Origin of the sequence: Halomonas sp. M20 (assembly GCF_020622265.1) — a bacterium.
Lineage (GTDB): Bacteria > Pseudomonadota > Gammaproteobacteria > Pseudomonadales > Halomonadaceae > Modicisalibacter.
This window is the reverse complement of the sequence record NZ_JACNMQ010000001.1, coordinates 1,149,087-1,206,757: the sequence shown is the minus strand read 5'-3', so window position 1 is coordinate 1,206,757 and position 57,671 is coordinate 1,149,087. Positions and strand designations below refer to the sequence as shown.

The following is a 57,671-nucleotide window of genomic DNA, read 5'->3' as shown; positions in this document are numbered from 1 at the left end:
GTGGCAGACATGTACACCACCCTGAACGCTTGTCGCGCTTACCTGTATGCCGTGGCGGCAGCCTGCGATCGCGGTCAGACGTCAAGAAAGGATGCTGCAGGGGTAATCCTCTATTGCGCCGAGAAGGCGACCCAGGTGGCACTGGATGCCATCCAGTTGCTCGGCGGCAACGGCTATATCAACGAGTATCCCACTGGGCGTTTGCTGCGCGATGCCAAACTCTACGAGATCGGCGCGGGGACGAGTGAAATTCGTAGAATGCTGATTGGACGTGAACTATTCAATGAGTCCGCATAACGGGGATCGATAGATGGCAATCCTGCAAACCCAGATCAATCCGCGTACCGAGGCGTTCCAGGCGAACGCCGACACTCTGCGCGCCGAGGTCGACAAGCTGCACACCCTGACCGCTTCGATTTGCCGCGGCGGGGGTGACAAGGCTCGGGAGCGTCACGAATCCCGGGGCAAGTTGTTCGTGCGCGATCGCATCGATCACCTGCTCGACGAGGGCGCGCCTTTCCTCGAGATCGGCGCCCTGGCGGCTCATGAGGTGTATGAGTCGCCGGTGCCCGCTGCTGGCGTGGTGGCGGGGATCGGTCGCGTTTCCGGCGTGGAATGCGTGATCGTCGCCAACGACGCCACGGTCAAGGGCGGCACCTATTATCCACTGACGGTGAAGAAACATTTACGTGCCCAGGAAATCGCCCGTAAGCACCGCTTGCCCTGTATCTATCTAGTGGATTCCGGTGGCGCCTTCCTGCCTATGCAGGACGAGGTCTTCCCGGATCGCGACCATTTCGGTCGCATCTTCTACAACCAGGCCACCCTTTCCGCCGAAGGCATCCCGCAGATCGCCGTGGTCATGGGTTCCTGTACCGCTGGGGGCGCCTACGTGCCGGCCATGGCGGACGAATCGATCATCGTACGGGAACAGGGCACCATCTTTCTCGGTGGTCCACCTCTAGTAAAAGCTGCCACCGGCGAGACCATCAGCGCCGAGGATCTGGGCGGCGCCGATGTACACGCCAAGATCAGTGGCGTCGCGGATCACTATGCGGACAACGACGCCCATGCCCTGCAATTGGCGCGGCGTGCGGTGTCGCGCCTCAACTGGCAAAAGCGCGGCCAGTTGGCGATGAAGGAACCCAAGCCGCCCCGTCTTGATCCCGAGGAAATTTACGGCATCGTGGGCACCGATCTGCGCAAACCCTATGACGTGCGTGAAGTCATTGCCCGGCTGGTCGACGATTCCGACTTCGACGAATTCAAGCGCTACTACGGCGACACCCTGGTCACCGGCTTCGCTCATCTGCAAGGCCACCCGGTGGGTATCGTCGCCAATAACGGCGTGCTGTTCTCGGAATCGGCCCAGAAAGGCGCGCACTTCATCGAACTCTGCGCCCAGCGCAAGATTCCTTTGGTCTTCCTGCAGAACATCACCGGCTTCATGGTCGGCTCCAAGTACGAGCAGGAAGGCATCGCCAAGCACGGCGCCAAGCTGGTCACTGCAGTAGCCTGCGCGAAAGTGCCCAAGTTCACGGTGTTGATCGGTGGCAGCTTCGGTGCCGGCAACTACGGCATGTGCGGCCGCGCCTATGAGCCCAATCTACTGTTCATGTGGCCCAATGCGCGCATCTCGGTGATGGGCGGCGAACAGGCCGCCAATGTGCTGGCCCAGGTCAAGAGAGAACAGCACGAGCGCCATGGCACTGAATGGAGCGACGAAGACGAAGCGGCCTTCAAGTCACCGATCCATGAACAGTACGAGCACCAGGGCCACCCTTATTACGCCAGCGCACGATTATGGGACGACGGCGTGATCGACCCTGTGCAGACCCGAGATATATTGGGACTGGCCTTATCCGCCGCGATGAATGCTGATGTAGAAGAGACGCGCTTCGGTGTGTTCAGAATGTGAGATTCTTATGTCCAATACAACGAGCTATTCCCATTTAGACATCGACGAACGAGGCATTGCCTGGCTGACGCTGGATCGTCCCGAGGTGCATAACGCCTTCGACGATGCGCTGATCCGCGAACTCAACGATCACCTCGATCGCCTGCACGAGGCCGCCGAACGCGACGAGGTCCGCACTGTGGTGCTGGGTTCCGAAGGCAAGCACTTCTCTGCCGGGGCGGATCTCAACTGGATGAAGCGCATGGTGGACTACAGCTTCGAGGACAATCTGAGCGACTCCCGGGAGCTATCGCGGTTGATGCATCGCCTCGACACCCTGCCCTGCCCCACGCTATGCCGTGTACAAGGAGCCGCCTATGGCGGCGCGGTGGGGCTTGCCGCCTGCTGCGATATCGTCGTTGCCTCCGAGGCGGCGCGCTTCTGTCTTTCCGAAGTGAGAATCGGCCTCTCACCGGCGGTAATCAGCCCTTACGTGCAGCGCGCCATCGGCGAGCGCCAGTTGCGTCGCTATGCGCTCACTGCCGAGGTCATCGATGTCAGCACCGCCCAGATGCTGGGGCTCGTGCATGAGGTAACCGCCAAGGATGACCTGGGTGAGCGCATCGAATCGCTCATCGATACGCTACTCGCCACTTCGCCCCAGGCCAGCCGCGCCACCAAGGCACTGCTCGCCGAGGTCGCCCGGGAGCGCGATTCCGACACCACCCGGGAGCGCTGCTGTCAGGTCATCAGCGAACTGCGGGTCAGCCGAGAAGGACAGGAAGGCTTGGCCGCGTTCTTCGACAAACGCTCGCCGCGCTGGAAACCGGTCCAGAATACAAACAAGGAGCCGCGCTGATGAGCCTCGCCAACGCGCCGATACCGCTCACCACGATACTGATCGCCAATCGTGGCGAAATCGCCTGTCGGGTGATTCGCACCGCCCGCCGCCTGGGCCTGAAGAGTGTGGCGGTCTACTCGGATGCCGATGCCCTGGCCTATCACGTACGCGAAGCGGACGAAGCTGTACGTTTGGGCCCGGCACCGGCACGGGAAAGCTACCTGAATGTCGCAGCGGTCATCAAGGCCGCCAAACGTACCGGCGCCTCGGCGATTCACCCCGGCTACGGCTTTCTGTCCGAGAACGCCGAATTCGTGGCGGCCTGCGAACAGGCCGGTATTGTCTTCGTCGGCCCCCCGGCCAGCGCCATCGCCGCCATGGGCGATAAGTCCGCCGCCAAGACACGCATGGACACCGCCGGTGTGCCGCTGGTGCCGGGCTATCATGGTGACGCTCAAGACGACGCCACGCTCAAGGCCAAGGCGGATCAGATCGGCTATCCTGTACTGCTCAAGGCCAGCGCCGGCGGGGGCGGCAAGGGCATGCGGGTGGTCGAACGAGCCGAGGATTTTCAGGCTGCCCTTGAGGGATGCCGGCGCGAATCCCAGGCCGCCTTCGGCGATCAGCGCATGCTCATCGAGAAGTATCTGACTCAGCCACGCCATGTCGAGGTCCAGGTGTTCTGCGACAGCCACGGTCACGGCGTTTATCTGTTCGAGCGTGACTGCTCGGTGCAGCGCCGCCATCAGAAAGTGCTCGAGGAAGCCCCGGCACCGGGCATGAACGAGGAACTGCGCCGTGAAATGGGCGAGGCCGCGGTGCGTGCCGCCAAGGAAATCGGCTATGTCGGCGCCGGTACCGTCGAGTTCTTGTTAAACGTGGATAACAGCTTCTACTTCATGGAGATGAATACGCGTCTGCAGGTGGAGCATCCGGTCACTGAGATGATCACCGGCGAGGATCTGGTCGAATGGCAACTGCGCGTGGCCGCCGGCCTGCCGCTGCCCAAGAATCAGGATGAACTGACGATCACCGGACATGCTTTCGAGGCGAGGCTCTACGCCGAGGACCCGGAGCAGGATTTCCTGCCCGCCACCGGCCGCCTCGAGCGCTTCGGCCTGGATCTCGCCGGCGCGGGGCTGATGGATTCCCGAATTCGACTGGATAGCGGCGTCGAAGCCGGCGACGAGGTCTCGATGCACTACGATCCGATGCTGGCCAAGTTGATCGTGCATGGCGACGACCGCGATCAGGCCCTGGCCACGCTCAATCGTGCCCTGGCCGCACTGGATGTTTCCGGCGTCACTACCAACCGCGCCTTCCTACAGCGCTTGGCCAGCCATCCGGCCTTCAAGAAGGCCGAGTTGACTACCCGCTTCATCGAGCACCACGACGAGAAACTGTTCAGCAAAGCGCCTCTCGATGATGACGCCTTTGCCAGCGCCGCCCTGGTCGCCCTCGATCTATTACGGCGTGAATCTCTCAACGACTCGCCCTGGGAGCGTCGGGATGGTTGGCGATTGAACGCCCCGGCCCAGGTGCGCATTGCCCTGACGGATTCGGCCCACGCCAACGATGAGGCCGATAGTACAGCCATCGTCACCGTGCTGGCCGAACGCCACAAGGGCAGTGCCTGGCAGCTACAGCTGAATGGCCGCACTCTCGAAGGCCAGCTACAGTCTGTAGAAGGTGATGGGGTGGCCATCACCCTCGACGGTCATCGCCGCCGTTGGCTGGCTCGCCGCGATCGTGCCGCCCATGGCGAGGTGCTGGTACTGGGCGACGCTGAACGGGAAATACGCCTATTCTGGCGCCGCCTGGACGCGGTCGATCATGGCCATCACGAAGTCGACGCCACACTGACCGCACCGATGCACGGCACCGTGGTGGCGCTACTGGTCGAACCAGATCAGCGAGTGGAAAAAGGCACGCCCCTGATGGTCATGGAAGCCATGAAGATGGAGCACACCCTGAACGCCCCCGCTGACGGCGCCGTCGAAGCCTTCCATTTTGCCGCCGGCGAAACCGTGGGTCAGGGGGACGAACTCCTCACCTTTGCTCCCAGCGAATAACGGAGATAGATCATGGCATTCCCGACATCCGTACGCCTGGTCGACGTCAGCCCGCGAGACGGGTTGCAGAACGAGTTCGAGCCGATCGACACCGCTACCAAGCTCGAACTGATCGATCGGCTGGGCGCTGCCGGCATTCGACACATCGAAGCGGCCAGTTTCGTGTCACCCAAGTGGGTGCCGCAGATGGCGGATCATCGCGAGGTCATGGCCGGCCTCGAGCGCCGCGACGGTATCACCTACTCTGCCTTGACCCCCAACCTCAAGGGTCTGGAAGCGGCCCTGGAATGCGGCGTTCAAGAGGTGGCTGTGTTTGGCGCGGCAAGCGAGACCTTCTCGCAAAAGAACATCAACTGCTCCGTGGCGGAATCGCTCGAGCGCTTCGCCCCCGTACTCGAACGCGCCAAGCAAGCGAACGTTCGCGTGCGCGGCTATGTTTCCTGCGTGCTGGGCTGCCCTTATGAAGGCGAAATCGCACCGGCGAAAGTCGCCGAAGTGTCCAGGGCACTGTTCGAGATGGGCTGTTATGAGGTGTCGCTGGGCGACACCATCGGCACCGGCACACCATTGAAAGCCAAGCGCATGCTCGAGGCGGTTGCCGCCAATATTCCCATGGCCAAACTGGCGGCCCACTTCCACGACACCTACGGCCAGGCGCTGGCCAACCTCTACGCCGTGCTAGAAGAAGGCGTCGCGGTCATCGACAGTTCCGTTGCCGGCCTCGGTGGCTGTCCCTACGCCAAGGGTGCCTCGGGTAACGTGGCAAGCGAAGACGTGATCTATCTGCTCAACGGCCTGGGTATCGAGACCGGCATCGACCTGGACAAACTCGCCGCGACCGGACACTGGATCACCCAGACCATAAACCGCCCTAATCGCTCGAAGGTCGGCGTGGCGTTAGCCGCCAAGTAATCACAGTTTCAATCCGCTATCGGCCTGGCCACGGCCAGGCAGGACGCTCGGCTGCCATGATGAGACAGGAAGACGAACTCCTCCAGCTTCAGGCCGGTGGCGCTAAGTTGTGCCTTGAAAGCCTCTTCGTAGGTTACGTGTCCGAAATCGATGCTCGTCACCCGCTTGAGTACGGGCTTGAAGCGTTCCATCCAGCGAGAAGGCCGCTTCTGAATGGTTTGGGTGAAGAATATCCGCCCACCCGGGCACAAGAGCGCGCAACAATGCCGCAACGCCTGCTCGGGATCGGGCAAGAGCATGAAACTTGCCGAGAAGTAAACGGCATCATAGGGCCCGCCATGGTGATCGTAGACCGACTCGAGTAGTACCTCCGCGTGGTCAGCCAATGAGGACGCAGCCAGCCTTCGCCTGGCGCTTTTTATGTAGTCGGCGTCTATGTCGATGCCCGTCACCTGCAGGCGCTTGCGTGTGACCGTCTCGGCATTGGCCAGCAACGCGCCCGCCGTGCCGATACCCACATCCAGCAGGGCGGCGCCCACGGGCACACGCTGCAGCACTTCCGCGTACCAGCGGGAAGTGAGCTTGAGGATTAGGGTGTCGTATATGAAACTGCGCATCGTGGCTCCCTGCATCGTCACTCCTCCGCAATGATCCAGCGCGCGGCTTTCTCCGCGATCATCAGGGTGGGCGAATTGGTATTGCCGCTGGTGATCGTTGGCATGATGCTGGCATCGACTACCCGCAGACCGATGATACCGCGTACTTTCAAGCGGGAATCGAGTACGGCGTAGGGATCGTCGTCACGGCCCATCTTCACGGTGCCGACCGGGTGGAAGATGGTGCTGGCGATATCGCCGGCAAGTCGGGTCAGTTCCTCGTCGGTCTGGTACTGCACACCCGGTCGCCATTCTTCGGGCTGGTACTTCGCCAAGGCCGGCTGAGCCACGATCTCGCGTACTTGCCTCAAGCTGGCCGCCGCCACTCGGCGATCCTCGTCGGTACTCAGATAATTCGGGGCAATGAGCGGCGGATCATCGAAGCGGTTCGAACGAATCCGCACCGAACCGCGGCTGGTGGGATCAAGATTGCATACGCTTGCCGTGAAGGCCGGGAAGGGATGGAGCCCCTCACCGAAGGCATCGAGGCTGAGGGGCTGGACGTGGTATTCCAGGTTCGCGTGGGGAAGGCTCGGATCCGAGCGGGTAAAGGCGCCCAGTTGACTCGGCGACATGCTCATCGGCCCGGATCGGCGCAGCAGGTATTCAAAACCGATCTTGGCCTTGCCGAACAGGCTGCTGGTAAGCACATTGAGCGTCTTTGCGCCCTGCACCTTGAACACGGCACGGATCTGAAGATGATCCTGAAGGTTCTCCCCTACTCCCGGTGTATCCTGCACCACTTCGATGCCTAGAGATTTGAGCAGCGCTGCGGGGCCGACACCGGAAAGCTGCAGAATCTGCGGTGAACCGATAGCGCCGGCAGAAAGAACAACTTCACGATTGGCGCGCACGGTTATCGTCTTGCCGCTTTTGCCACTCCGACGCAAGATAGCCCCCATGCAGCGGGTACCGCCCTCCTTCGTTGGCTCGAACACCAAGCGCTCGACCTGGGCATCGGTCCAGACGGTGAGGTTCGATCTATCCTTGATCGGTCGAAGGAAGGCCTTGGAGGTATTCCAGCGCCAGCCGGAGCGCTGGTTGACTTCGAAATAGCCCACCCCGGCGTTGTCGCCGGAGTTGAAGTCTTCGGTGCGCTCGAACCCCGCCTCCCCGGCGGCCTTGGCAAAATCCTCGAGGATTTTCCAAGTCAAACGCTGCTTCTCGACCCGCCACTCGCCGCCGGTGCCATGCAATGATTCAAAAGGGTCGCCGTTTTTGGCCTTGGGAGTGGTGCCGCCGTCCAGGCGATAATGATCCTCGTGGGCCATGAAATCAGGCAGCGAGTTTTGCCAACTCCAGGCATCGTCCCCGGTCAACTCGGCCCAGCGGTCGTAGTCCCGGGCCTGACCGCGCATGTAGATCATGCCGTTGATGGAGGAACAGCCGCCCAGAAGCTTGCCGCGTGGATAGCGCAACGAGCGCCCGTTCAGTCCCGCATCCGGCTCGGTCTGATAGAGCCAATCGGTGCGCGGATTGCCAATGCAATAGAGATACCCCACGGGGATATGGACCCACGCATAATTATCCTTTTTGCCCGCTTCCAGCAGCAGCACCCGTTTCGAGGAGTCTTTGCTCAGGCGATTGGCCAGCAGGCAGCCGGCGGTGCCGGCTCCCACGATGATGTAATCGAATGCGTCCTGGGGCATAACGTTACCCTCTCAGGTCGAGACAGCTTAAAGGGCGAACTCGACGGTACCGTTTTTGTTGTTAAGTATTCGGGGCTGTTGTCTTACTGCTTCGCAGCCCTTACGGCCCGCGCCTTGTGCAGCTTCTTGTAGCTTTCGATCAGCCGCTGGTGTCGCTCAACGCCCTCCAGCTTCATGCTGGTGGGGGTCAGGCCGGAAAAGCGCACTTCGCCATTCACCGATCCCACCACTGCGTCCATGGTCTCGTTGCCGAACATGCGCCGCAGGTTGTAGAGGTAGTCGTCCAGCACCAAGTCTTTATCCAGGGTAATTTCCAGCACCGCCTGCATCGCCTGATAGAACAGCCCCCGGGCAACAGTGTTATCGTTGAACTGCAGGAACATCTCGACCCGCTCCAGCGCCTCCTCGAACTGTTGCAGCGCTAGAGCGATCAGCAGTTTCAGCTCCAGGATGGTGAGCTCAGACCAGACGGTGTTGTCATCGAACTCGATGCCGATCAGCGTGACGATCTTCATCTGCTCATCGAGTTCGCTCTCCTCCAGGCGTTCAAGCAGCGCGGTCAGCTGCGCATCGTCGAGTGAATGCAGGTTGAGGATATCCTCGCGGAAATTCAGCGCCATGTTGGTGTTGTCCCAGACCAGATCCTCCACGGGGTACACCTCGGAATACCCCGGCACCAGGATACGGCACACCGGCGCGCCCAGGTCTTCATGGACGGTCATGTAGGCTTCCAGGCCCATCTCCTCGAGAATGCCGAACAGGCTGGCGGCTTCTTCCTCGTTGGTGCCCGTGAAGTCCCACTCGCAGAACTCGACGTCATTCTTGGCACTGAAGAAGCGCCAGGAAACCACCCCGGAAGAGTCGATGAAGTGTTCGACGTAGTTGTTCGGCTCGGACACCGCCTGGGAATTGAAGGTGGGCGGCGGCAGATCGTTCAGGCCCTCGAAGCTGCGACCCTGCAGCAGCTCGGTGAGACTGCGCTCGATCGCCACCTGAAGGCTTGGGTGCGCGCCGAAACAGGCGAAGACACCGCCGGTCTTCGGGTTCATCACGGTGACGGAGGCCACCGGGAACTGCCCCCCGAGAGAGGCATCCTTGACCAGCACCGGGAAACCCTGGGCTTCCAGCGCTTCTATGCCCTCGACAATATCCGGGTATTTCGCCAGCACCGCCGCGGGCACGTCCGGCAGCGCGATCTCCTCTTCGATGATCTGTTTCTTCACCGCCCGCTCGAAGATCTCCGAGAGGCACTGCACCTGCGCCTCCGCCAGGGTATTGCCGGCGCTCATGCCGTTACTGAGATAGAGGTTCTCGATCAAATTGGAGGGGAAGTACACCGTCTCGCCGTCGGACTGGCGCACAAACGGCAAGGAGACGATGCCGCGAGACGTCTTGCCGGAGTTGGTATCGAACAGGTGCGAGCCACGCAGCTCCCCGTCCGGGTCAAAAATCGCCCGACAGTGGTCGTCCAAAATACCCGCCGGCAGCTCATCGTTCGGCCCAGGCTGGAACCACTCTTCGTTGGGGTAGTGGACGAAAGCGCTGTTCGCAATCTCCTCGCCGAAGAACTGATCGTTGTAGAAGAAGTTGCAGCTCAGGCGCTCGAGGAACTCACCCAGCGCCGAGCACAACGCGGCCTCCTTGGTAGCGCCCTTGCCGTTGGTAAAACACAGTGGCGATGCGGCATCGCGAATGTGCAGCGACCACACGTGGGGCACGATGTTGCGCCAGGAGGCGATCTCGATCTTGATGCCGAGCGCCTCAAGCATCGCCGTCATGTTGGCGATGGTCTGCTCCAGAGGCAGATCCTTGCCTTCGATCCAGGTGTTGTCGCTCTCGACAGTGCCCCCCATCAGCAGCGCCTGGGCATCCTCGTCGATGTTATCGACCACCTCGATCTGGAACTCCGGGTTGTTCTGGATCACCCGCTTCACCGAGCAACGCTCGATGGAACGCAGAATGCCGGTGCGATCCTTGTCGGAGAGATCCGCGGGCAGCTCGATCTGAATCCTGAAAATCTGGTTGTAGCGGTTCTCCGGGTCGACAATGTTGTTCTGGGACAGCCGGATGTTCTCGGTAGGAATGTCCCGGGCGTTGCAATAGACCCTTACGAAGTAGGCGGCACACAGCGCCGAAGACGCCAGGAAGTAATCGAACGGACCCGGCGCGGAGCCATCGCCCTTGTAGCGGATCGGTTGATCGGTGATGACGGTGAAGTCGTCGAACCTGGCTTCCTGGCGCAGGTTGTCGAGATAGTTGACCTTGATTTCCATGGAGAAGAGCCGGGTTGGTGACTGTCGGCGCGCCGTAGGCGAGTGATCGGCTATTATCCCGTTTTTGTCGCCCGGCGTCTTGGGTGGGGGTGAAAAATCGATATGGACGCCTTGGTTGTCTACACCATGCCATGGAACCGCAAAACAGCGAAGAACTCACTGCTTTGAAGCCAATGGTCATATCCTCCACCACCTGCTAGATTGTGTATGGAAAGAAGCAATCATACACATGGGTGTAGCATGAGAACGAACATTGTCATTGACGATCAGCTGATGAGCGAAGCACTGAAGGCCTCCGGCTGCGAAACCAAAAAAGAGGCCGTTGAGCAAGGGCTTAAACTTCTGGTTCGGCTTAGCAAGCAGCAGGAAATTCGAAAGCTGCGGGGCAAGATCAAGTGGGAAGGCGATTTGGATGAAATGCGGAGCGCCAAATGATTCTGGTGGATACCAGCGTCTGGATCGACTATTTCAACGGCGTCGAAAGCCCACAGACCGATCTATTGGATGCCTCGATAGTCGAAGGTTCTGTCGCCCTCGGCGATCTCATATTTCTGGAGATTCTGCAGGGTATACGCGACGATAAACAGTACCACCAAGCCAAACAAAGCCTGCTCGTTCTGGATCAGTACGAAATGTTTGGCAAGGATATGTCCGTCAAGTGCGCCGACAATTACCGAGCACTGCGCAAACGAGGCATCACGATCAGGAAAACCGCTGACGTGATCATCGCGACATTCTGTATTGAGAAACAACTCCCTCTGCTGTTTCTAGATCGCGACTTTATTCCCTTTGTTGAATACCTTGGGCTTGTGTCTGCCCTACGAAAAACATAACGCGGAGCTTTGCGGGAAAGTTGGAACCGTGTAGCGGTGGAAAAATTGTCCGACTGCAGCGGCTGGTTATGCATTATTCGTAGTGGCTCCAAAGCCTGAGAATTTTCACCACCCGCTCGTCGTCGAGCACTTGGTAAACCAGACGATGCTGAATATTAATACGGCGTGAGTAGGCCCCCGCAAGATCGCCAATAAGTTTCTCAAACGGAGGCGGCTTGCGGTATGGATCTTCCGCTATAAGCGCCAACAGTTCCTGGGCTTTTGGTTTGAGACCGCTGGAGGCCAACTTCTTTGCATCTTTCTGGGCTTGCTTGGTGTAAACCAACTTCCATGTCACCAGTCCAGCTCCTCATCGCATTCGTCCACGGGAGTATCCATCCCCTCACGAATAGACTCACGCATACCGGGTACAGAAAGGAGATAAAGTGTTTCCTGGATGGCTGACCAGTCCTCCTCGGACACCAGGACGGCCTTATTCCGCTTCCCCATAATGACGATTGGCTGGTGGGACTCGGCAGTTTCGTCAATCAACCGATAAAGATTGCTTCGCGCCTCAGTTGCTGTGATTCCCGTCATGACGCACCTCTTGCGTGTTTAACTCGTGACCGAGTGTACGCTTCTAGGTACGTACGTCAAGACGAACGCTTTGTATAACGTAGAACGCAGCGGTGCGCTTATGCGCGTTCGGCTACCGTGATTGGTTATGTATTCTTAATTTAAAAAACTATATACCCCGGTAATCACGGTATTTTCTGTACCATCTATACTGAAGACTGCGCGCCAAAATTCAAACGATTTAGCTGGACACCCACTCTAAAGCTCCCAGTCATCATATTTTATGGTAAGTATCTTGCTAAGTCCCTGACTGGGGGGTAAATCGTGGAAGACTTTTTCCACTACGAAGCTGTGCACTGCAGGAGATATTCAAAATGACTTCTCTCGCACTTGTTATAGGTGCTGGCCCGGGCTTGTCTGCTTCGATTTCTCGTGTGCTTTCTCAGCGCTCTTATCACCCAATCCTGGTAGCTCGCGATATAAGCAAGCTGGATGCTCTCTGCGCCGAGGTTAACGGTACTGCACTGCAGTGTGATGCCAGTAGGCCGGATGCCGTCGCTGATCTATTCAGGACGATCGACAGTATGGATGGCTCTCTTGATGTTGCCGTCTACAACCCAAGCCCTTGGACTCGGGGTTCGATCACTGAGCTCGACCCGCTTGAAGTGCACAAAGTACTTGAAGTAACGGCGTTCGGGGCATTCCTGATGGCCCAGCAGGCTGCCACACGGATGCTAAATACTGGCGGCGGCACAATGCTGTTTACCGGTGCCTCCTCTGGAGTGAAGGGCTACGCTAACTCTGCTCCCTATGCGATGGGCAAGTTTGCCTTGCGCGGCCTGTGTCAATCATTGGCACGCGAGCTTCATCCCCAGAATATTCACATCGGGCATGTAGTCATCGATGGCCGTATTGGCAAGGCCGGACAGGAAGAAAACTCAACATCTTCTGATCCAACGTATAGTCCAATGGATCCCGATAAGATCGCCCGGAGCTATATACATCTGATAGAGCAGCATCGGTCTTGCTGGAGTTGGGAAATCGAGCTGCGACCGTGGGTTAGGCAATTCTAGTGTACGCCGCATCCCTGTTAGCAAACAATCGGCTCAACATTGTTGGCTGAAAGGTGCATGACTTCCATATCTACTTTGGGCATACGCCAATATTAAGCGGCGCCCGACTAGGGCGTCCGGTGGACGACCGTCAGGCCGGGAACGAACTTGAATAACTGGTTATGTGCTACCCGAAGAAACAGCCATTCTCGTCGGCATTCACGATAGCAAAAAACTCCTCGATGGAGCGTGACTCAGGTTCTGGCGTGTAGGAATGCCACTTCAGATCGCTGCGCATCCAATAGATTTTCCAACGCTGAGATTTCTTGACGTAGGTAGCTTTCGCGACCGGCGACTCCATGATTGTTGAGGGCTCGCGGAAATGGGGACGAATCTCGACAATCTGCACGCTTTGGCCGGAAACCCGAACGTCTAAATCTAACCTGGGTCGGATCTCGACTGGCGGCCTCCGGTCTTCCAAAAATTCCGAAGCGGTCCGCTCAATTTTCTTTGCTTCATACTCACTGAATGCCATATGGATTCTCTATGGGAACGCCTACATAGCGCCGAAGTTAAGCGGCTCATAGTTGTAAGTATCACCACCTTTTCGTGGAGCGATCTATCCATCATAACGACGAAGAAATCGGTATGCGATCGAAAACACTGCGACAGGAACCAAGACGAACACCGCGATGGCGGCAACAACCGCAGCTACGATGGGCATGCCAGCAGCGAATGAGAGGGCGAAAGAGAGACCTTTTACGGCGTTTACTGGGTCAAGGGATGAAAGAAATCCCGCATTGTTTGATGTGCCAGAGAACATCAAAGACAGTAAGAAGAACGTCAGGATCGCTGCGATGATAGAAATCACTACACTTTTCTTCACGAACTGAACTCCACCAATGTAGGCCGCCTAATCGAGACCACCCAGATCTACTCCCATGTGTTGGGTAACGACTTCGCCGGTGTACAGAGTCCCTTGATTTAGCCAGGTCGCTGTCGTAATCGACCACGCTGTCTCTCTAACCATCAAAGCACTGATCTCATGCGACCCGTTGCCTGCGGTGGTCTCAGATAATAGGCTGCCTCTCTTTTTATCACCGGCGACCATCTCAGCAACCTTAGGCTTTTGAATCTATCGCGAAACATCCGGGCCAATGACCCGGATGTTTCGCAGCTAACGTGCCAGGCGCTGAATGTCCCACGGAAGCCGCCGATGAGCTGCAATATCAAATAGACGTGATGTGGTGAGCACTTACAACACCTCTTGCATGGCCGCTTCGAACGCCTCGGCATCCTTGTCACTAAAGAAGCACAATGTCACGTCCAGCTCATTGCGCGGTAACTCCTCCGCCAGCACGTCGAGCACCACCTTTGCCGCTTCGTCGAAGGGGTAGCCATAGATGCCGGTGGAGATCGCCGGGAAGGCGATGCTGCGGCAGTCGTGCTCGGCGGCAAGCGTCAGGGCGTTGCGATAGCAGTTGGCGAGCAGGTGCGATTTGTCCTTGGTCTTGGCGTAGACCGGGCCTACGGTGTGAATCACGTAGCGCGCCGGCAACTTGAAGCCTTCGGTAAGGGCAACTTCGCCATCCGGCAGGCCATCGGGCCAATCGGTGTCGCGCAGGTGCTGGCAGGCCTTTTTGAGTTCGGGGCCGGCGGCGCGGTGAATGGCGCCGTCCACGCCCCCACCGCCCATCAGCGAATGGTTGGCAGCGTTGACGATAGCGTCCACCTCGAGCCGGGTGATATCACCTACGATCACGCTGACTCGGTGTGCGAACAGATCCTTATCCATCTTTCCTCCTTATATTGCCTGAATCCTGTTTACTCACTATCGAGCGTAGCAGCTAGGACGCTGGTGAACCCAGGCCGGCTGACCTATCATCGTCGGCTTCGATGAACCTCTGGTCCCACCATGCAAGCCCATCTCGAACAACGCGCCCTGAAGATTTCCATCATCATGACCCTGGTCGTTGCCGGCCTGGGCATTACGCTTGGCTTATTGGCGGGCTCCCAGTCAATCTTGTTCGACGGTGTGTTTTCCAGTATCGACGCCACCATGTCGATGCTGGCGCTTTGGGTCTCGCGACTCGCCCAGCGCGAAGTCAATCAACGCTTCCAGCATGGCTACTGGCATTTTGAACCCATGGCAGCGGCATTCAATGGCGCCATCCTGATGCTGTTGTGTTTCTATGCGTTTCTCAACGCGGTTCAGGGGCTGATGGAAGGCGGGCGCGAACTCGCCTTTGGCATGGCGATTGCCTATGCGGTGCTGGTCGCAACGGTCTGCTTCTCCATGTATGTGTTCGAAAGCCGCCTCAATCGAGAGGCGGATTCCGAGTTCGTGCGTATCGATATCCAGGGCTGGCTGATGGCGGCGCTGATCACCTCTGCCCTGCTGGTGGCTTTCGCTATCGCCTGGCTGTTGGACGGCACCGCCCTATCATATTGGGCTCCCTATGTGGATTCGCTACTGTTGGCGGTACTGACGCTGTGCTTCATGCCGGTCCCCATCGGCATCGTGCGCCGCGCCCTGAAAGAGGTTTTTCTGATTGCCCCTAGTTATCTCGACCGGGAAGTCCATGACGCCATGCAACAGGTGATGCAGCGTGATGGCCTGCTCAACTACTACAGTCATGTCGCCAAGACCGGTCGGGGCTACTTCATCGAGATTCACATCGTCACACGCTCAGATTTTGCCAGTGGGTGCGGGATGAGCATGCTCGACGAAATTCGTGAAAAAATCGCCGCGCAGCTGAGCGTCCCTCCGGAACGGCGCTGGTTTACCGTGGCGTTTACCGCCGATGCGCGTTGGGCCTGAGCATTTTCATAATCAGCTGCATGTCGGCCATACATCGTCAAATTCAGCCTCGCGTGCGAGCCCATTCCTTTTTTGTCAGAATTTGCCTTGTCTGACTTCAACTCGCTAGATCATGAGCAAGCTCTAAGAAAACCGCTAGATCAGATGCGGCTGCAGCCACTGTTTAAGCTGAGAAGCCTGCATCGCCCCGGCCTGTCGGGCGATTTCACGGCCCTGACGGAACACGATCAAGGTAGGAATACTGCGAATGCCAAAGCGCCCGGCCAAAGCTTGCTCGGCTTCGGTATCCAGTTTAGCGAAGCGCATACGCGGTTCGAGCTCGCCGGCTACTTGAGCAAATATTGGCTCCATCATCTTGCAGGGTCCGCACCAGCTTGCCCAGAAATCCACCACCACCGGCAACTCACTGCGATTGACTACTGCGTCGTAGTTAATGGTGTTCAATTCGATGGGCTTGCCGGTGAATAGTGGCTGCTTGCACTTACCGCATTTGGCGCCGTCATCCAGCCGTGCTTGCTGTACCCGGTTCATGGCAGCACAGTGCGGGCAGGCTATTTTCAAGGCATCGCTCATTTTGATCTCCTTCAGGTGTACTGTTGTCGATATGGAGCCAGCCTCGCCGTGGAACAAGCCACATTGAAAACAATTGCTCATGAGGAAATCCACTCCGCTTGCATGACCCTCGACGCGAGCGCTGGTAATGTCATTATCCATGCTCTTTCCCGGGCTGAGAGATATTGATGACAACCCGCCCCAACCCACGCGTCCTGCTGCGCCTGCTCTCGCTTCTGCGGCCCTATCGCGGGCGACTGGCAGGTGCCGCTGCTGCCCTGCTGGTGGCCTCCGGCAGCGTCCTGCTGTTGGGTCAGGGGCTGCGCCTGGTCATTGATCAGGGCTTCATGGCGCAAGACAGCACCAGCCTCAATCAGGCTCTGGGCGGGTTACTGGGTGTAGTTGCCATACTGGCGATTGCCTCGGCGGCGCGTTATTACCTGGTGACCTGGATCGGGGAGCGGTTGGCGGCTGACTTGCGTCGTCAGGTATTCGATCACTTGCTGACTCTGGAGCCGGATTTCTTCGAGAACAGCTTAAAGGGTAGCGGTGGTGCCGGTGAGATTCAGTCGCGCCTGACGGCGGATACCAGCGTGCTGCAAAGCCTGTTCGGCTCTTCCTTGTCCGTGGCCCTGCGCAATCTTCTGATGCTGAACGGCGCTGTCGTGTTGATGCTGATTACCCAGCCCTGGCTCAGTGCCCTCGTGCTGCTGGGTATCCCCGCCACGGTGCTGCCAATCCTGTGGTTTGGTCGTCGTGTACGGCGGCTCTCGCGGCATAGCCAGGATCGTATAGCCGAGCTGGGCCGCTATGCCGGCGAGGCGCTGACCGGCATCCGCACTCTGCAGGCCTTTGGCCATGAGGAGGCGGATAGACGCATCTACGGTCATCATGTGGAAGAGGCGTTTGCGGTAGCCGTCGATCGCACGCGCCAGCGTGCCTGGCTGACCGGCATCGCCATGCTGGTGGTGTTCGCTGCGGTTGCTTTCATGCTGTGGCAAGGCGGTCACGCAGTGCTGGCAGGCGAAATGAGTGCCGGTGAACTGTCGGCGTTTGTCTTCTATGCAGTACTGGCCGCCGGTGCCGTGGCGGCGCTTGCGGAAGTGGCCGGTGACGTTCAGCGCGCCTCGGGTGCTGCGGAGCGCTTGCTCGAACTGCTGGATGCAACGGCAACTATACAGGCGCCTCCTGTTCCGAGTGCGCTCGCGTACCCACTACGCGGCGAGATCGTTGCCAAGCACCTGCATTTCGCCTACCCCAGCCGCCCGGACACGCCGGCGCTTACCGATCTCGATATTCATATCCGCCCTGGGGAACGCGTCGCCCTGGTCGGCCCCTCCGGGGCGGGTAAAAGTACGCTCTTGCAGCTGCTGCTGCGTTTTTATGATCCCGATGAAGGTCAGCTATTACTCGACGGCGTGGATCTTCGCGATCTCGACCCGGCGGAATTGCGTCAGGCGATCGGGCTGGTTGCTCAGGAACCGGTACTGTTCAGCGGTAGCGCTGCGGACAATATCCGCTACGGCGCGCCGGAGGCCAGCGACACGGAGGTCATTCAGGCCGCCCGGGACGCCAATGCCCTGGCCTTCATCGACGCCTTGCCCAACGGCTTCGACAGCTATCTAGGCCCCGGCGGCGTGCAGCTGTCCGGGGGGCAACGCCAGCGTCTGGCCATTGCCCGGGCATTGTTGCGTAACCCGGCGGTCCTGCTGCTGGATGAGGCGACGAGCGCCTTGGATGCGGAGAGCGAACGGCTGGTTCAGGAAGCGCTGGATCGGCTCATGGTGGGGCGTACCAGCCTGGTAGTGGCGCACCGTCTGGCCACGGTCGTGGCCGCCGATCGCCTTCTGGTTTTCGACCATGGCCGACTGGTGGGCGCCGGCACCCATGCGCAATTACTCGAGAGCAACCCGCTCTATCGTCATCTGGCCAGCCTGCAGTTCGATCTCGATGCCCGTAACACGGATAGTTCCCCAAATCTGGAGACACACTTATGACTTCATCTCGTCTCGGTTTCATCGGTATCGGCCTGATGGGCGAGCCTATGACCCACCGCCTGCTGGAGGCAGGCTTTAGCGTCACGGTATTCAACCGCAGTCCCGAGAAGACCCGAAGCGTCGAAACCGCCGGCGCACGGGTCGCGACCTCGATTGCCGAACTGGTTGCCGAGGTGGACATCATCCTGCTCTGCCTGGCTAATACCGACGCTGTCGAGGAGGTCGTATTCGGCGAGGATGGAATTGCCAAGCAGGGCCGCGCCGGGCAGCGGCTGGTGGATTTTTCCAGCAGCGATCCTGCGGCAACCCGAGATTTCGCTTCACGCCTGCAAGCCGAGTGCGAAATACCTTGGATCGATGCCCCGGTTTCCGGGGGCGTCGCCGGCGCCGAGGCGGGAAGCCTTGCGATCATGTGCGGTGGCGAGGCCAACGACATCGAAGCGTTACGTCCACTTCTTGCTCCCCTGGCGTTTCGGGTTACCCATATGGGGCCGGTGGGCAGCGGTCAGGTGACCAAGGTGTGCAATCAGATGATCGTGGGCTGCAATGCCCTGGTGATCGCCGAAATGATGGCCCTGGCGGAAGCCAGCGGTGTCGATGCCCCACGAATTCCCGAGGCATTGACCGGAGGATTCGCGGACTCCAAACCGTTTCAACTCCTGGCCCCGCGCATGGCTGCGGATGACTTCGAGAACCCTGCCTGGCATGTGCGCACTCTGCTCAAGGATCTCGACATGGCGGTAGCCCAAAGCCAACGTAGCGCCAGCGCCGTTCCCATGAGCGGCCTTGCGGCACAGCTATTTCGAGAACATGCCGGTCAGGGTCATGCGGAGTCCGATCCGGCAACCTTGATCGAGCGCTATCGCCACCTGCCAACGAAACCGAGTAAATGATCGATAAAACTTTCATGATTTTTTTACGCTTCAAGTATTCAATACGGATAAACCGAGGCCGATAATAGCCGCGAACAAAACGACGATGATCGTTCACTCCCTTGACAGCGATGGCTCATGCGGCTGATACCAATCAGAATTCTCTTTCATCGATACATACTCTCGGTCATGGCATGCCTGCTCTTCGTGGCAGGCTTTTTGCTTTGGCACCAGCTTAGCGCCTTGCTCATCAAGCAGGACATTCCGGTATCGAACGCTGACCTGTTGAGCATCACCGTTCTCATCGCGACCATCGTCCTGCTGATGCTCGCTACTGTGGTCATCCTGGTGCAGCGTTACTTGCTACACCGCGTGCATCTGCTTCTGGAGTACGTTAGAGGCCAGCAACAAGGCATTGTCAGTCGGCCGCCTCCAGCACTGTTGAAAAATCACGACGACATCGCCTTGCTTACCGACGAGATTCACTCACTGCTAGAAACACTCAAAAAAAATAACGAGACATTGCGCGAGCAGTCCCTCATCGACCCCTTGACCGGGCTTGGTAATCGACGCCTGCTGGAACAACGCCTGAATATGGCACTCCCCATGACGCGTCGGCGCATGGCGCCTCTGTCGATCCTCATGATCGATGTCGATCATTTCAAGGCCTACAACGATCATTATGGCCACCCTGCCGGCGATACGTGCCTGGTGGAGATCGCCAATATCCTTCGCGACACCTTTCGGCGCGAAACGGACATTCTCATCCGCCTGGGCGGCGAGGAGTTTCTGGTCGTACTGCTCGATAGTGACGAAGGCCCGGCCCTGGCGTTGGCCGAGGCCATGCGCAGCATGTTACAGGCGGTCGGCCTCCCCCACGCGTCGTCACCCTCGGACTCGGTCGTGACCGTGAGCATCGGGGTAGCAACTGCCAAGCCTGGTACGCGGATCGATGCGGAGAGTTTGATCGCTTGCGCCGACGCTGCGCTTTATCAGTGCAAGGCTCAAGGACGCAACCGGATTCTCGGCCGTACCGTGGAAGGTGACCTCCTGTCTCGATAGACTCCGCGCCCTGCCTGAATCGAGATGTCTTGAATTGAGATGCAATAGCCACTCTCGTACACTCCTCCGACGTCTTTCAACAGGGAAACATCATGGCTTTCGCAGGAACGTCGAGCTACATCGCCACGGATGCGCTGCGCCTGGCCGTCGATGCCGCAGTGATGCTGGAACGGCCGCTGCTGATCAAGGGCGAACCCGGCACCGGCAAGACGCTGCTGGCCGAGGAGCTGGCCCAGTCATTGGGCACTCGCCTCATCACCTGGCACGTCAAGTCCACTACCAAGGCCCACCAAGGGCTCTACGAATACGACGCCGTCAGCCGTTTGCGTGATTCCCAATTAGGTGTCGAGGGCGTGGAAAACGTCGCTAATTACATTCGCCCGGGCAAGTTATGGGAGGCCTTCGAGGCGGATCAGCGCGTGGTGCTGCTGATCGACGAGATCGACAAGGCGGACATCGAGTTCCCCAACGATCTGCTCCAGGAACTCGACCGCATGGAGTTCTATGTCTACGAGACCGACCAGACCATCCGCGCGCGTCAGCGACCGATCATCGTCATCACCTCGAACAACGAAAAGGAGCTGCCGGATGCCTTCCTGCGCCGCTGCTTCTTTCACTACATCGAGTTCCCTGACCGCCAGACGCTGAAACAGATCGTCGATGTGCATTTCCCCGACATCGAATCTCGCCTGGTGGCCCAGGCGCTAGAAGTGTTCTTCGATCTGCGCGAGGCGCCGGGACTGAAGAAGAAGCCTTCCACTTCGGAGCTTATCGACTGGCTCAAGCTGTTAATGGCGGACGAACTTTCCCGGGAAGCGCTGTATCAAACCGATCCGAGCGAGGCACTACCCCCGCTGGCCGGCGCATTGGTCAAGAACGAGCAGGACAGCACCCTGCTGCATCGCCTGGCCTTCATGATGCGCCGTCAGCGCACCAATCAAGGCCGCTGATCCATGTTCCTCGGCCTGTTCGATACGCTGAAACGCGCCGGTGTGCCGGTCTCCCTGCGGGAGCTGCTTGATTTGCATGCCGTGCTCGAGCGCGGTGTGGTGTTTGCCGACAGCGAGGCCTTCTACCGCCTGGCGCGCCTGGTACTGGTCAAGGACGAGCGTTATTTCGACCGCTTCGATCGCGCCTTTGCCGCCTGGTTCAAGGGCATCGAGGATCTGGATTCCGCCATCGAGGCGTTGATCCCGGAAGAGTGGTTGCGTCGCGAGTTCGAGAAATCCCTGACCGAGGAAGAGAAGGCGGAGATCCAATCCCTGGGCGGGCTGGAGCAGCTGATCGAGACTTTCAAGCAGCGCTTAGAGGAACAAAAAGAGCGCCACGCCGGGGGCAACAAATGGATCGGCACCGGTGGCACCAGCCCGTTCGGTGCCTACGGCTACAACCCGGAAGGGGTTCGCATCGGCCAGGAGGGGTCACGCCACCGGCGTGCGGTGAAGGTGTGGGACGAGCGCCATTTCCGCGACTACGACGACTCTCTCGAACTCGGCACCCGCAACCTGCAGATGGCGCTGCGCCGCTTGCGGCGTTTCGCCCGCACCGGTGCTGGAGAGGAGTTCGATATCGATGCCACCATCGAGGCCACCGCCCGAGACAACGGCCTGCTCAATGTCCGGCTGCGGCCGGAACGCCACAATGCGATCAAGCTACTGCTGTTGCTCGATGTGGGCGGCTCCATGGATGATCACATCCGTGTCTGCGAGGAGCTGTTTTCCGCCTGTCGCAGCGAATTCAAGCATCTCGAGCATTTCTACTTCCACAACTGCGTTTATGAAGGGCTGTGGCGTGACAATCGTCGCCGGGACAAGCGCATCAACACTCAGGAAGTACTGCGCACCTTCGGCGCCGACTACAAGGTGGTGATCGTCGGCGATGCGGCCATGTCGCCCTATGAAATCACTCACCCCGGCGGCAGCGTCGAACATTTCAATGAGGAAGCCGGTGGCGTCTGGCTAAAACGCCTCACCGCCAAGTTCGACAAGCTTGTCTGGCTAAACCCGATGCCTCCTCGGGCCTGGGAGTACACCCATTCCACCCAGTTGATTCGGCAACTGATCGACGACCGGATGTATCCCACCACCCTTGAAGGACTGGAAACTTCTATCCGCGAGCTTCTGCGCTGACTCTCCCTGTTACAGGCCGACACAACAAAATAGGGATGAGCATTTGCCTACGCCTAAATACTGTATATAATTACAGCATTGATCCTCGAACAGTTGAATTCAATAGCCCTATAACACTATTATTCATAATTATAGGGCTATTTAGCTATAATTTTTATAATCACTGATTGCTTATAATAGCCTTTTTGGACTATAAACGATGATTATAGTGATTTATCCCTATCGTGGATCAATGAAAGATGACGACCCGTATTAGTGTACTGACCGGTGATGTGGTGGGGTCTCAACGAATCAAGGACAAGGATCACTTCAATCGCACATTGGATGCGATGCTAGACCTCATCGAAAAGCGTTTCAACGCCCGCTGTGATCGCTATCGTGGGGATGGTTTTCAGGTAGTCATTCCCGATCCGGGCAATAGCATGACGGCTGTGATACTGATTCGCGCGGCGCTGATTCAACAGTCCCCCTCCCGTCAGAACATGTGGGATGCGCGTATTGCCGTGGGTGTTGGCTCAGGGAAAGTTCCCGAAGCTGAGCGTTTTGCCCAAGCCGATGGCGAGGCGTTCGTGCTGTCTGGACAGAAACTTGATGGCTTGAGCGATACGACGGATCGACTGGCCATCGTCACTTCGTCATCCGAACTCGACGAAACATTGGCGCTGATGACCCGTTTCGTGGATGACATCCTGAGTCACTGGTCGCGTTTTTCGGCGGAGGTCGTGTCATTGAGCCTGCTTCACGACGAGTCCCAACAGGCGCTGGCGCAACGACTCGGACGTGCCCAGCCGACCATCAATCGTCGTTTGGCTGTGGCTCGATGGCCCTTGATTCGAGATTATCTGGCCTATACCGCTTCGAGGTTGGCCCAAGGCGTCTAAAAGGAACTGCCATGACGGCACTTTCATTACTGCTACTACTGCTGCTTGCCCATCTTGCCGGTGATTTCCTGCTGCAGTGCAAGGCCTGGGTGCACAGCAAGCAGCGCCTTGGCTACCGCTCCACCGCCGTCTATCTGCACGCCGGTGTACACGGGTTACTGGCACTCTGCGCCCTGCTGATCGGTGAATTGGCGTTTGCCACCGCTCTGCTGGCGGCGGCAGTCATTGCTCTTAGCCATCTGGTCATCGACATCCTCAAGAGCTACACCCCGGAGCAGGTGCGCTATTTCCTGATCGATCAGGCGTTGCATCTTGGCGTGATACTGCTGGTCTGGAGTTGGCTGGTGTACCCCTGGCCGCTCCCCTTATTAGGAAACTGGCTGCTGGGACCTGAGCCGCTGGCAATACTGCTGGCCTATGTATTGATCACACGGCCACTGTCGATACTCATCGCCCTGGTCATGCAGCGCTGGAGCGCTCAGATCGACAACAGCGGCACCCTGGCGGATGCGGGAGCAAGAATCGGTATCCTCGAGCGCTTTCTGGTACTGACCTTCGTGCTGAGCGGCGAATTCACCCCCATCGGCTTTCTGCTGGCGGCCAAGTCGGTCCTGCGCTTTGGCGATCTGCGTGAGGATCGGGACCGCAAACTCACCGAATACGTGCTGCTTGGGACCATGCTCAGCTTCGCCCTGACGCTACTGCTGGGACTCGCCTTGCGCTACCTCCTCCAGACACTATGAACGTGACTGCATGAAGCTGCCTGCCTTCTTTTCTCGAAGACGCCTCCCGAAATGCCGGGTATGCCCTCCACTGCTGCTTCTCATGGCAATCACCCTCGTCATGGCAAGCTGCAGCGGCCTGGAGCAACGCCCGGGCTATATCGTCGATCAACGGCAAGTGTCGCCCTCGCATTCAAGCCGCATACGGCATCTGGTACTCCACTACACCGACGGTAACGAGTCACGTTCGCTGACAACCCTGACCGGCCCGCGGGTCAGCGCCCATTATGTGCTGCCTCTGCCGGCCCGGCGTTCCCGCGGCCAACCCCTGGTCTATCAGCTAGTGGACGAGTCCCGGCGCGCTTGGCATGCCGGGGTTAGCGCCTGGAGAAAGCGCAGCAACATCAACGACACTTCGATCGGCATCGAGATCGTCAACGAAGGACCAAACCGCCCTTTCGGAGAGATCGAACGGCTTCTCGAGACTCAGCCGTCAGACCCCAACGTCATTCACTGGGCGCCCTATCCGGACGCCCAGATGGATACCTTGATCCGTCTTGCCCGGGACATTGTCGCCCACTATGACATCGCTCCTTCCGATGTCGTGGGGCACTCGGACATTGCCCCTTCACGCAAGATCGACCCCGGGCCGCTCTTTCCCTGGTACCGGCTGCACCAAGCAGGCATCGGCGCCTGGCCAGAGGCAGAGAGGGTGGCCGATTACCTCACTCGCTTTAGCCAACAGCCGCCCTCGCTGACCGAGCTGCAGACGACGCTTGCGGATTACGGCTACCCAATAGAAGTCACCGGTCAACTCGACTCCCAGACTCGCCATGTGCTGCGAGCCTTCCAGATGCATTTTCGCCCCAAGGACTATCGCGGCCTCCCGGATGCGGAAACCGCCGCCATCGCCTGGGCGCTGCGCGAGCGCTATCGACCGGACGAGACCGAGATCGACGAATAGCAATGCAACTGCCCTAACTCATTGCCTTTCCCGCGGCTTTTGCCGCAAGCCCAAGCTTGACCGTACAATGGACCGAACACGCCATCCCAGTGTCGAGCGACCTGTCGACTAGATTTCAAGGAACCACCGCACCCATGCGCGCCAGTCAATTATTGATCGCCACCCTCAAGGAAACCCCGGCAGACGCCGAAGTCATCAGTCATCAGCTGATGCTGCGCGCCGGCATGATTCGTCGTCTGACCTCGGGCCTATACACCTGGCTGCCCACTGGTCTGCGCACGCTGCGCAAGGCCGAGCGTATCGTGCGAGAGGAAATGGATCGCGCCGGCGCCCAGGAGATGCTGATGCCAGCCGTGCAGCCCGCAGAACTGTGGCAGGAGTCCGGGCGTTGGGAACAGTACGGCCCGGAGCTGTTACGCGTGATCGATCGCCATCAGCGCGATTACTGCGTCGGGCCAACCCATGAGGAAGTGATCACCGATCTGATGCGTCGTGAAATCGGCAGCTACAAGCAGCTGCCGGCCAACTTCTATCAGATTCAGACCAAGTTTCGCGATGAGATCCGCCCACGCTTCGGCGTGATGCGTTCGCGAGAATTTATCATGAAGGACGCCTACTCCTTCCATATCTCGGAAGCCTCCCTCAAGGAGACCTACCAGGTGATGTACGATACCTATATGCGTATTTTCACTCGGCTGGGTCTCGATTTTCGTCCGGTGTTGGCGGATAACGGCTCGATCGGAGGCACCGGCTCCCATGAGTTTCACGTGCTGGCGGATTCCGGCGAGGACGATATCGCCTTTTCCAGCGACTCGGACTACGCCGCCAATATCGAGATGGCCGAGGCGCTACCCGCGCCCCGGGGGGAGACGCCCGAACGTCCGGCGCCGACGGAAGAGCTGCGCCTGGTGGACACCCCCAACGCCAAGACCATCGCCACCCTAGTCGAACAGCACGGCCTGCCCATCGAAAAGACCATCAAGACGCTAATGGTGCGTGGTGCCGAAGGTGGTCTGATTGCCTTGCTAGTGCGCGGCGATCACGCGCTCAACGAAATCAAGGCGGAGCATCTGCCCGAGGTCGCCGTGCCATTGACCATGGCCACGGAAGAGGAAATCCGCGCCGCCGTGGGTGCCGGACCGGGCTCCCTGGGGCCGGTCAATCTCGACATGCCGATCGTTATCGATCGCAGCGTGGCGCTGATGAGCGACTTCGGCGCCGGGGCCAATATCGATGGGAAGCACTACTTCGGCATCAACTGGGAGCGGGACGTGGCAACACCCAAGGTGGCCGACCTGCGCAACGTGATGGCCGGCGATCCTTCGCCGGATGGCAAGGGAACGCTCTCGATCAAGCGCGGCATCGAGGTCGGCCATGTTTTTCAGCTGGGAACCAAGTATAGCGCTGCGATGAATGCCACGGCCCTCGACGAGACCGGTAAGGCCGCCCAGTTGTGGATGGGGTGCTACGGCATCGGCGTCACGCGCGTCGTGGCCGCCGCCATCGAACAGAACCACGACGACACCGGCATCATCTGGCCCAATGCCATCGCGCCTTTCGAGGTGATACTGGTGCCGATGAACGCCCACAAGTCCGAACGCGTTCGCGAGACCGCCGAGCGCCTCTATGGCGAGCTAAGCGTCCAGGGCATTGATGTGCTGCTCGACGATCGCGATACCCGGCCGGGGGTCAAGTTCGCCGACCAGGAGCTGATCGGCATTCCGCATCGGGTGGTGATCGGCGATCGTGGCCTCGACAATGGCGAACTGGAGTACAAGGGTCGGCGTGACGATAGCAATACCATGATCCCTGCGGACGAACTGATCGATTTTTTGCGCGAACGTCTACAACGCTGAGCATCACTAAAACGACACGCGGAGGCTCCTCATGAGCCTTCGTTTCTTATCACGATTCTTCCTTCGGATTGTGATTTCTTCTCAAGTATTCCTGCCTGCTACCGATAGTCCCTTGTAGAGCCACCTACAACCACGCTATCGGTGCAGGCATTCCGATGAAGACCCGACTTCTATTACGGCGAGGAACCGCCATCGTTGTGTTCCTCGCTTCGCTGTTGGCGATGCGGGCGCAGGCCATCACATTCCCGGTCAAGGTCATCGACGCCGCCGATGGTACGCCTCTCGAGCATGCAGTGGTCGAGCTATACGATTATGCTCCTCCAGCGATGACAGACGAGCAGCGTGAGATCGCCCAACGTGATCGTGCCTTCATTCCGCACGTGCTGACGATTCCCACCGGCACCGCCGTATTCTTTCCCAATCGCGACGATACCCGTCATCACGTCTACTCCTTTTCGCCCGCCAAACCATTCGAGCTCAAGCTGTATCTCGACGATCCACAGCCGCCGGTCGTCTTTGACAGACCTGGCGTGGTTTCGCTGGGCTGCAACATTCATGACGACATGCAGGCCTTCATGGTCATCAGTGATGCCAGTCATCGTGCCGTCACGGATGCCCAGGGATTGGTCAGCTTCGACGATGTGGCACAGCATTCGATGCGTATGAGTGTCTGGCATCCTCGCCTGTCGCGCGATCAACAACAACGGCAGGAACGACAAGTGACCCCGACGAGGGAACACGCAACCGTAGCCCTGACACTGCGGGTACCGCCCCGGAACGAGCAGCCCCGCTCCTCCCTGCAAACACTCTTCGATCGGGCGGTCCAGTGATGTCCAATAGGAGAAGCTAGCGTGAGCTTCCGTGTTCGTCTGATCCTCATCATGACCATTCTGCTGATCCTGGCTCAACTGGCCACGGCTACGGCCATGCTGCGTACCGCCAGTGATGCGGCGCTGGAACGAGGGAGTCAGGAGTTACAGGTAGGCGCACGGGTGCTGGAACGCATGCTATCGATACGCAGCGCACAGCTGCGTGACAATGTCGCATTGCTGTCTGCAGACTTCGGCTTCAAGTCCGCCATCGCCACCGTCGATCGCCGCACCATCGACTCGGTGCTGGCCAATCATGGCGAACGTATCGGCGCCGATCTGGTCATGCTGACGGATATCGAGGGTGTTCTGCAGGCCAACAGCCATCGCAACCTCGGTATCGGTTCCCGATTGCCCTTCGATGCACTATGGCAAGAGGCTCAGCACGACAATGGCAGCGCCGGTATCGTCATGCTGGGCAATACGCCCTACCAGTTGGTACTCAGTCCCGTGTATGCACCCAACCTGATCGCCTGGGTGGGCATGGGCTTCATGCTCGATTCACCGTTGGCGAAATCACTTGGCTCGCTGACTCGTCACGATGTGTCCTTCGTCACCTATGACGACGACAAAACACCGCCGCATATCGTCACCACTCTCGACGCCCGGCAGCAACAGATGCTGTTGTCGCTCGAGTCCCGTATCCGCAATGGGGATTTCGTCGACGGGCCGCGTTTCACCCACGATGGTGAAACACTGATGATGGCTTATACCCTTGCACGGCAAAACGACAGCAGTATCTTCGCCGTGCTGCAGACTTCCCGCCAGATTCTCATGGCGCCCTTCCAGGAACTCAAGGTTCAGCTGCTGATCATCTTCTCACTCGCCTGGCTGGTTACCTCCATGATTGCAGTGACTAGCGCCCGCATGATCAGCCGGCCTATTCAGCGCCTGGCCGAAATGGCACGTCGTATCGGCTTAGGAGAGAGAGCCGCCGACGTCAAGCCTGCAGTAAAGGGCGAGTTCGCACTGCTCGCCAATACGCTGGCAACCATGCAGCAAAGCCTGGATCGGCGCGAGGCACAGCTGTTGTATCAGTCGCGTCATGATTCACTCACCGGTCTGCCCAACCGCACCACGGCGGAACAGGATATCGCCGAGCTCGTCTCGCAGCGAAGTCCCTTCACGCTACTGCGCCTGAACATCAATGACTTCAAGCAAATAAACGATATCCTCGGCTATGCCATGGGCGATCAGGTGCTGATAGGGGTAGCGCAGCGTCTCTTGGAACAATCGGACATTCAGTCCTATCGCTTCGGCGGCGACGAATTCGTGCTACTGATAACCGGGGATCAAGCTCCAGGCCGCATGATGGCACGGTTCGGCTCACTAATGCGCGAGCCACTGATGACCGCCGATACTCAGGTCACGCTGAAGATCTCGATCGGCGAAGTGGCCAGCCCCGAACATGGCGATACTCCTGCGCAGCTGCTACGCCGTTCGGACATCGCTCTGTATCAGGCCAAGGAAACGCACACCATGGCGCTGCGTTATGTGCCAGGTAGCGACGAACATCATCAACGTCAGTTGCAGATCATTCACGACCTGCCCAGGGCTCTACGCGATGGCCAGCTCTGCCTGTATTACCAGCCCCAAATCGACATAAATTGTGGTCGGGTACGTCAGTACGAGGCTCTGGCCCGCTGGCACCATCCTAAGCTCGGCTTCGTTCCGCCGGACGAATTCATCACCCTCGCCGAGCAATCCGGCAACATCGACTTGCTAACCGCCTGGCTGATGACGACCGTACTGCACCAGTTGAGCGCCTGGCGCCGGGAAGGGGTCGTCGTCAATGTCGCCATCAATCTCTCGGCAGAGGACCTTCGCAACGACGAATTGCCGGCGCAGTTACGCGAATGCCTCGCACACCATGCAATCCCGGCAGCCCAACTACGGCTAGAAATCACCGAAAGTGCGGTGATGCACGAACCATCTCGGGCGATCGCGTTGCTCATGCAGTTGCGTGACGCCGGCCTCGAACTGGCGATCGACGACTATGGAACCGGCTATTCATCCCTGGCGCAGCTCAAGCGAATGCCGGTCAGCGAGCTCAAGATCGATAAATCCTTCGTCATGCATATGCACCAACAGCCGAATGACGAGGTTATCGTCAGATCCACCGTCGAAATGGGCCACAACCTGGGGCTCGAACTGGTTGCCGAGGGTGTCGAAAACATCGTCACGCTCAAGCGTCTTGCCGCACTCGGTTGCGACTATGCCCAAGGCTATGGCATCGCCAAACCCATGCCCGCCGAGGCGGTTCTCCCCTGGCAGCGTGAGCATGATCGTCGATGCGTGGACGGGGATGTCGTGCTGCTGCCCACGCCAACCTGAACAGAGCGACATCTATGCCTTTCAGCGCGAAAAGACTCTTCTTCACTTTCATACTAGGCCTTACCGGTCTCACCAATGCCTATGCCGGCGACCGGATTCTGGCGACCGGCGGGGTGACTCAGATCGAGGGCTCCGCTGGTGGCGGCCTGGTACCTTGGGGTGTGCTACATGGCACGACCAGTGACAATGGTCTCGGCATCACCGCTGCCGCCAGCCGTGCTGGCATCGACGACTACACACTAGATGTGAAGGGCGTGGCCCTCAATCTCTATAACCGCCTGGAGATTTCCTTCGCTCGCCAGCATCTGGCGCTGGATACGCTGGGCGGCAAGCTCGAACAGGATATTATCGGCGCCAAGGCGCGTCTGTTCGGAGATGTACTCTATCACCCCTGGGGACAATGGAGCCTCGGCGTTCAGCACAAGCGTCTCGATGATTTCAGTCTACCTCGAGCTGTAGGCGCTCGAGATGACAGTGGCACCGATATCTACCTGGCCGGCAGCAAGCTGTTCTTCGATGCCGTGGCTGGACGCAATCTACTACTCAACACGACCCTGCGCAGCACCCAGGCCAATCAGGGTGGACTACTGGGCTTTGGAGGTGATCTCAACGACTCCCGAGAACTGGTAGTGGAGGGCTCACTAGGCATCTTCGTGACCCCACGCTGGCTTGCGGGGTTCGAGTATCGCCAGAAGCCCGATCAGCTTAGCTTCGCGGAGGAAGAAGAATGGAAGGATGTGTTTGTCGCTTTCGTACCCAACAAGCATCTGTCTTTGACCGCGGCCTGGATCGATCTCGGCAGTATCGCTGGACTCGATGATCAACAAGGCGGCTATCTGTCCCTGCAAGTCGCCTATTAACGAACGAACACCATGGAGAAACCAGCATGACGACAATGATCTGGCGCCGTCTGACCGCCCCACTCCTGCTCGCCATCTGTACGCTCACGGCTCATGCCAGTGATGACGAAACGTCCTCCTGGACCTACAATGCCCTCGGCGAAAAGGCGGGTATCGCCGCTATCGTCGAGGATCTTCTGGTCAACATAGCCAACGATGAACGCATCGTGGTCCGCTTTGCCGACGCCGACATTTCGCGCCTGCAGCGCATGCTCAACGAGCAGTTCTGCATGCTCAGTGGCGGGCCCTGCGTCTACACTGGTGACAGCATGCGCGAATCCCATCGCGGCAAGAACTACACTCAAGCCGAATTCAATTCGCTAGTCGAGAACCTGATCCATGCCTTTGAAGCAAATGACGTCCCCCTGGCGGCCCAGAACCGGTTGCTCGGCAAACTGGCGCCGATGAATGCCGATATCGTCGCGCAGTGACATGACCTGTTCGATGCCAATCTCAATCTGCGTGACGGGCTGGCAAAAAGAGCGGAGTGTACGCGGTGTAAGTGAGCTTATTGAGTCAATCTTTAACGGCACATAGACAAGCGCAGATACTTTTCGGGTAAAGCCTAGAGTTGAGCAAGGACCATTGAGAACAAACAACACCGTTTATTGACCTAATTGGCACCAACGCAGGTAGCTGTTGTCTGATACAGCGTGTACATCCTCAGCGCGACACCAGTAAATAGTACCCAGTATTGCTGAGTAACCATCAACATCAACTAGATATTACGAGAGCGATTTGAATGCGTTTGGTCATTTTCTCGTCTGACAGTCAAAACGCTACACTAGCGTGATTGTCACGGTGCTAATTCGTCTTATCGGGCTTTTTCTTCTATTCCTGGCTTTATGGGTCAGTCGTGGGGCCGAAAAGCTATTGCGTTCAGCTTGGCGCCATCCGTCTCATGAAAAACATGTCGGCCGACTGCAAAATCGTTTTTTTACGCTGCTTACTCATCTGCAACATCGACAGACCGACCCCCTGACGGGCATCGGCACTCATAGCCTCGCTCATCATGAAATACAAAAACTGATCGCCGCGGATCGTGCCTTTCTCGTAATCCGTCTAAGCATCGACAATATCAACCGTATCAACAAGACGTTAGGTCACGATATTGGCGATCAACTGCTGGTAGCCCTGACTCATCGCCTCGTCCGCCTGCAATATCATCACGGACGCCTCTATCGCCTGTGCGGTAACGAATTCTTGCTATTGGTGGCACCGCCTTTCGTGAACAATACCTTGCTCGAACGCCTGCGAGAGCAATTGAGCCAGCCATTGAAGCTTTCGGGCACGTCACTGATTCCAACCATCTCCATGGCGGTGCTGCAAAGCCCGGACAATGGCAGGGATGCGCATCAACTACTGCATCGCTCTTCCATTGCATTGATTCAGGCACGCCATTCCCGCGAGGGATTTCATGTCTATCAAAGTGGCCTCGATCATCGCCATGCCCGGGAAAAGCAGTTGTTGGGAGACCTGGTGGACGCCGTCCAGGATCAGCAACTCAGGGTGGTGTACCAACCCAAGATTCGGCTCGACAGTGGCGATGTCACTGGCTTTGAAGCCTTGCTCCAATGGCAACATCCGACACTGGGGTTGCTGTACCCGGATGAATTCCTGCCACTTGCGGTACATTCGGGGCACATGGCCCTTATCGGACAATGGCTGATCGATCAAGTAATGGATCACATGGCCGCCTGGCAGACAAGCGGGCATGCCCTGCAAATCGCGATCAACCTTTCTGCCGTTGATCTCGACGATCCGCAACTCGCGCGGAAACTACTTGCCGGCCTGCATCGTAGACACATTGCTCCGACCCAATTGATGCTCGAGATCACCGAACAAATGATGATGCTCGATCCTGAATCCGTCGCTTTGTTACTCGAGAAGTTGCGTAAGGAAGGCGTTACTATCGCCATCGACGATTTCGGCACTGGCTATTCGTCCCTGACACAGTTGCGGCGCCTGCCCCTTGATGTTCTCAAGATCGATAAATCCTTTGTGATGAATCTAACGAAGCAGCATGAAGATGCCACGATCGTGCATTCGAGTATTGCACTGGCACACGATTTCGGGCTTGAGGTAGTCGCCGAGGGTGTGGAAACCCACGAGCAGCTCGCCTTGTTGACCAAGGCCGGCTGCAATCAGGCACAAGGCTATTTGATTGCACGCCCCATGGATGTGGGTCACGTTCTCGACTGGCTCGAGCAATACCGGGAAGCAACGCCCCCGAACTTCGCGCCGACTTGATGACGTTCTGAGGCCAGGTAAATTACGCGCATAAAAAAGCCGACCCGAAGGCCGGCTACAAAGGGGCATTGCCCCTCCCCTGACGACAAACTTGCACTATTGCTCGCACTATTGCCTATGCCGCGTAAGCGCGATCACTGCTTCCCCTTACGCTTTTGATCTTGAATGATGAAAGTGACGAACCCGCCCATGAAGACAAACATCATCGCTACAGTCACCAGCCCGAAAATGACGGCATCATCCCAGTACATGGCGTGTTCCCCCTTCCACATAATCGATAAATTCACTGTAGGATAAGGGCGGCTCATTGAACTTGACCTGAATCAAGTTTTTTACCGAGCTCAAACGATTGCGTAACAACAATTGACCGAAGTCATGTTTCAGGGAATCTTGCGATCTTCTACTTGCGCATGTTCAGTACCTTCGCTGAGCGGATGGCCCTTTGCCAGTTCCGCTCGAGTCGCCTTGCGTACATCCAATATCTCGACGCTATAGCTCAGGGTTTCTCCGGCCAGGGGATGGTTGGTATCCACGGTCACGATATCGTCGTCAATGGCGATCACGGTGACGATTCGGGGTCCATCAGGCCCCTGAGCCTGAAACCGCTTGCCCGGCACCAGCTCTTCCGCCCCCTCGAAGGCGCTTCGTGACACTTTCTGCACCAAGGCTTCATCCCGAATGCCATAGGCTCGGGCCGGGGCCAGTGTGATCGTCGTGCGAGCACCACTGGCAAGCCCATCCAGGGACTGCTCAAGCCCGGGCACGATGTTGTCGTGCCCATGAAGATACTGCAGGGGCTCATTGCGCTGATATGAGTCGTCTAGTACGCTGCCGGCGGAGTCACGTAAGGTATAGTGCAGCGTCACGACGTGCTGAGGGGCAATGGTCATAGTAGCTTCCTTGCGAGATTATTCGGAACGGCGTAGATGGCGAACGGGCACTTCCAGACGCTGCTGACCCTGCAGCATGTTGAGCAGTACGATCGCACGCTCTTCGCCTTTCTGGCTTTCGAAAACCGCCTGCAGTGCCCGAAAAGGCCCGTCGGTAATCTCGATGGCCTCACCTGAGCGAAAGTAGACGTTGCCATTCGATGGAGTCGTCTCTTGAGCACTATCGTGCAAGGTAGCGACGAGTTCGTCATCGACAGGAATGGGTTCGTTGCCAAAGCTGACCAGCCTGAGCACGCCGCGGGTCGAACGAATGGGCCGCCAGTTGCTGGCCAGGCGATCAAGGCGAATGAACAGATAGTAAGGAAATAATGGCTCATCGATCCATTGCAACTTGCCGTTACGTTTCTTTTGTACCTGTAACACCGGATGAAATACCTCGTAGTCCTGATTGTTCAGGTGCTCCGCGGCACGAAAGGATTCACCACCCTTGCATTGAATCAAGTACCAGCGAGGAATGGCATCGCTCTCTGGTTGATCGAGATCGGTAAGCTGATCGCTCATAAGGCTCCATTATTCGAGGTCGACTCCAATGCTAGGCTGTAACGTTGATTTAGCCAGCACGGAAACATGAGTTGGTATCAGTCTACCATCCATGCCAAGCATAGCGATTCAGGATGCCTTTCAAGCTTCAAGGACTTCTCTTATGGCAGGAAACTCTCGATGACACGACCCGCACGCCGCTCCTGGCGGGATGCCTTGGCGGTTTATACCCAGGCCCCGGTGATCACCATGTTGTTTCTGGGCTTCTCCGCAGGCCTCCCGTTTTTACTGGTATTTTCGACCCTCACCGCCTGGCTGAGAGACGTCGACGTGGAGGTCGCGGCAATTGGTTTCTTTTCCTGGATCGGTATCCTCTATTCGATCAAGTTCTTCTGGGCACCGGTGGTGGACCGCTTGCCCCTGCCTGGACTGACTCGACTGTTCGGCCAACGCCGAGGGTGGATGCTGCTGGCTCAGGTGACGATTGCGCTGGGATTGGTGGGCCTGGCTTATACCGATCCTCGCGCGAGTCTTGTCAGCGTGGCGGGTTTCGCGCTGCTGGTCGCTTTCGGCTCGGCTACCCAGGATATCGTCATCGATGCGTTTCGTATCGAATCCGCCATGGAGGAGGTACAGGCCGCCATGGCCTCGACCTACATCATCGGCTACCGCGGCGGGCTGCTGGCCGCCGGCGCTGGAGCGCTCTATGTCGCCGACCTGGCATCCTGGCACTGGGCGTACTTGAGCATGGCCGGTCTGGTGGGTGTCGGCATGCTCACGGTGCTGATACGCCCCGAGCCGCCTCGCTCACCCTTGGGTGTACAGCTGATTCATGAGCCCAAGGTCCGTGCCTTCTTGAGAGCCACCCGAGGGCGTGCCCAACCATGGCGGCGTTTGGGGGCCTGGTCCATCGGCGCAATAGTCTGCCCTTTCACGGATTTCTTTTCGCGCTATGGTCGCCGCGCTTTATGGCTACTGATCTTCATCGGCGTCTATCGCATCAGCGACCTTTCCATGGCGGCCATGGCCAATCCACTCTATATCGATCTTGGCTTCACGCTTTCTCAGATCGCCAACGTGACCAAGGTATTCGGCATCGCCATGAGCATCACCGGCGGCATCGTCGGCGGGCTCCTGGTGGTGCGCTATGGCATTGGCTCGATGCTGGTTGCCGGAGCCGTCATCGTAGCCCTGACCAATCTCCTGTTCGCAATCCTTGCGCTGATCGGAGCGCAGATGCCCATGCTGGTCATTACCATCATGGGAGACAACCTGGCCAACGGCCTGGCCAGCACCGTCTTCATCGCCTTTCTATCGAGCTTGACCTCCCGCGCCTATACGGCAACCCAATATGCGCTGTTTTCGTCTTTAATGACGTTACCGGGCAAGTTCATCGGAGGGTTTTCTGGCGTGGTAGTCGCAGGTCAGGGCTACACGGTGTTTTTCATCTGCGCGGCGCTGCTAGGGCTACCTGCGATATGGCTTGCCTGGCGCATCAGTCGCGATCCTGGGTTGACCACGGATCGCGAACCCGTGCCGAGCGTAAATCGATAAATCTATTCGCTGAGATGCCGCTGCTGAGCGGCCAGCCACTCCAGGGCGCCTTGAGACGTCGACCATTGATCCCGCATCAACGCTCGGTACTGCCAGGCCTCGGCCTTGGTACCGGGCTCCGGCACCTCCAGTGCCAGCGGCACCGGGCGCGGATTATGCGCGCACATCATGGCGATGGCATGGGCGTTGAGTGCCTTTACGGCGCGCAGCGAGTGTACGGCTTCATCAAGACGATGCAGGCGAAACAGGGCCAATGCACGCCCCATCAACACGCCCAATAGCGGCCCCTCGTCGTCCGGCTCTTGCTGATTGCTGAGCTGCACTGCTTCCTCGTCACGCCCTTCCCGCAGCAGTTGATCCAGCACCAGTTCCCGCAGGCCCAGACTGTCCTGATCGTCGAGCACCAACAGGCGCTCCGCCAGTTGCCGGGAGTTGCGTCGCGCACCACGCTCCATTCCGACTACCAGCGCCAGGCCGGTGCGCAAGAGAAATGCATTGTCCGCATCGTCCCAGGTAAAACGCCCTTCGGCGCTCTCGATCTGATCCAACCAGCCCTCAAAACGCCTGGCCAGGGGTACGAAGAACATGTTGGCCATCCAGGGCAGGCTACCGAAGCGACTCGCCAAGGCTACCGCCAGGGCCTGCACGACCTGAGGCGAATCGAGCCAGGCAGGGTTTTCATACAGGGCATCGAGCCACTCCGCGGCATGAGGCCATGGATCTCCCTCGAGCCCCAGCGCGGCCTCTTTATCGACCCCGATGAGAAAACGGGATTGCCAGGCAGCAAACAGCGTATCTTCCCGGGCGCTGGTGTGATATTCGAGGTGGCCATCCGCCGCGTGTTCGAGACGTAACTCCGGCGCGCCTTTCAGGTCCTCGAGCAAGGTTTGCAGGTTGGTCAGTGGCACAGCCAATGCCTCTTCGGAATTGACCATCTGTTCCGCCAGGGTGGCGCCGGGGTTGTCTGCCAGATCGGCGAGAAACTGCAGCTGCTCATTGTCAAGATCGCCGTAGCGTGCCAGGCGCCGGAACCAGAATCGCGCTCGCTCGCTGGCCTCCTCGGGATGGCCCTCATGCAATAGCAGCATGGCTTCGATATACGCAAGGGTCGGTGAATCGGGCAGCGTCTGTTGAGCGCGTACGAAGGCCTCCCTGGCACTTGCCAGGTCGTCGCTGTCAAGATGCATCAAGCAGAGGCGTTCCAATGCCACGCCGCGCAGAAATAACGGCCCATGCTCGAGCACATTATCGAGTAGCGTGGCCTTCTTGCGGTTGAAGCCGCGATCCTGATAGATATCGATGAGCAGCTCAAACGCCGGCTCAGTCTGTTCCGGAAGCTGGCTCCAATCCGTTGCCTCGAAGAGTGCCTCCAGCATCTGCTGTGCTCGGCCCTGCTGATTGCTCTCCGCTGCGATCAGGCCTGCCTCGAGCAATGCCTGGGCCGGCGCTCGGCCACTTGCCAGCGCCGCCTTGAAAGCAGGTCCTGTCCATTCCCGCAATGACAGCATCCACATCAGATGCTCGGGTACCGCGCCGGGCAAGGAGACGGCGCCACAGCAATCCCGGCTCTTGCGCCCTGAATCGCACCAGCACGGTTCATTGTCCCAAGGGCGCGCCAAGGGTTCGGCAGCGAATTCTCGCCGTTCGAGGGGTGTCTGGTTCCATAGCTTCGGCGCAAGTGCTTGAGCCAGTGCCATGTCACCCCCAAGGGTGCGCAAACCGTCGGTTCGGGCCCATGCCATCAACGCCGGATAATGTTCATCCTGGCGAATGGCGTTCAGCGCGCCACTGGCATATTCCAGTAACTGTTCTACCCACATTGCCAGCATCGCACCTCCTTGTCGTAGTCGATTCATTCTAGCATGACGCCATTTCTTGCTCACGGTAGCACCTTCCGCTAGCGAGCCGACCTTCCGGGTGCTAGGGTGGCGACCACAGGTTTCCTGGGCCGTATTTCGCCGCTACTTTCATCTCGTTATATCAAGGATTCATGCCGTGGGATTGCTCTTCCGCCGTTCGGCAAGAAATGCCAGCGAGACCTCTCATATTCGCCTGGAACGCGAAGGCCGTGACGAGATCAAGCGCATCACCTCAGCGGTTGAAAAAGTGCCCTGGACGGTCAGCCTGCTGCAGATTTTGTGGACTGCCGGGCCGGTTACGCTGCTGGGTGCCTGGGGCGGTTTCCTGCTGGGCTATGGTAAAGCGCCCACCGCCGAGAACTACGTCTTTTTCATTTCTTATACGGTCATCACTGGTGCCGCGGGCATCATTGCCAATCTCGTGTACAGCCTCACCGGGGGGCGCAAGGCTGAAAGAACCGCCAACAAGATCGAGCGGGTCATTCAAAGTCTGCCGGATCTGCTGCTGGCGACCCGCAATCTGATCGTCGAAAGCCTGGAAGGTGATGCTCGACGACGCGAAGCGGCGGCAATGCTGCTGCGAAAGCAGGATCTTTCACCCCAGGGCGTTGAACTGGCGGCCATCGAGTTGCTCGATGACCGCGACAGTGCACGTATCATCGCTCAGATCGATATCTATCGGCGTGTCGGTCAACATGCGCGCATACGCGATCTGATTGCCTTCTATCGCGAGACCATCGACCCGCAACTCCATGAACTCGCGGAGCTGGTGCCAGAAGCGACGGCGCTACTGCGTCAGCGCTTCGAGGGCCAAGCGCCGAATCTGCGCCGCGGTGTAGAACGCGACGACAACTTCATCGAGCGGGTACTGGCGGCCATTGAACAGAACAACGAACTGTTGATGACGCTACAGGACGTTGAGGAGATGCTGATTCTGGCGTTCGAGCTGATCAGCGGTCGCAAGATTCCCATGCTTTCCTTCGAGTATCGTGGCCGTTGGCGTCTGGCCCAGGCTTTCGACAACCTCGAGAAGAGCCGTGCCCAGCATCGGATTGCCCAGGCCACTGGCCTGTCGCGGCTCAAGGCTCTGACCGCCTATCTGGCAGAGCAGTCTGGCACGCTGGTCGCGGACGCCGCAGGTGGTCTACGCGCCGAGATTTTGGTGGAACGTTCCCAGCAGGCAATGGATGCATTGGCCGAACAGATTCATCATCTAGCCCAGGCAGTCCTCAGTGGGCAAACGGAACGTAAAGCGGCATTGAAAACCAAATCCGATCTCCTGGCCAACGCACTGGGGCTCTACCGCAGCACCTTGGAGACCTACTCTCAGGTCGGTCGCAGCCACGCGCAGCTACTCAAGGCGGCACAGCAGTGGGAAACCATCAGCACCGATCATGCGGATCGCGATACGCGCCTGCGCCTAGGGCCCGGACGCCGTGGATTGCGCATTCGCGAACATGTGATTGCCTTGGACGACACTGCAAAGGCGCAGGTATGCAAACATCTCGACCGGCATATCAAGGCAACGAAAGCGGATCGCGAACGCCGGCGCAATCCTCACCTGATCGATCGAGATCAGCTACTGGCAACCGGGGTAGACGCCGGCAAGCGCCTGGCCATCGAAATTGCCCTGGCGCTGGAACCTCACGTTCATCTCTCGCGACCGCAAGTACAACGTGCCATCAATGGCTCGAATGCCGCGGATTTCGGCCAGCTCGAGCCTAATCTTTCGGCGACAGCGAAGGCGGCACTCGGGGCGGCCATGGTGCGAGAGATCGATGTGGATCTCTCTCGCACGGCGGAGTCCCTGGCCTTGGCACTGGTACGCCATTATCGGGTCGAACTCGACCCGGAGGCCAAAGCGTTTCTCATCAAGCAGTATGGCGCCCGGGAAGCGACCCTGAACATGTTGTCCAACTATCTTTCCAATACGTCGGGGGGCGAAGTGCGCAACGTCAGCTATTTGAGCCAACGACCGGCGGTAGTGAGCGCGCCGAATCGCGATTGGTATAGAGCACTAGTGCAGGCCCGCCGTGCTCTCTAATAATTTTTAGGAGATGCCGTTCGCCCAGGCTAGCAATGGCTGACTGCGGGCATGCATGTCCAATCGCGCCTGCAGTCGTACCAGATTCCAGTAATGGCCATTGAGGGCCCGAGAGAGCAATAGCGTATCCGCCGGGGGCTGCAGGCGATCCAGTGCCGCCCAGATCCGTGGGCTCAAATCTCGCAGGCGCCGATGTACCCGCACATCGCCGAAGTCCTGCACGCCCGGGGCAAACAGTGGCGCGATGGCTTCGGCAGACTCTCGATAAAGCGCCAACGGTGCGCCCTCTCCCTGGCGTCCACCCATCTTGCGCAGTGCGGTATCCATGGCCATGGCGTCCTGTTCCAGAGTCGCCTGGAGCAGTTCGATCATCGGCTTCAAGCGTGATTCCGGCACGAGGATTACTGCCCCAAGATCGTAAAGAATCAATCGACCTTGCTCGTCACAGGCGAAATTGCCTGCATGAGGGTCTGCGTGCAGCTCGCCGTGGATGAACAACTCCTCGGTCAGCCAGTCCGCCAGGTGAGTCGCTACCCGCTGGCGCAGGTCATCACTGGCGGCCTCGAGATCACGCAGCGGCGTACCGGGCACATAGCGCATGGCAAGCACTCGCTCACCGCTCAGGCCCATCAAGGGTTCGGGAATGACCAACCAGTCATGATCGGCATAGCGCGCACGATAACGCGCCAGCGCCGCGGCCTCGGCGCGATAATCGAGTTCGCCGCGCAGGCTCTCTACCAGTTCGTCGAACAGTGCATCGAGTCTTGCCTGGGGTACCTTGAACCAGCGCCCGAGATGCATGATGCGGCGTACCTGGGTCAAGTCGCTTTCCAGCACATCCGCGAGTCCTGGATATTGCACCTTGAGCACGACGATTTCGCCTTCATGAGTTCGCGCGCGATGCACCTGTCCCATGGAAGCACTGGCGAACGGCGTCGTTTCGACCTCCGAGAAGACGCGATCAAAATCGCCATACTGGGCTTCCAGGCTCTCGCGAATGCGCGGCCAAGGCATCGGTTCGGCCTGGCGCTGCAGCCGTGCCAGTTCATCGGCCAGATCCGGGGGCAGCAGATCGTCCCATTGGGAAACGATTTGAGCCAGTTTCATGGCCGGCCCCTTGAGCTCGGAAAGACCTTCAAAAAGGGCTTCGCCAAGGGCACGCCAATCACTTTGACCACCCAGTCGGCTACGCAGCAAGGCACCGCCGGTTCTTGCGCCGAGCCCCAGCAACCGTCGGGATCTTCCACGCTCACGCATAATGATACAAACCTTGTACGAGATTTATATCAGCGTACACCCAATGCGCTGCGAAAGGTATGTTCAAATAGCCGCCATCACTAGCGATGCAATACCAAAATAGATCACCACGCCGCAAGCATCGATCAACGTAGTGACCAAGGGTCCGGAAGCGGTGGCCGGATCCCAGCCGAGCCGATCGAGCACGAAGGGCAAGCATAAACCCAGCAGACTGCCTGCCAGCACGATGATGGTCATGCTCATGGCCACCACCAGCATGAGCATTTCGCCTCCCCGCATGAAGCCGATCGGCGATACGGCCAATGCCATGGACAGTCCCAGGCCAGCGGCAATCAACAACTCACGGCCCAGCAGCTTGCCCCAGTCCTTGAAAGCGATATCGCCGGTAGCCAAGCCCCGCACGGTCAGCGTCGACGCCTGGGCGCCAGCGTTACCACCGCTGTCGATCAGAAGCGGCAGAAAGAACACTAGCGCCACCTGGGCGGCGATGAGATCCTCGAAATAGGCAATGCCAGCGCCGGAGAACAGGTTGCCAAACACCAGCAGCACCAGCCAGACGATGCGCTTGCGATACAGGCTCCATAAGGAAGTGCGGCCGACTCCGTTTTCAAGATTGCCGATCGAGGCGCCCTTGTGAATATCCTCGGTGGCTTCCGCCTGAACCACGTCCAGCACATCGTCGTGGGTCACGATACCCACCATGCGTTCCTCTTCATCCACCACGGGCACCGCCAGCAGATCGTAGCGTGCCACCAGACGCGCCACCTCTTCACGCCGAGTATCGACCCGAGTGTAAATCACATCCTTGATCATCAAGTCGTCGATATAGGCGCTGGGGCGCGCGATCAATAACTGCCGAAGGGACCAGGTTCCCGCCAGCTGACCGCGATCGTCGAGGATATAAATTTGATAGACGGTTTCGGCGTCCGGCGCGGTCTGGCGCACCCGCATCAATGCCTGGGCGGTCGTCAGGCCACTGGGAATGGCGACATAGTCCGAGGTCATCACCGCACCGGCGGTACCTTCCTGATAGCTTGCCAGGCGCCGCAACTCTTCGCGCTTGCGGTGAGCCATGCGCCGCAACAGTTCCTCACGCCGGTCTATTTCCAGCAGATGGTACAGGTCCGCCCGATCATCCCCGCTCATCTCCTCGAGAATTTCGAGCAGAGCCTGATCGGAAAGCTGAACGACCAGGGTCTTCTGCAACCACTTGGGCAAATGGCCGTATACATGAGAACGACGTATCAGAGGCAAACTCTCGAGCAGCACCAGGGCATCGGCCATGTCGTCCCGCTGATCGACAAGCTCTTCCAGCAGCTCGGCGATATCCGCAGCACGCATATCTACCAGATGCTCTGAAAGCTCCTGATGATCCTGACGACCCTGGTCCAGCGCAGTGAGCACGATGGCCTTGTGCTCCGGTTGGCTATTGCCCCTAGTCATGACGTTCCTCAATTAGCGAGCAAATGACCATTGTAGCAATGAAAATCTTTTCCGGAGCGGAGCCTCTCGTATCAACTCGAGTCAATACGGGCTTCTAGAGTTCTCTGTATCGACGCGCCTCTGGCAAGCTGCCTGCAATACTGGAAGAATATCCACTCTTCGCTTCTCACTCTTCTCAGGATGCTATGCATGCGCGTGATCATCGCCGAAAAACCCAGCCTGGCCCGGGCCATCGCCGATGCACTGCCCGGCTCGGCGAAACGCAGCGATGGCGCCATTCACGTTGGCGATACCATCGTCAGCTGGTGCCTGGGGCATTTGCTGGAACAGGCAGCCCCGGACGCCTACGACCCTCGCTACAAGCAATGGCGGCTCGATCATTTGCCCATCGTCCCTGAGCGCTGGAAGCTCATGCCACGCAGCAAGGCTCGCGGCCAGCTGGAGGTGCTGCGGGGCCTCCTCAAGCAAGCCAATGAACTCGTGCATGCCGGCGACCCAGACCGGGAAGGCCAACTGCTGGTCCAGGAAGTCATCGAGTATCTTGGTTGGAAAGGCCCGGTCAGCCGATTGTTGATCAATGATCTCAACCGTCCAGCGGTCAAGCAGGCCCTTGCCAGGCTGGAGGACAACCGAATCTACCACCCCCTTTATCGCGCTGCAGAGGCGCGTTCCCGGGCCGACTGGTTGTATGGCATCAATCTATCCCGAGCCTGGACCCTGACCGGGCGTCAGGCGGGTCACGATGGCGTGCTCTCGGTAGGTCGGGTGCAGACGCCGGTTCTCGGACTGGTGGTGCGCAGGGATCAGGCAATCGCTCGTTTCGTGCCACGCCCTTTTCATGTGCTGTGGGCGGATTTCAAGGTGGAGCAAGGCATCGTGCGCGGCTGGTGGCAACCCGGTGAACAGCACCCCCTGGACGATCAGGGACGGCTACTTCAGCGCGGTCCCGCGGATGCACTCGCCGCGCGCCTTCCAGATGCCGAAGGCGTACTCTCGACACTGGACGCCCGTACCAGGCGCCAGGCGCCACCGCTGCCCTACTCCCTGTCGGCATTGCAGGTCGATGCCGCCCGGCGCTACAAGCTCTCTGCAAAAGCAGTACTCGACACCTGCCAGTCGCTTTACGAGCGCCATCGCCTGATTACCTACCCGCGTTCAGACTGCCGCTATCTGCCCGAAGCCCATTTATCCGAGGCGCGCAAGACGCTCCAGGGCGCCTGCGCCCACGATCCCGCCTTGACGGGCTGGCTCGCCGGCGCGGATTTCACGTTGCGCTCCAAGGCCTGGAACGATAAGCAGGTCGGCGCTCACCACGCCCTTGCACCCACCGGCCTGCGTCCGGATTTCGCGCGGCTTTCCGCCAATGAAGCAAACGTCTTCCGGCTCATTGCTCGTAACGTGCTGGCGCAGTTCTATCCCGCGCTGCAGACCCGGGAGATCAAAGCAGAATTCAGCGTGCTGAACGAGCTATTCCGTGCTCAGGGCCAGGAGATTCTCATGCCCGGTTGGAAACCGCTCTTCACCACCCGAGAAGAGGCACCACCCCTGCCAGCAATGCGGGAAGGCGAACCGGCCAGAGTGGTAGATCAGGCAGTGGAGGATCGGGAAACCCGCCCACCGGAGCCTTTTACCGATGCCAGCTTGATCAAGGCAATGATGAACATCGCTCGCTACGTGGACGACCCAGAGGTCAAGCGCACTTTGCGTGACACGGATGGCCTGGGCACCGAAGCCACTCGTGCCGGCATTCTCGAAACGCTGCTCGACCGCGGCTACCTGGTGCGCCAAGGTAGCGCACTGCGCGCCACCCGAACCGGACAGGCGTTGATCGACGCCTTGCCGGACGCCGCAACCCGCCCGGAGCGCACGGCGCTATGGGAGCAGCGCCTGCGGGCCATCGCCGAGGGCAACGATCAGGTGGCACCATTCATGGCGAATCTAGTCGCTGACCTGCACACACTGCTGGCCGGGGCCGACACGCAGCGCATGCGCCAGGCACTCACTACTGCTGAAGGCTTCGAGGCGACTGCGACCAAACGCGGTCGTGGAAAGACGTCGCGTAGAGGCACCTCGAGCAAACGTACCGCGAGCAAGTCTGGAACGACCAAGCGCGCCCCACGCAGCCACCGCCGCGCCAAGACGACGAACTCATGATGAACTCAGCCCTGATTCTCGGCCCCGGCGCCTTGGGACGTTTGCTCGCTGCCTATCTTGACCAGCAGAACAGGGTGGCACTGATCGGCCGCCAAGCGTCGTCTCGCCCCATCAACCTGGTAACGCCAGAAGGTGAAATCCTGAGCCGTCCTGTACCCCGCATCACCGCGGATCAGGCGCCACGGCAACCGGCACTGGTGCATCTCGCCACCAAGGCCTATGCCGCCCAACAGGCCCTCGCTGAGCTTGCCGAGCATATCGATCCCGCCACGCCGCTGGTGCTGTGGCAAAACGGCTTTCAGGTGCAGGAACCTTTGACCCGGCGCTGGCCAGGCCCGGTGCTGTGCGCCACCACCACGGAAGGCGCCTACACCCAAGGCGAAGACGGCGTGGTGCATGCGGGTCGAGGCCATACTTTCGTCGGCCATCTCGACGGCGGCTATCCCGAACTTGCAGACAACGTTGCCAAAATGCTCGCTAGAGCCAGCTTGTCCGCCGAACCCTGCGACGATACCCGCCGCCGGCTATGGCACAAGCTCGCCGTCAACGCCGCCATCAACCCTCTCGTGGCGCGTTATCGCATTCGCAACGGTCAGCTGCGCGACCGCCCTTTTCGGCCCATGGTCACTGCCATCATTGGCGATTTGAATTCGGTCATGGAAGCTGAAGGCATCACGACGCCCGAGAATGGCTGGGAAGCGATGATCTGGAAGGTGATCGAGACCACCGCCAACAACCGCGCCTCGATGCTGCAAGACGTGCTGGCCAACCGCCCCACCGAACGCGACGCCATCCTCGGGCCGCTGTTCGAAGCGGCTCGACGCCACGATATCGCAACGCCACACCTTAATGCCCTGTGGGACAGCACCCCATAGGATGGGCTTTGCCGGGGGCAAGCCTTCGCGAGGGCCCTGCTTCTTTCAAGGGGACAGTAAGGCGCTAGCGAGCGAAAGCAAGACGCGGCGAAAATCGGCGAGCGCAGCCCGCCGTAGCAAAACGCATCAAGCAATAGTCAGGCAAGGCGGAAACCGATTCGAAAGCGGAGTTTACTTTAGTAAATGAGCACTTCGAATCGGTTTCCAACACAGCATGACTGAAGATTGATGCGTTTTATCCGGTATTGCGTAGACCGGCCGAGATCCCAGCCATAGTCACCATCAACGCCCGGGAAAGTTCGGGGCTGATCGCCCCGTCCGCATCCCGATTGCGTTGCAACAGTTCTGCCTGAAGGCTGTGCAGCGGGTCGATATAGGGATTACGTACATCGATGGCCTGACGAATCAAAGGCGTATCCGCCAGCAGCTCATCCTGGTCGAGGATTTCGAGTAGCAGCTCTTGCAGGTGCTGCATACGTTCTCGCAGCTCCTGGCCCAGCGCCTGAAGGGAAGGTTCCACCACCAGCCGGTGCTCGTAGTAGGCGGCAATACCCACATCGGCCTTGCCCAGCAGCATCTCGAGCATGTCGAGATAGGTACCGAAAAACGGCCAGTGCTTGCGCATTTCGCGTAAATGCTCGAGTCCACCCTCTTCTTTCAAACGTGTCGCGAAGGCCTCGCCGCTACCCAGCCAGGCAGGCAACATGAAACGAATCTGGGTCCAGGCAAAAATCCAGGGGATCGCTCGCAGGGATTCGACCCCGCCTTCCTGGCGCCGCTTGGCCGGGCGCGAGCCCAAGGGCAGGCGACCAAGCGCTCCTTCCGGCGTGACCGCACGAAAATAGGGCACGAAATCCGGGTTCTCGCGCACCACGCCAACGTAAGCCCGGTGGGCAATATCTGCCAGCCGATCCATCTCTTCCCGCCAGGCCGGCTTCGGCATCGGTGGCGGCAGGAGCGTGGCCTCGAGTACGGCGCAGGTGTAGATCTCCATGGAGCGCAGGGCAATGTCCGACTGGCCGAACTTGAAACGAATCATCTCGCCCTGCTCGGTGACTCGCAGACTGCCATTCACCGAACCCGGCGGCTGGGACAGAATAGCCGCGTGTGCGGGACCACCGCCACGCCCCACGGCACCGCCACGACCGTGAAACAAGGTGAGTTTGACGCCCTGGCGCTCGCATACCTCTACCAGTGCTTCCTGAGCGCGGTACTGAGCCCAGGCCGCTGCCAGTTGCCCGGCGTCCTTGGCGGAATCCGAGTAGCCGATCATCACTTCCTGACGGTCGTTGACCAAGCGGCGATAGCCGGGCAACGACAACAGCTGATCGATGGCTTCACCGGCGCCGTCGAGATCGCTCAAGGTCTCGAACAAGGGGGCTATGGGCAAGCGTACGTCCCCACCCACCTCTTTCATCAGTAAGGCTACCGCCAGTACATCGGAAGGCTGGCCCGCCATGGAGATCACGTAGGTACCCAGAGCCTCGCGATGCTCCTGGGCGATGGTACGAAACGTATCGAGCACCTCCCGGGTTTCCGTGGAACACTCCCAGCGGCGTGGAATGAGCGGACGATGGGACTCGAGTTCGGTCAGTAGAAAATCCTGGCGCTGCTGTTCGTCCCACTCCCGATAACGCCCCAGCCCCAGATAGTCGCTGAGTTCATCGAACACCTGACTATGCCGGCTCGACTCCTGGCGAATGTCGAGTTTGGCCAAGGTGACCCCGAACACGGCGACTCGGCGCAGGGTATCGAGCAGTACGCCATTGGCGATGCCATTGAGTCCTACGTCACACAGCGAGCGATAGCAGGCAAGCAGCGGCGTATAAAGCTGATCCCGGGTCTCGATGATGGGCCCGCCGTCGTAATTGACCCCATCGAGACAGGCCTGGGCCCAATCCCGAGTTGCCTCGACTCGGGTGATCAGCCGTTTGATCAATGCGCGATAGGGTTCCGCCTCGTCGCCAACCTCCGAGCGCAGCGCGCTGTTGGCCTTCCACATGGATAGCTCGATCTTGAGCTGATCCAGGTCGCGCAGATAGAGATCCGCCGCCATCCAGCGCCCGAGCAACAGTACCTCCCGGGTCACCTTGGCGGTCACATTGGGATTGCCGTCGCGATCTCCGCCCATCCAGGAAGCAAAACGCAGTGGCGACGCATCCAGGGGCAGTCGTTCACCAGCTGCCTCGAGCAGCAAGTTGTCCAGGTCGCGATGAAAATCCGGTACCGCCTGCCACAGGGAGTTTTCGATCACCGCAAACCCCCACTTGGCCTCATCCACCGGGGTTGGCCGCTCATGGCGTATCTCATCGGTATGCCAGGCCTGGCTGATCAACTCCTTGAGACGGCCTTGAGCCCGGGCGGCTCGCTCCGGGTAATCGAGGCTGCCTTCCACGACGGTCAGGCAGTCGTCGATGGCATCGTACTTCTGAATCAGCGTACGTCGGATGACCTCGGTCGGGTGGGCGGTGAGCACCAGCTCGACTCGCATCCCGGCCAGAGTCTCCACCAGTTGTCGGGGCGCATGACCGGCCTGCTGGATGCGATTGAACAGTTCATCGAGCGCCGGCTGCGACCCTGGCTTGTAATCCTCGACCCGACGAAACCGGGCACGATAGTGCTGCTCGGCAATATTGGTGAAATTGAGAAACTGATTGAAGGCCCGAGTGACCGGCAGCAGTTCTTCGTCCGGCAAGGTGCGCAGATATTCGATCAGTTCACTATGGGACTCACCGCCCTCTTGACGCCCTCGCTTGGCTAGCGCGCGAATGGTTTCGATCTTGTCGACGAACTCCTTGCCCAGGTCCTCGGCTATGGTGTGTCCCAGGCTATCGCCCAGGAGGCGCACGTTGTCGCGCAGGGACTCATGCAGATGCTGGCCCATCACAAACTCTCCTTGATGCTGTTGCGTTCGCGGTCTTTGGCATCGTTCCAATGACGATCCATCTCCGCTAGATTCGCCTCGTCGAGGGTTCGCTCCGAGCGGGCCAGAGCCTGCTCGACATAGCCGAACCGCCGTTCGAACTTGCCATTGGTGGCGCGCAGTGCCTGCTCGGGGTCGATTTTTCGTTGTCTTGCGAGATTGACCACCGCGAACAGCAGATCACCGACTTCTTCCCGGACATGGTCCTCGTCATCGGCGGCAAGCGCTTCCTCGACTTCATCGAGTTCCTCGCGAATCTTGGCGATCACCCCTCGGGTATCGGGCCAATCGAACCCGACCCGGGACGCACGTTTTGTCAATTTGGCCGCTCGGGTCAGCGCGGGCAGCCCCCGGGGGATATCGGCAAGCACCGAGCTTGACTCCTGTTCTTGGCGATCGTCCCGCTCTTCGGCCTTGAGCTGTTCCCAGCGCGAGCTAACCTGGCGGGTCTCGACTTCGGCGGCGCTGACACCCTGACGGCGCGATGCCAGGGTGCCCTCGGGAAATACATGAGGATGGCGCCTGAGCATCTTGTTCATCAATGCATCGACGATATCCTGGAAATCGAAACGTCCCTCTTCCCGAGCAAACTGACTGTAGTACACCACCTGAAACAGCAGATCGCCCAGCTCGCCCGGGAGTTCGCCAAAGGCGCGGCGCTCGATGGCATCGGCCACTTCGTAGGCTTCCTCGAGAGTGTGCGGCACGATGCTGTCCCAATCCTGTTTGACGTCCCAAGGGCAGCCCTGGTCGGGATCGCGGAGCACGTCCATCAAAGTAAGCAAATCGTCGAAGCTATAGTGCAGGGATTCATTCATGAGCGGGCTCTCTTGCCGGTACCCTCGCGCAGGCGCTTGACATCGACAATATTGGGCAATTGCTGAATACGTGAAAAGATGCGTCCAAGACACTCCAGACTATCGACTTCCAGTGTGATCTTCAGCCGAGCAAGATTGTCGTCCTTATTGATCAGCGTATTGAGCGCCAGAACGTTGGCGCGATCGTGAGTGAACACCTGAATCACGTCTCGCAGCAGCCCTGAGCGATCCCAGGCCTCTATCGCAATATTGACCGGATACTTGCTGTGAGCCTTCTTGCCCCACTCGACATCGACGATACGGCCCGGCTCTTCGGTGCGCAGCTGCAAGATGTTCGGACAGTCCTGCCGGTGAATGGTAACCCCTCGGCCCTGGGTAATGTAGCCGATGATCTGATCGCCATGTACCGGGTGGCAGCAATTGGCCATGACCGTCTTGAGGTTGCCCACACCGAGCACGGTGATACCGTCATCCTTGTGGCTGGGTGGTTTGGGCTTGGTCAGCAGACGATCGAGTTGCTCTTCGTCATCGCTTTCGCCGAACAGTTGCTGGGCCTGGTGCAGCACCTGACCGATTCGCAGGTCTCCAGCGCCGATGGCAGCATACATATCCTCCGGATTCAGGTAGTTGACCGCCTTGGCCAGGGTCGTAAGATTCAACCCTTCGATATCCAGGCGTTTGAACTCCTTGTCGAACAGCGCCCGGCCTTCTTCCAGGTTCTGATCCCGGGCCTGATGCTTGAACCAGGACTGAATCTTGGCCCGGGCCCGGGTAGTCTTGACGTAGCCGAGACTGGGGTTGAGCCAGTCGCGACTGGGGCCACCCTTGGTGGCGGTAAGAATCTCGATCTGATGCCCGGTCTTGAGTTTGTAGGTCAGCGGAACGATGCGCCCGTTGATCTTGGCACCGCGGCAGCGATGGCCGATCTCGGTATGCACCCGGTAGGCGAAATCGATGGGAGTGGCATTGCGCGGCAGATCGATGACGTGCCCTTCCGGGGTGAAGACATAGATACGATCCGGCGCCACGTCGCTGGCGAGTCCTTCCCGAAGATCGCCCATATCCCCCACTTCGTCCTGCCAGGCAAGCACCTGGCGCAGCCAGGAAATCTTGTCTTCATAACCCCGGCTCTTGCGGCCCACCTCGTGGCCCTTGTAGCGCCAGTGAGCGCAGACGCCCAGCTCCGCATCCTCGTGCATGGCGAAGGTGCGAATCTGGATTTCGAGCACCTTGTTCTCGGGCCCGATCATGGCGGTATGCAACGACCGATAGCCGTTCTTCTTGGGGTTGGCAATGTAATCGTCGAACTCGTTGGGCACGTGATGCCAACGGGAATGCACGATCCCCAGCGCCGCATAGCAGTCGGTTACGTCCGGAACCAGGATGCGTACGGCGCGCACATCGTAGACCTGTGAAAAATCGATGCGCTTGCGCTGCATCTTGCGCCAGATTGAATAGATATGCTTGGCTCGACCATCCACCTGGTAGTCGGTAATACCTTGTTGGTCGAGCAGGCCTTCCAACGTCGCGACCACCTCCTTGATATAGCGGTCACGATCCAGTCGCCTTTCCGCCAGCAGCTTGGCGATGCGCCTGTAGTCCTCTTCATGCAGATAGCGAAACGACAGATCCTCCAGCTCCCATTTGAGCTGGCCAATACCCAAACGATGCGCCAGCGGCGCATAAATGTCGGCGACTTCATGGGCCACCTGCAGACGCTTTTCCCGGGGCGCCTCGCGCACCTGACGCAGCGCACAGGTGCGCTCGGCGATCTTGATCAGCGCGATGCGCACATCGTCGATCATGCTGACCAGCATCTTGCGCAGATTTTCCTGCTGGTTGTGCTGAACCAATCCTCGGCTTGGCATCTGCTGCTGACTGATCGCCGCCATAGAGAGAACGCCGTCGATCAGACAGGCGACTTCGCGACCAAAGCGTTTTTTGATACCTTCGACGCTGATTCTGCCCTCCCGTACGGCGCGGTAGAGCACCGCCGCTTCGAGGGTTTCTTGATCAAGCTTGAGCTCGCTCAGGATATCCGCCATTTCCAGACCGGTGCGGAAGCTAGAACCGTCCATCGTCCAGGCATTATGAGGCTTTTCCGCGCTTTTCGCGAGATGGTCCGCCAGTTCGCAGGCCGCACGCATCCTGCCCAGGTCGCGCAGTTCCACATCGTCCTGTAGACGCTCGAGCCAAAGAGGAATATTCACGTTTCCTTCTTCGGTCATTGGCTGGTCTTCGCGGATCTTGACCATGATCTTCCCTCCCTGATGCTCTCCGCCGCTAAGCGGAAGGCCCCTCGAATAGCAGCATGGCTTCGAGATGAGCGGTCTGGGCAAACATGTCCGCCACGGCGGCCCGAGTTATTCGATAGCCGCCCTGCAAGAGATGACCTGCATCCCGAGCAAGGGTTGCCGGATCGCAGGAGACATAAAGAATTCGCTTTATCCCGCTTCCAGCCAAGGTTCGGCATACTGCTTCGGCGCCGCTTCGTGGCGGGTCCAGCACCACACTATGGGGGTGTGAATCCAGGGCTGGGGACTGGTCCAGGTTACCTAACCGGGCGTCGACGTTATCCAGGCCATTGTGCCGAGCGTTACGGCGAAGACGCTCCACCATTGCCAGACTCCCCTCCACGCTTGTGACCTTGGCGACCCTGGGCGCCAGCGCCAGACTGAAATTACCGACGCCGGCGAATAGATCCAGCACCTGATCGTTCTTGTCAGGCTCGAGCCATTCCAGGGCGGTGGCGACCATTTCCCGATTGACCTCGGCATTGACCTGCAGAAAATCCCCAGGACCAAAATAGAGCTCCAGAGGGCGCGGAGCGAGGTCGCGGGTGCTACCTTGCTGGGTATGACTCAAGGTATAGCGCAGACGGGGTGTCTTGCCGAGCCAGTCGAGCCTGGGATTTCCGCGGCCTTGCAGCAGACCCACCGAAACCTTGTTGGCGTCACCCCATTGACGCCAACCCTCGGCATCGTCGGCATTGGCTCGCAGTTGACGGACGACGACGGCCAGCTCATCGTCACCGGCAAGCAGTTCGACATGACCTACTTGCCTGGGCGCCTGAAGCGTGGCGAGATGCTGTCGCAAAGGATTCAAAAGCGCTGCCAATGGCGGCACCAGAATGGAGCATTCGGCGACATCAACCAGATGACGACTGCCCCGGGCACGAAAACCTAGGTGTACCTGACCTTGTGCATCGACCTTGACACCGAGCCGGGCACGCCGACGGTAGCCGAATCCCTCGCCCGCAAGTAGCGTTGGCGACACCTCCAGCGCCACGCCCTGACGCGCCAGCTGATCGATCAACGCATCGCATTTGTGTCGACGCTGGGCTTGCAGGGCCAGATGCTGCAGATCGCAGCCGCCGCATTGTCCATAATGCGAACATGGCGGTGAGACGCGATCAGCGGAAGACGTGACGAGTTCGCGCAAATGCGCTTCATCGAAACGCTTGCGGCTGCGGTGGATCGCCACCCTGACTCGCTCCCCGGGCAACGCCTGATCCACGAACAAGGTCTTGCCTGCATCATCCTTTGCAATGCCGCGTCCATCATGAGCCAGGCGAAGAATATCCACCCCATTTTCATCGACGTCACCGGCGCGCTCTTCTTTGATCGCATCACTAATCGCAGCGCCATCCGGGGCTGGATCTTTGCGCTTCGCGCCAGCAGAAATACGCTGTCCGGGCCTCCGAGAAGGACGCCGCTTGCCCAGCATGGCCATGGTCAAACTCCCGGGGCGAATAGACCCGTCGACAGATAGCGATCGCCCCGGTCGCAGACGATGAACACGATGACCGCATTCTCGACCTGCTCGGCGACCCGCAGTGCGCCGGCCAGAGAGCCTCCGGAGGAGACGCCAGCCAGAATACCCTCTTCCCGGGCCAGCCTTCGCATGTGCTCTTCGGCTTCCTGCTGGCCGATGTCCAGCACGCTATCTACCCGGGAAGCATCGAAGATGCTGGGCAGGTAGGCCTCGGGCCAGCGCCGGATACCGGCGATGCTGGCGCCATCCTCTGGCTGCAGACCCACGATCTGGATCGCCGGATTGCGCTCTTTGAGATAGCGCGATACGCCCATGATGGTCCCGGTCGTGCCCATGGAGCTGACAAAGTGCGTCAGCGTGCCATCGGTCTGCTGCCAAAGCTCGGGGCCGGTAGTCTGAAAATGCGACAAGGGGTTGTCAGGATTGGCAAACTGATCCAGGGGCTTGCCCTCGCCTCGCGCAATCATGCCTTGGGCAAGATCCCGAGCGCCCTCCATGCCTTCCTCCTTGGACACGCCTAGGAGTTCTGCGCCATAGGCGGCCATGGCCTGCTTGCGCTCACTGGAGGCGTTCTCGGGCATGATCAGCACCATGCGATAGCCCTTGATGGCTGCTGCCATGGCCAGGGCAATACCGGTATTGCCCGAGGTGGCCTCGATGAGGGTATCCCCGGGCACGATATCGCCCCGAGCCTCTGCCTCGTTGATCATCGCCAGGGCCGGGCGGTCCTTGACCGAGCCGGCTGGATTGTTCCCTTCCAGCTTGGCCAGGAGTGTATTGTTGTGTCCGGCATTGATACGCTGGAGACGCACAAGCGGCGTATTGCCGACCACATCTTCGAGGGTATGAAATTGCATGAACTCTTCCTTCTGACCACGGGGCGCAAAGTACCGACAATGGGTAAAAGACTGCCCGATGAGAAATATCGCCTGCATTATATCCCCGTGAATCAGTACTGGACAGGCAAGTTCCTCGTTGTCGCACTGCCGCCTTGTACAACACCTTGCCGGATATCGTCATGCCATTGAAGTATCGACTGCTGACCCTGGTACTGGGGATTCCACTACTGCTGCTGCTGATTCAGAGCAGTTATCTTTTCGTCCAGGCTCAGCAACAGCGTCACGACACGTTGCGCAATCATCTCAGCGAAAGTGTGGAGCTGCTGACGCCATCATTGATACAAGTACTCAAGAGAGACGATTCCGCACAGCTTCAACCACTATTGCAACGCCTGATGGACTTGAACGGCGTAAGCGCCGTCGTTTTACATGGCAACGATGGCAGCGTAGTGAAGAGTCTTGGCACTACACAGCTGCCGCTTGCCTTGCCTGCGCGTAGACGTACACGCATCGTCGAGGAGGAGAGTCAATGGCGCCTATTCAAACCCCTGCCCGCATTCGCGCCACCCTGGGCCAATCGAGATGAAGCCAACAAGTATTACTGGCTGGAAGTGGTTATCCACAATAGCGATCGCGCGCTGGTGGATTATCGTCAACTTGCGCATTATGCGCTTGCCTGGCTGATCATGGCAGCGCTTTTGCTACTGACGGCCTATGGAACGTTACGCCGAGTACTGCCCACCCTTCGAGCACAGCGCCAGACGCTGCAGCGCCTCGATCGCGGTAGATACGACTCTCGTGTGCGTGAATCCGGACCCCGTGAGATCACCTTGCTTTCTCGCGCCATTAATAAGCTGGGCGATCACCTTCTGCGCACCAAGGAAGCGCAACGCCAGCAGCTCGAGCAGACCACCAACGAACTGCAGGAATCGATGGAAACCATCGAGGTTCAGAATATCGAGCTCGATATGGCCAGACGTCGTGCGCAACAGGCCAACCGGATCAAGTCGGAATTTCTGGCCAACATGAGCCATGAGATTCGTACGCCCTTGAACGGCATCATCGGTTTTTGTCGCCTGCTGGGGCGCGGTCGCCTCGATAACCGCGAGCGCGAGTGGCTGGAGCATATAGAGACCGCCTCCAACAATCTTCTGACGCTGATCAACGGCATTCTGGATTTTTCCAAGATGGAGGCCGGCAAGCTCGAGCTCGACTCCGTCGCTTTCGACATGGTTCCTCTGATCGATGAAGTCCTGACGCTGCAGGCGCCAGCAGCTCAGGATAAGGATCTACAGTTGCTGGGCCTGGTATTCGACGATGTACCAAGCGAGTTGCTCGGCGACCCACAACGCATCAAGCAGGTACTGATCAATCTGGTCAGCAATGCCATCAAGTTCACCGAACGCGGTGAAGTCATTGTTCGAGTGCTGGTCGATGAGAGCGAAGACAATGACGTTCGGCTGCGCATTCGTGTCAGCGATACCGGTATCGGTCTTCCGCCCACGATTCACGACCAGCTGTTCCAGCCATTCAGCCAAGGCTCGATCAGCCGTTCGCGGCAATATGGTGGCTCGGGGCTCGGACTGATGATCTGCAAGCAGCTGGTCGAACAGATGGGTGGCGAGATCAGTGCCGACAATCAGCCCGACGGCGGTAGCGAGTTCGGTTTCACTCTATCCCTCAGAAGTTTGGTAGGTACGGCAGAGCGCCCTCCCGAATTGATGCTTGCCTCGCCCTTGATCGGACTATGGGAGCCTCACAAGACCACACGACAGGTGCTGAGTCATCAACTGGAACGCTGGGGCGCCCGAGTAAGGCTTCTCCAGCAGGACACCATCCTTGACGCCCCACTGGATCTACTGATCGTAGGTATATCCCGGGGCGATCTACAACCCCAGCGCTTGCAGCTCTGGCGGCAACGCTTGGCAACTGCGGGTTGTCCGGCACTGGTACTGATGAACAGCGACCCCTACGACTTGGCGGATATGACGCTTCCTTGCGGAGGTGAAATCCTGTGCAAGCCAATTCCGCGAGCGCGGCTGAGCGAAGTCATCGGGCGCCTGTTGCTTCCGGATAGCCACGCCCCGGCGGCGGCGCGAAAAAAGGATGCTCTCGGACACGGACCCGCTCGAGTACTGGTAGTGGACGATATCGCCTCCAACCGTATTCTCGTCAGGGAACTGCTGCATCAAGCCGGTATCGCGACATTGATCGCTGAAAGCGGTCATGAGGCATTGGCACTGGCTCATGAGCAGGAAGTCGATCTCGTTCTCATGGACATTCGCATGCCAGACATGAACGGTGTCGAGGTCATGCAGTCGTTACACCAACTGGGGGGTCGCTGGGCGACATGTCCTTACGTCGCCTTGACCGCTCATGCGGAAAGGGACGAAACCCGCTGGCTGCTAGAGGCCGGCATGCAGGAAGTATTGACCAAGCCCCTCGATGAACAGGCACTGGCTCGCATATTGACGCTTTACTTGGGAGTAGTGGCACCGTTTGACAAGATGACGAAAGCAGCTGCCGACGACGAACAGGATCCATTGGCGGTGGTGGACATGCAGCTTGGTCAGCGTCTGGCGGGGGGGCGGATCGAACTGGCTCGAAAAACCCTGGCGATGCTACTCGACTCCTTGGCTCAAAGCGAGACGGAACTGCGCGAAAGCTTTGCGGCGGGTGACGAGAAAGCCTTCCTCGACGCGGTACATCATCTTAATGGCGCGTGTCGCTATTGCGGCGTTCCGGAGCTCGCGCTGTTGAGCGAAACCCTGGAAACTCGGATAAGAGCCCAGGGCCTCTCAACGACAGGCAGCATGCTGGAAGAGGTATTCGATGCTATGCAGCGGCTGAGAGAATGGCAGGCGCTGCAGGACCCCGCGTGATTCAATAGCGCCTAGTCGCCATGGATATGATCCTGATCGTGATCCTCCAGCGCGGCCACGAACCCCGCTTCCTGACCGTCGATGATCAAACGCTTCATCTCGGCAACCGCCTCCTTCAGGCCGGTAAAGAGCGCCCGAGCGATGATGGCGTGGCCAATATTGAGTTCATGCAGGCCCGGGATCGCCGCAATCGCTTCCACGTTGTGATAATGCAAGCCGTGGCCCGCATTGACGATCAGCCCCAGCTCCGTGGCCAGCTCCACCGCTGCGGCGATGCGCGCATGCTCGATGCGCGCTGATTCGCCCTGTGCTTCAGCGTAGGCGCCGGTGTGCAACTCGATGACCGGGGCACCCGCTTCGAAGGCGGCACGAATCTGCGCAGGCTCAGGGTCGATGAACAACGACACTTCGCACCTGGCAGCGGCCAACCGGGTGCAGGCCTGAGCGATATGCGACTGCGCCCCTAGGACGTCAAGCCCCCCTTCCGTGGTCAGCTCCTCGCGCTTTTCCGGTACCAGGCAGACATGGGCCGGACGTATCCGCTCTGCCAATGCAATCATCTCGTCGACTACCGCCATCTCCAGGTTCATGCGGGTCGTGAGCACCTCCGCCAGAAGCTGCACGTCCCGCTCCTGAATGTGGCGACGGTCTTCGCGCAGATGAATAGTGATGCCATCCGCTCCGGCCTCTTCCGCCAGCAGCGCTGCCTGAACCGGATCCGGATAGCGAGTGCCCCGGGCCTGACGCAGAGTCGCGACGTGATCGATATTGACGCCTAGTAGAATACGCGGTGGATTCATGAACTTTCTCCCTGATGTTAGAGCCTGTTCATGACCATTATGAACGAAGACGAGACAAGATGAGCACTTTG

Annotated in this window: 49 protein-coding genes (1 of these 49 only partly in view); 28 read left to right on the top strand and 21 right to left on the bottom strand. The window is 59.0% G+C overall.

Annotated elements, in window-relative coordinates; translation table 11 throughout:
* The 5 genes in view from H7850_RS05600 to H7850_RS05580 are tightly spaced (at most 13 nt apart) and all read left to right on the top strand, a layout consistent with a single transcriptional unit that may run on beyond the window.
* Window positions 1-297 carry the 3' end of an isovaleryl-CoA dehydrogenase gene (locus H7850_RS05600; protein WP_227368499.1) on the top strand. The gene continues 873 nt to the left of window position 1, outside the view, so only the last 297 of its 1,170 coding nucleotides appear in the window; its start codon lies beyond the left edge, outside the window; its stop codon occupies window positions 295-297.
* Window positions 298-310: 13 nt separating this feature from the next.
* Entirely contained in the window at window positions 311-1,918 is a 1,608-nt protein-coding gene (locus H7850_RS05595) for a carboxyl transferase domain-containing protein (protein ID WP_227368498.1), read from the top strand.
* A gap of 7 nt (window positions 1,919-1,925) precedes the next feature.
* A complete protein-coding gene (locus H7850_RS05590) occupies window positions 1,926-2,756 on the top strand; it encodes an enoyl-CoA hydratase-related protein (RefSeq protein WP_227368496.1) in 831 nt (276 codons plus the stop codon).
* Entirely contained in the window at window positions 2,756-4,810 is a 2,055-nt protein-coding gene (locus H7850_RS05585; RefSeq protein ID WP_227368494.1) for an acetyl/propionyl/methylcrotonyl-CoA carboxylase subunit alpha, read from the top strand. The genes H7850_RS05590 and H7850_RS05585 overlap by 1 nt, the downstream gene beginning before the upstream one ends.
* A 12-nt stretch (window positions 4,811-4,822) precedes the next feature.
* Entirely contained in the window at window positions 4,823-5,722 is a 900-nt protein-coding gene (locus H7850_RS05580) for a hydroxymethylglutaryl-CoA lyase (protein ID WP_227368492.1), read from the top strand.
* A gap of 8 nt (window positions 5,723-5,730) precedes the next feature.
* Here the strand turns inward: H7850_RS05580 and H7850_RS05575 are convergent, their stop codons facing one another.
* The 3 genes from H7850_RS05575 to H7850_RS05565 form a co-directional block, all read right to left on the bottom strand.
* Window positions 5,731-6,339 (bottom strand): class I SAM-dependent methyltransferase, encoded by a 609-nt coding sequence (locus H7850_RS05575; RefSeq protein WP_227368491.1) that lies wholly within the window; start codon window positions 6,337-6,339, stop codon window positions 5,731-5,733.
* Window positions 6,340-6,356: 17 nt separating this feature from the next.
* Window positions 6,357-8,027, bottom strand: a complete 1,671-nt coding sequence (locus H7850_RS05570) for a GMC family oxidoreductase (protein WP_227368490.1) — start codon at window positions 8,025-8,027, stop codon at window positions 6,357-6,359.
* A gap of 83 nt (window positions 8,028-8,110) precedes the next feature.
* On the bottom strand, window positions 8,111-10,300 hold the full coding sequence (locus H7850_RS05565) for an OsmC domain/YcaO domain-containing protein (protein WP_227368489.1): 2,190 nt from the start codon (window positions 10,298-10,300) through the stop codon (window positions 8,111-8,113).
* 207 nt (window positions 10,301-10,507) lie between these two features.
* Here H7850_RS05565 and H7850_RS05560 point away from each other — a divergent pair, with 207 nt between their 5' ends.
* Together H7850_RS05560 and H7850_RS05555 are read left to right on the top strand one after the other, a co-directional pair.
* Entirely contained in the window at window positions 10,508-10,735 is a 228-nt protein-coding gene (locus tag H7850_RS05560; RefSeq protein ID WP_319799265.1) for a type II toxin-antitoxin system VapB family antitoxin, read from the top strand.
* A complete protein-coding gene (locus H7850_RS05555; RefSeq protein ID WP_227368487.1) occupies window positions 10,732-11,133 on the top strand; it encodes a PIN domain nuclease in 402 nt (133 codons plus the stop codon). Before H7850_RS05560 ends, H7850_RS05555 begins: the two co-directional genes overlap by 4 nt.
* Before the next feature lie 73 nt (window positions 11,134-11,206).
* On the opposite strand, the gene H7850_RS05550 is transcribed toward H7850_RS05555, so the two are convergent.
* Both H7850_RS05550 and H7850_RS05545 read right to left on the bottom strand, forming a co-directional pair.
* Window positions 11,207-11,470 carry a Txe/YoeB family addiction module toxin gene (locus H7850_RS05550; RefSeq protein WP_227368485.1) on the bottom strand — a complete coding sequence of 88 codons (264 nt, stop codon included), beginning with the start codon at window positions 11,468-11,470 and terminating at the stop codon, window positions 11,207-11,209.
* A complete protein-coding gene (locus H7850_RS05545) occupies window positions 11,467-11,709 on the bottom strand; it encodes a type II toxin-antitoxin system Phd/YefM family antitoxin (RefSeq protein WP_058092928.1) in 243 nt (80 codons plus the stop codon). The genes H7850_RS05550 and H7850_RS05545 overlap by 4 nt, the downstream gene beginning before the upstream one ends.
* 353 nt (window positions 11,710-12,062) lie before the next feature.
* Between H7850_RS05545 and H7850_RS05540 the strand changes: the two genes are divergently transcribed.
* Window positions 12,063-12,761 (top strand): SDR family NAD(P)-dependent oxidoreductase, encoded by a 699-nt coding sequence (locus tag H7850_RS05540; RefSeq protein ID WP_227368484.1) that lies wholly within the window; start codon window positions 12,063-12,065, stop codon window positions 12,759-12,761.
* Window positions 12,762-12,927: 166 nt separating this feature from the next.
* Here the strand turns inward: H7850_RS05540 and H7850_RS05535 are convergent, their stop codons facing one another.
* From H7850_RS05535 to H7850_RS05525, 3 genes are all read right to left on the bottom strand, one after another.
* A complete protein-coding gene (locus H7850_RS05535; protein ID WP_227368483.1) occupies window positions 12,928-13,275 on the bottom strand; it encodes a DUF3024 domain-containing protein in 348 nt (115 codons plus the stop codon).
* A gap of 84 nt (window positions 13,276-13,359) precedes the next feature.
* Window positions 13,360-13,626, bottom strand: coding sequence for a hypothetical protein (locus H7850_RS05530; protein WP_227368481.1), 267 nt, complete (start codon window positions 13,624-13,626; stop codon window positions 13,360-13,362).
* A gap of 369 nt (window positions 13,627-13,995) precedes the next feature.
* Complete coding sequence (locus H7850_RS05525) at window positions 13,996-14,535, bottom strand: O-acetyl-ADP-ribose deacetylase (protein WP_227368479.1); 540 nt, start codon at window positions 14,533-14,535, stop codon at window positions 13,996-13,998.
* Window positions 14,536-14,655: 120 nt separating this feature from the next.
* Here H7850_RS05525 and H7850_RS05520 point away from each other — a divergent pair, with 120 nt between their 5' ends.
* Window positions 14,656-15,561, top strand: coding sequence for a cation diffusion facilitator family transporter (locus tag H7850_RS05520; RefSeq protein WP_227368477.1), 906 nt, complete (start codon window positions 14,656-14,658; stop codon window positions 15,559-15,561).
* Between the two features lie 135 nt (window positions 15,562-15,696).
* Here H7850_RS05520 and trxC read toward each other — a convergent pair whose 3' ends face one another.
* Window positions 15,697-16,134 (bottom strand): thioredoxin TrxC, encoded by a 438-nt coding sequence (trxC, locus tag H7850_RS05515; protein ID WP_227368476.1) that lies wholly within the window; start codon window positions 16,132-16,134, stop codon window positions 15,697-15,699.
* Window positions 16,135-16,301: 167 nt separating this feature from the next.
* Here trxC and H7850_RS05510 point away from each other — a divergent pair, with 167 nt between their 5' ends.
* The 14 genes from H7850_RS05510 to H7850_RS05445 all read left to right on the top strand — a co-directional run bounded on the left by H7850_RS05510 (window position 16,302) and on the right by H7850_RS05445 (window position 32,948).
* A complete protein-coding gene (locus tag H7850_RS05510) occupies window positions 16,302-18,110 on the top strand; it encodes an ABC transporter transmembrane domain-containing protein (protein WP_227368473.1) in 1,809 nt (602 codons plus the stop codon).
* Entirely contained in the window at window positions 18,107-19,003 is an 897-nt protein-coding gene (locus H7850_RS05505) for an NAD(P)-dependent oxidoreductase (RefSeq protein ID WP_227368472.1), read from the top strand. The genes H7850_RS05510 and H7850_RS05505 overlap by 4 nt, the downstream gene beginning before the upstream one ends.
* 117 nt (window positions 19,004-19,120) lie before the next feature.
* Entirely contained in the window at window positions 19,121-20,044 is a 924-nt protein-coding gene (locus H7850_RS05500) for a GGDEF domain-containing protein (protein ID WP_227368470.1), read from the top strand.
* A gap of 92 nt (window positions 20,045-20,136) precedes the next feature.
* Window positions 20,137-20,994 (top strand): AAA family ATPase, encoded by an 858-nt coding sequence (locus H7850_RS05495; protein ID WP_227368469.1) that lies wholly within the window; start codon window positions 20,137-20,139, stop codon window positions 20,992-20,994.
* A gap of 3 nt (window positions 20,995-20,997) precedes the next feature.
* The gene (locus H7850_RS05490) at window positions 20,998-22,173 is read left to right on the top strand and encodes a vWA domain-containing protein (RefSeq protein ID WP_227368467.1); all 1,176 of its coding nucleotides are present in this window, start codon (window positions 20,998-21,000) and stop codon (window positions 22,171-22,173) included.
* A 239-nt stretch (window positions 22,174-22,412) separates the two neighbouring features.
* Complete coding sequence (locus H7850_RS05485) at window positions 22,413-23,054, top strand: SatD family protein (protein WP_227368466.1); 642 nt, start codon at window positions 22,413-22,415, stop codon at window positions 23,052-23,054.
* An 11-nt stretch (window positions 23,055-23,065) separates the two neighbouring features.
* The gene (locus tag H7850_RS05480; protein WP_227368465.1) at window positions 23,066-23,797 is read left to right on the top strand and encodes a DUF3307 domain-containing protein; all 732 of its coding nucleotides are present in this window, start codon (window positions 23,066-23,068) and stop codon (window positions 23,795-23,797) included.
* 82 nt (window positions 23,798-23,879) lie between these two features.
* Window positions 23,880-24,740 carry an N-acetylmuramoyl-L-alanine amidase gene (locus H7850_RS05475; RefSeq protein WP_227368463.1) on the top strand — a complete coding sequence of 287 codons (861 nt, stop codon included), beginning with the start codon at window positions 23,880-23,882 and terminating at the stop codon, window positions 24,738-24,740.
* Between the two features lie 134 nt (window positions 24,741-24,874).
* Entirely contained in the window at window positions 24,875-26,596 is a 1,722-nt protein-coding gene (locus H7850_RS05470) for a proline--tRNA ligase (RefSeq protein WP_227368462.1), read from the top strand.
* A gap of 155 nt (window positions 26,597-26,751) precedes the next feature.
* Complete coding sequence (locus H7850_RS05465; protein ID WP_227368461.1) at window positions 26,752-27,426, top strand: methylamine utilization protein; 675 nt, start codon at window positions 26,752-26,754, stop codon at window positions 27,424-27,426.
* A gap of 21 nt (window positions 27,427-27,447) precedes the next feature.
* Complete coding sequence (locus H7850_RS05460) at window positions 27,448-29,799, top strand: EAL domain-containing protein (protein ID WP_227368460.1); 2,352 nt, start codon at window positions 27,448-27,450, stop codon at window positions 29,797-29,799.
* A gap of 14 nt (window positions 29,800-29,813) precedes the next feature.
* On the top strand, window positions 29,814-30,659 hold the full coding sequence (locus tag H7850_RS05455) for a DUF3034 family protein (RefSeq protein WP_227368458.1): 846 nt from the start codon (window positions 29,814-29,816) through the stop codon (window positions 30,657-30,659).
* Window positions 30,660-30,685: 26 nt separating this feature from the next.
* Window positions 30,686-31,129, top strand: coding sequence for a group I truncated hemoglobin (locus H7850_RS05450; protein WP_227368456.1), 444 nt, complete (start codon window positions 30,686-30,688; stop codon window positions 31,127-31,129).
* A 370-nt stretch (window positions 31,130-31,499) separates the two neighbouring features.
* Entirely contained in the window at window positions 31,500-32,948 is a 1,449-nt protein-coding gene (locus H7850_RS05445) for a putative bifunctional diguanylate cyclase/phosphodiesterase (RefSeq protein WP_227368454.1), read from the top strand.
* Window positions 32,949-33,082: 134 nt separating this feature from the next.
* Here H7850_RS05445 and ccoM read toward each other — a convergent pair whose 3' ends face one another.
* The 3 genes from ccoM to rfaH form a co-directional block, all read right to left on the bottom strand.
* On the bottom strand, window positions 33,083-33,199 hold the full coding sequence (gene ccoM, locus H7850_RS18235) for a cytochrome c oxidase subunit CcoM (RefSeq protein ID WP_299241860.1): 117 nt from the start codon (window positions 33,197-33,199) through the stop codon (window positions 33,083-33,085).
* Window positions 33,200-33,328: 129 nt separating this feature from the next.
* Entirely contained in the window at window positions 33,329-33,838 is a 510-nt protein-coding gene (locus H7850_RS05440; RefSeq protein WP_227368453.1) for an FKBP-type peptidyl-prolyl cis-trans isomerase, read from the bottom strand.
* A gap of 18 nt (window positions 33,839-33,856) precedes the next feature.
* Window positions 33,857-34,399, bottom strand: a complete 543-nt coding sequence (gene rfaH, locus H7850_RS05435; protein WP_227368451.1) for a transcription/translation regulatory transformer protein RfaH — start codon at window positions 34,397-34,399, stop codon at window positions 33,857-33,859.
* Window positions 34,400-34,558: 159 nt separating this feature from the next.
* On the opposite strand from rfaH, the gene H7850_RS05430 reads away from it, so the two are divergent.
* Window positions 34,559-35,932, top strand: a complete 1,374-nt coding sequence (locus H7850_RS05430) for an AmpG family muropeptide MFS transporter (protein ID WP_227368450.1) — start codon at window positions 34,559-34,561, stop codon at window positions 35,930-35,932.
* A 2-nt stretch (window positions 35,933-35,934) separates the two neighbouring features.
* Here H7850_RS05430 and H7850_RS05425 read toward each other — a convergent pair whose 3' ends face one another.
* Window positions 35,935-37,761, bottom strand: a complete 1,827-nt coding sequence (locus H7850_RS05425) for an SEC-C domain-containing protein (RefSeq protein WP_227368449.1) — start codon at window positions 37,759-37,761, stop codon at window positions 35,935-35,937.
* 166 nt (window positions 37,762-37,927) lie between these two features.
* On the opposite strand from H7850_RS05425, the gene H7850_RS05420 reads away from it, so the two are divergent.
* Window positions 37,928-39,835: a hypothetical protein gene (locus tag H7850_RS05420; protein ID WP_227368448.1), complete on the top strand. Its 1,908-nt coding sequence runs from the start codon at window positions 37,928-37,930 to the stop codon at window positions 39,833-39,835.
* Window positions 39,836-39,841: 6 nt separating this feature from the next.
* Here H7850_RS05420 and H7850_RS05415 read toward each other — a convergent pair whose 3' ends face one another.
* Together H7850_RS05415 and mgtE are read right to left on the bottom strand one after the other, a co-directional pair.
* Complete coding sequence (locus H7850_RS05415; RefSeq protein WP_227368447.1) at window positions 39,842-41,092, bottom strand: ABC1 kinase family protein; 1,251 nt, start codon at window positions 41,090-41,092, stop codon at window positions 39,842-39,844.
* Between the two features lie 63 nt (window positions 41,093-41,155).
* Complete coding sequence (gene mgtE / locus H7850_RS05410) at window positions 41,156-42,535, bottom strand: magnesium transporter (protein ID WP_227368445.1); 1,380 nt, start codon at window positions 42,533-42,535, stop codon at window positions 41,156-41,158.
* A gap of 189 nt (window positions 42,536-42,724) precedes the next feature.
* On the opposite strand from mgtE, the gene H7850_RS05405 reads away from it, so the two are divergent.
* Together H7850_RS05405 and H7850_RS05400 are read left to right on the top strand one after the other, a co-directional pair.
* Entirely contained in the window at window positions 42,725-44,689 is a 1,965-nt protein-coding gene (locus tag H7850_RS05405) for a DNA topoisomerase III (protein WP_227368443.1), read from the top strand.
* Window positions 44,686-45,564 carry a 2-dehydropantoate 2-reductase gene (locus tag H7850_RS05400; RefSeq protein ID WP_319799264.1) on the top strand — a complete coding sequence of 293 codons (879 nt, stop codon included), beginning with the start codon at window positions 44,686-44,688 and terminating at the stop codon, window positions 45,562-45,564. The genes H7850_RS05405 and H7850_RS05400 overlap by 4 nt, the downstream gene beginning before the upstream one ends.
* Window positions 45,565-45,799: 235 nt before the next feature.
* On the opposite strand, the gene ppc is transcribed toward H7850_RS05400, so the two are convergent.
* From ppc to cysM, 5 genes are read right to left on the bottom strand one after another with little or no spacing between them, the layout of a single operon-like run.
* On the bottom strand, window positions 45,800-48,448 hold the full coding sequence (gene ppc / locus H7850_RS05395; protein WP_227368441.1) for a phosphoenolpyruvate carboxylase: 2,649 nt from the start codon (window positions 48,446-48,448) through the stop codon (window positions 45,800-45,802).
* Complete coding sequence (gene mazG / locus H7850_RS05390) at window positions 48,448-49,305, bottom strand: nucleoside triphosphate pyrophosphohydrolase (protein WP_227368439.1); 858 nt, start codon at window positions 49,303-49,305, stop codon at window positions 48,448-48,450. The genes ppc and mazG overlap by 1 nt, the downstream gene beginning before the upstream one ends.
* A complete protein-coding gene (gene relA, locus H7850_RS05385) occupies window positions 49,302-51,560 on the bottom strand; it encodes a GTP diphosphokinase (protein WP_227368437.1) in 2,259 nt (752 codons plus the stop codon). The genes mazG and relA overlap by 4 nt, the downstream gene beginning before the upstream one ends.
* Window positions 51,561-51,588: 28 nt before the next feature.
* Window positions 51,589-53,037 (bottom strand): TRAM domain-containing protein, encoded by a 1,449-nt coding sequence (locus H7850_RS05380; protein WP_227368436.1) that lies wholly within the window; start codon window positions 53,035-53,037, stop codon window positions 51,589-51,591.
* Window positions 53,038-53,039: 2 nt separating this feature from the next.
* Window positions 53,040-53,936 (bottom strand): cysteine synthase CysM, encoded by an 897-nt coding sequence (gene cysM, locus H7850_RS05375; protein ID WP_227368434.1) that lies wholly within the window; start codon window positions 53,934-53,936, stop codon window positions 53,040-53,042.
* A 161-nt stretch (window positions 53,937-54,097) separates the two neighbouring features.
* Between cysM and H7850_RS05370 the strand changes: the two genes are divergently transcribed.
* Window positions 54,098-56,800, top strand: coding sequence for an ATP-binding protein (locus H7850_RS05370; protein ID WP_227368433.1), 2,703 nt, complete (start codon window positions 54,098-54,100; stop codon window positions 56,798-56,800).
* 11 nt (window positions 56,801-56,811) lie between these two features.
* Here H7850_RS05370 and pdxJ read toward each other — a convergent pair whose 3' ends face one another.
* Complete coding sequence (gene pdxJ, locus H7850_RS05365) at window positions 56,812-57,600, bottom strand: pyridoxine 5'-phosphate synthase (RefSeq protein WP_227368432.1); 789 nt, start codon at window positions 57,598-57,600, stop codon at window positions 56,812-56,814.
* Window positions 57,601-57,671 lie beyond the last annotated feature (71 nt).

Excerpts from the sequence above, each read along its gene's own strand:
- H7850_RS05500 (WP_227368470.1), top strand. The coding sequence starts at position 19,121 with ATGCGGCTGATACCAATCAGAATTCTCTTTCATCGATACATACTCTCG.
- trxC (WP_227368476.1), bottom strand. The coding sequence starts at position 16,134 with ATGAGCGATGCCTTGAAAATAGCCTGCCCGCACTGTGCTGCCATGAAC.
- H7850_RS05405 (WP_227368443.1), top strand. The coding sequence starts at position 42,725 with ATGCGCGTGATCATCGCCGAAAAACCCAGCCTGGCCCGGGCCATCGCC.
- H7850_RS05570 (WP_227368490.1), bottom strand. The coding sequence starts at position 8,027 with ATGCCCCAGGACGCATTCGATTACATCATCGTGGGAGCCGGCACCGCC.
- H7850_RS05480 (WP_227368465.1), top strand. The coding sequence starts at position 23,066 with ATGACGGCACTTTCATTACTGCTACTACTGCTGCTTGCCCATCTTGCC.
- H7850_RS05505 (WP_227368472.1), top strand. The coding sequence starts at position 18,107 with ATGACTTCATCTCGTCTCGGTTTCATCGGTATCGGCCTGATGGGCGAG.
- H7850_RS05535 (WP_227368483.1), bottom strand. The coding sequence starts at position 13,275 with ATGGCATTCAGTGAGTATGAAGCAAAGAAAATTGAGCGGACCGCTTCG.
- H7850_RS05585 (WP_227368494.1), top strand. The coding sequence starts at position 2,756 with ATGAGCCTCGCCAACGCGCCGATACCGCTCACCACGATACTGATCGCC.
- ccoM (WP_299241860.1), bottom strand. The coding sequence starts at position 33,199 with ATGTACTGGGATGATGCCGTCATTTTCGGGCTGGTGACTGTAGCGATG.
- H7850_RS05455 (WP_227368458.1), top strand. The coding sequence starts at position 29,814 with ATGCCTTTCAGCGCGAAAAGACTCTTCTTCACTTTCATACTAGGCCTT.
- H7850_RS05440 (WP_227368453.1), bottom strand. The coding sequence starts at position 33,838 with ATGACCATTGCCCCTCAGCACGTCGTGACGCTGCACTATACCTTACGT.
- H7850_RS05525 (WP_227368479.1), bottom strand. The coding sequence starts at position 14,535 with ATGGATAAGGATCTGTTCGCACACCGAGTCAGCGTGATCGTAGGTGAT.
- relA (WP_227368437.1), bottom strand. The coding sequence starts at position 51,560 with ATGGTCAAGATCCGCGAAGACCAGCCAATGACCGAAGAAGGAAACGTG.
- H7850_RS05565 (WP_227368489.1), bottom strand. The coding sequence starts at position 10,300 with ATGGAAATCAAGGTCAACTATCTCGACAACCTGCGCCAGGAAGCCAGG.
- pdxJ (WP_227368432.1), bottom strand. The coding sequence starts at position 57,600 with ATGAATCCACCGCGTATTCTACTAGGCGTCAATATCGATCACGTCGCG.
- H7850_RS05465 (WP_227368461.1), top strand. The coding sequence starts at position 26,752 with ATGAAGACCCGACTTCTATTACGGCGAGGAACCGCCATCGTTGTGTTC.
- H7850_RS05555 (WP_227368487.1), top strand. The coding sequence starts at position 10,732 with ATGATTCTGGTGGATACCAGCGTCTGGATCGACTATTTCAACGGCGTC.
- H7850_RS05520 (WP_227368477.1), top strand. The coding sequence starts at position 14,656 with ATGCAAGCCCATCTCGAACAACGCGCCCTGAAGATTTCCATCATCATG.
- H7850_RS05475 (WP_227368463.1), top strand. The coding sequence starts at position 23,880 with ATGGCAATCACCCTCGTCATGGCAAGCTGCAGCGGCCTGGAGCAACGC.
- H7850_RS05415 (WP_227368447.1), bottom strand. The coding sequence starts at position 41,092 with ATGCGTGAGCGTGGAAGATCCCGACGGTTGCTGGGGCTCGGCGCAAGA.
- H7850_RS05490 (WP_227368467.1), top strand. The coding sequence starts at position 20,998 with ATGTTCCTCGGCCTGTTCGATACGCTGAAACGCGCCGGTGTGCCGGTC.
- H7850_RS05450 (WP_227368456.1), top strand. The coding sequence starts at position 30,686 with ATGACGACAATGATCTGGCGCCGTCTGACCGCCCCACTCCTGCTCGCC.
- H7850_RS05510 (WP_227368473.1), top strand. The coding sequence starts at position 16,302 with ATGACAACCCGCCCCAACCCACGCGTCCTGCTGCGCCTGCTCTCGCTT.
- H7850_RS05485 (WP_227368466.1), top strand. The coding sequence starts at position 22,413 with ATGACGACCCGTATTAGTGTACTGACCGGTGATGTGGTGGGGTCTCAA.
- cysM (WP_227368434.1), bottom strand. The coding sequence starts at position 53,936 with ATGCAATTTCATACCCTCGAAGATGTGGTCGGCAATACGCCGCTTGTG.
- ppc (WP_227368441.1), bottom strand. The coding sequence starts at position 48,448 with ATGGGCCAGCATCTGCATGAGTCCCTGCGCGACAACGTGCGCCTCCTG.
- H7850_RS05590 (WP_227368496.1), top strand. The coding sequence starts at position 1,926 with ATGTCCAATACAACGAGCTATTCCCATTTAGACATCGACGAACGAGGC.
- H7850_RS05425 (WP_227368449.1), bottom strand. The coding sequence starts at position 37,761 with ATGCTGGCAATGTGGGTAGAACAGTTACTGGAATATGCCAGTGGCGCG.
- mgtE (WP_227368445.1), bottom strand. The coding sequence starts at position 42,535 with ATGACTAGGGGCAATAGCCAACCGGAGCACAAGGCCATCGTGCTCACT.
- H7850_RS05370 (WP_227368433.1), top strand. The coding sequence starts at position 54,098 with ATGCCATTGAAGTATCGACTGCTGACCCTGGTACTGGGGATTCCACTA.
- mazG (WP_227368439.1), bottom strand. The coding sequence starts at position 49,305 with ATGAATGAATCCCTGCACTATAGCTTCGACGATTTGCTTACTTTGATG.
- H7850_RS05560 (WP_319799265.1), top strand. The coding sequence starts at position 10,508 with ATGGAAAGAAGCAATCATACACATGGGTGTAGCATGAGAACGAACATT.
- H7850_RS05400 (WP_319799264.1), top strand. The coding sequence starts at position 44,686 with ATGATGAACTCAGCCCTGATTCTCGGCCCCGGCGCCTTGGGACGTTTG.
- H7850_RS05580 (WP_227368492.1), top strand. The coding sequence starts at position 4,823 with ATGGCATTCCCGACATCCGTACGCCTGGTCGACGTCAGCCCGCGAGAC.
- H7850_RS05595 (WP_227368498.1), top strand. The coding sequence starts at position 311 with ATGGCAATCCTGCAAACCCAGATCAATCCGCGTACCGAGGCGTTCCAG.
- H7850_RS05545 (WP_058092928.1), bottom strand. The coding sequence starts at position 11,709 with ATGACGGGAATCACAGCAACTGAGGCGCGAAGCAATCTTTATCGGTTG.
- H7850_RS05540 (WP_227368484.1), top strand. The coding sequence starts at position 12,063 with ATGACTTCTCTCGCACTTGTTATAGGTGCTGGCCCGGGCTTGTCTGCT.
- rfaH (WP_227368451.1), bottom strand. The coding sequence starts at position 34,399 with ATGAGCGATCAGCTTACCGATCTCGATCAACCAGAGAGCGATGCCATT.
- H7850_RS05470 (WP_227368462.1), top strand. The coding sequence starts at position 24,875 with ATGCGCGCCAGTCAATTATTGATCGCCACCCTCAAGGAAACCCCGGCA.
- H7850_RS05575 (WP_227368491.1), bottom strand. The coding sequence starts at position 6,339 with ATGCGCAGTTTCATATACGACACCCTAATCCTCAAGCTCACTTCCCGC.
- H7850_RS05495 (WP_227368469.1), top strand. The coding sequence starts at position 20,137 with ATGGCTTTCGCAGGAACGTCGAGCTACATCGCCACGGATGCGCTGCGC.
- H7850_RS05430 (WP_227368450.1), top strand. The coding sequence starts at position 34,559 with ATGACACGACCCGCACGCCGCTCCTGGCGGGATGCCTTGGCGGTTTAT.
- H7850_RS05380 (WP_227368436.1), bottom strand. The coding sequence starts at position 53,037 with ATGGCCATGCTGGGCAAGCGGCGTCCTTCTCGGAGGCCCGGACAGCGT.